General features: G+C 66.5%; 51 protein-coding genes, 1 tRNA gene, 1 pseudogene and 2 riboswitches (1 of these 55 running past the window's edge). Of the genes and pseudogenes, 31 read left to right on the top strand and 22 right to left on the bottom strand.

The annotated features are described in order from the left end of the window. Nucleotides 1-82 precede the first annotated feature (82 nt). Both ACR65J_RS05850 and ACR65J_RS05845 read right to left on the bottom strand, forming a co-directional pair. Nucleotides 83-379, bottom strand: a complete 297-nt coding sequence (locus ACR65J_RS05850; RefSeq protein WP_440166924.1) for a hypothetical protein — start codon at nt 377-379, stop codon at nt 83-85. 84 nt (nt 380-463) lie between these two features. After that, on the bottom strand, nt 464-2,665 hold the full coding sequence (locus tag ACR65J_RS05845; RefSeq protein ID WP_440166922.1) for an MMPL family transporter: 2,202 nt from the start codon (nt 2,663-2,665) through the stop codon (nt 464-466). 209 nt (nt 2,666-2,874) lie between these two features. Here ACR65J_RS05845 and ACR65J_RS05840 point away from each other — a divergent pair, with 209 nt between their 5' ends. Next, nucleotides 2,875-3,381, top strand: coding sequence for a MarR family winged helix-turn-helix transcriptional regulator (locus ACR65J_RS05840; protein WP_440166920.1), 507 nt, complete (start codon nt 2,875-2,877; stop codon nt 3,379-3,381). Between the two features lie 81 nt (nt 3,382-3,462). On the opposite strand, the gene ACR65J_RS05835 is transcribed toward ACR65J_RS05840, so the two are convergent. Continuing rightward, complete coding sequence (locus tag ACR65J_RS05835) at nt 3,463-5,514, bottom strand: phytase (RefSeq protein WP_440166919.1); 2,052 nt, start codon at nt 5,512-5,514, stop codon at nt 3,463-3,465. Between the two features lie 124 nt (nt 5,515-5,638). Here ACR65J_RS05835 and ACR65J_RS05830 point away from each other — a divergent pair, with 124 nt between their 5' ends. The 7 genes from ACR65J_RS05830 (at nt 5,639) to ACR65J_RS05800 (ending at nt 12,167) form a co-directional block, all read left to right on the top strand. Next, on the top strand, nt 5,639-6,457 hold the full coding sequence (locus ACR65J_RS05830; protein WP_440166917.1) for a methyltransferase domain-containing protein: 819 nt from the start codon (nt 5,639-5,641) through the stop codon (nt 6,455-6,457). Between the two features lie 89 nt (nt 6,458-6,546). Beyond that, entirely contained in the window at nt 6,547-6,846 is a 300-nt protein-coding gene (locus tag ACR65J_RS05825) for a type II toxin-antitoxin system Phd/YefM family antitoxin (protein ID WP_440166915.1), read from the top strand. Then, a complete protein-coding gene (locus tag ACR65J_RS05820; RefSeq protein ID WP_440166913.1) occupies nt 6,843-7,235 on the top strand; it encodes a type II toxin-antitoxin system VapC family toxin in 393 nt (130 codons plus the stop codon). The genes ACR65J_RS05825 and ACR65J_RS05820 overlap by 4 nt, the downstream gene beginning before the upstream one ends. 53 nt (nt 7,236-7,288) lie before the next feature. Next, nucleotides 7,289-7,912 (top strand): LysE family transporter, encoded by a 624-nt coding sequence (locus ACR65J_RS05815; RefSeq protein WP_440166911.1) that lies wholly within the window; start codon nt 7,289-7,291, stop codon nt 7,910-7,912. 145 nt (nt 7,913-8,057) lie between these two features. After that, on the top strand, nt 8,058-8,591 hold the full coding sequence (locus ACR65J_RS05810) for a low molecular weight protein-tyrosine-phosphatase (RefSeq protein WP_440166909.1): 534 nt from the start codon (nt 8,058-8,060) through the stop codon (nt 8,589-8,591). Nucleotides 8,592-8,646: 55 nt separating this feature from the next. Next, the gene (gene pabB, locus ACR65J_RS05805) at nt 8,647-10,749 is read left to right on the top strand and encodes an aminodeoxychorismate synthase component I (protein ID WP_440166907.1); all 2,103 of its coding nucleotides are present in this window, start codon (nt 8,647-8,649) and stop codon (nt 10,747-10,749) included. A gap of 146 nt (nt 10,750-10,895) precedes the next feature. Continuing rightward, complete coding sequence (locus tag ACR65J_RS05800; protein WP_440166905.1) at nt 10,896-12,167, top strand: multidrug effflux MFS transporter; 1,272 nt, start codon at nt 10,896-10,898, stop codon at nt 12,165-12,167. Nucleotides 12,168-12,188: 21 nt separating this feature from the next. Here the strand turns inward: ACR65J_RS05800 and cls are convergent, their stop codons facing one another. Then, nucleotides 12,189-13,664: a cardiolipin synthase gene (gene cls, locus ACR65J_RS05795; protein WP_440166904.1), complete on the bottom strand. Its 1,476-nt coding sequence runs from the start codon at nt 13,662-13,664 to the stop codon at nt 12,189-12,191. A gap of 94 nt (nt 13,665-13,758) precedes the next feature. On the opposite strand from cls, the gene ACR65J_RS05790 reads away from it, so the two are divergent. From ACR65J_RS05790 to ACR65J_RS05765, 6 genes are all read left to right on the top strand, one after another. Beyond that, on the top strand, nt 13,759-14,685 hold the full coding sequence (locus ACR65J_RS05790) for an aminodeoxychorismate lyase (RefSeq protein ID WP_440166902.1): 927 nt from the start codon (nt 13,759-13,761) through the stop codon (nt 14,683-14,685). Nucleotides 14,686-14,744: 59 nt separating this feature from the next. Next, the gene (locus ACR65J_RS05785) at nt 14,745-15,209 is read left to right on the top strand and encodes a pyridoxamine 5'-phosphate oxidase family protein (protein WP_440166900.1); all 465 of its coding nucleotides are present in this window, start codon (nt 14,745-14,747) and stop codon (nt 15,207-15,209) included. 240 nt (nt 15,210-15,449) lie between these two features. After that, nucleotides 15,450-15,704 carry a hypothetical protein gene (locus ACR65J_RS05780; protein WP_440166898.1) on the top strand — a complete coding sequence of 85 codons (255 nt, stop codon included), beginning with the start codon at nt 15,450-15,452 and terminating at the stop codon, nt 15,702-15,704. A gap of 225 nt (nt 15,705-15,929) precedes the next feature. Next, nucleotides 15,930-16,045: riboswitch (SAM riboswitch) on the top strand. Between the two features lie 13 nt (nt 16,046-16,058). Further along, nucleotides 16,059-16,334 (top strand): DUF1737 domain-containing protein, encoded by a 276-nt coding sequence (locus tag ACR65J_RS05775; protein WP_440166897.1) that lies wholly within the window; start codon nt 16,059-16,061, stop codon nt 16,332-16,334. After that, nucleotides 16,331-16,741, top strand: coding sequence for a rhodanese-like domain-containing protein (locus ACR65J_RS05770; protein WP_440166895.1), 411 nt, complete (start codon nt 16,331-16,333; stop codon nt 16,739-16,741). The genes ACR65J_RS05775 and ACR65J_RS05770 overlap by 4 nt, the downstream gene beginning before the upstream one ends. Continuing rightward, on the top strand, nt 16,742-17,950 hold the full coding sequence (locus ACR65J_RS05765) for an O-succinylhomoserine sulfhydrylase (RefSeq protein ID WP_440166894.1): 1,209 nt from the start codon (nt 16,742-16,744) through the stop codon (nt 17,948-17,950). On the opposite strand, the gene ACR65J_RS05760 is transcribed toward ACR65J_RS05765, so the two are convergent. Next, nucleotides 17,947-18,264 (bottom strand): DUF1905 domain-containing protein, encoded by a 318-nt coding sequence (locus ACR65J_RS05760; RefSeq protein ID WP_440166892.1) that lies wholly within the window; start codon nt 18,262-18,264, stop codon nt 17,947-17,949. The genes ACR65J_RS05765 and ACR65J_RS05760 overlap by 4 nt on opposite strands. 136 nt (nt 18,265-18,400) lie before the next feature. Between ACR65J_RS05760 and ACR65J_RS05755 the strand changes: the two are divergent. Next, nucleotides 18,401-19,792, top strand: a pseudogene (locus ACR65J_RS05755) (HNH endonuclease signature motif containing protein); the annotation flags it as partial. A gap of 112 nt (nt 19,793-19,904) precedes the next feature. Here ACR65J_RS05755 and ACR65J_RS05750 read toward each other — a convergent pair. From ACR65J_RS05750 to ACR65J_RS05730, 5 genes are all read right to left on the bottom strand, one after another. After that, on the bottom strand, nt 19,905-21,131 hold the full coding sequence (locus ACR65J_RS05750; protein WP_440166891.1) for a glutamate--cysteine ligase 2: 1,227 nt from the start codon (nt 21,129-21,131) through the stop codon (nt 19,905-19,907). A gap of 68 nt (nt 21,132-21,199) precedes the next feature. Then, a complete protein-coding gene (locus ACR65J_RS05745; RefSeq protein WP_440166889.1) occupies nt 21,200-22,723 on the bottom strand; it encodes a UDP-N-acetylglucosamine 1-carboxyvinyltransferase in 1,524 nt (507 codons plus the stop codon). 129 nt (nt 22,724-22,852) lie between these two features. Then, on the bottom strand, nt 22,853-23,653 hold the full coding sequence (locus ACR65J_RS05740; RefSeq protein WP_440166887.1) for an energy-coupling factor transporter transmembrane component T family protein: 801 nt from the start codon (nt 23,651-23,653) through the stop codon (nt 22,853-22,855). Further along, nucleotides 23,650-25,197, bottom strand: a complete 1,548-nt coding sequence (locus ACR65J_RS05735) for an ABC transporter ATP-binding protein (RefSeq protein WP_440166885.1) — start codon at nt 25,195-25,197, stop codon at nt 23,650-23,652. The genes ACR65J_RS05740 and ACR65J_RS05735 overlap by 4 nt, the downstream gene beginning before the upstream one ends. After that, nucleotides 25,197-25,820 carry an ECF transporter S component gene (locus ACR65J_RS05730; protein WP_440166883.1) on the bottom strand — a complete coding sequence of 208 codons (624 nt, stop codon included), beginning with the start codon at nt 25,818-25,820 and terminating at the stop codon, nt 25,197-25,199. The genes ACR65J_RS05735 and ACR65J_RS05730 overlap by 1 nt, the downstream gene beginning before the upstream one ends. Nucleotides 25,821-25,887: 67 nt before the next feature. After that, nucleotides 25,888-26,028: riboswitch (TPP riboswitch) on the bottom strand. 84 nt (nt 26,029-26,112) lie between these two features. On the opposite strand from ACR65J_RS05730, the gene ACR65J_RS05725 reads away from it, so the two are divergent. The 5 genes from ACR65J_RS05725 (at nt 26,113) to ACR65J_RS05705 (ending at nt 29,567) form a co-directional block, all read left to right on the top strand. Then, nucleotides 26,113-26,655 (top strand): heme-degrading domain-containing protein, encoded by a 543-nt coding sequence (locus tag ACR65J_RS05725; RefSeq protein ID WP_440166881.1) that lies wholly within the window; start codon nt 26,113-26,115, stop codon nt 26,653-26,655. A 164-nt stretch (nt 26,656-26,819) separates the two neighbouring features. Continuing rightward, the gene (locus ACR65J_RS05720) at nt 26,820-27,875 is read left to right on the top strand and encodes an iron-containing redox enzyme family protein (protein ID WP_440166879.1); all 1,056 of its coding nucleotides are present in this window, start codon (nt 26,820-26,822) and stop codon (nt 27,873-27,875) included. A gap of 17 nt (nt 27,876-27,892) precedes the next feature. Then, entirely contained in the window at nt 27,893-28,948 is a 1,056-nt protein-coding gene (locus ACR65J_RS05715) for a glycosyltransferase family 2 protein (RefSeq protein ID WP_440166877.1), read from the top strand. Beyond that, entirely contained in the window at nt 28,945-29,193 is a 249-nt protein-coding gene (locus tag ACR65J_RS05710) for a CDGSH iron-sulfur domain-containing protein (RefSeq protein WP_440166875.1), read from the top strand. Before ACR65J_RS05715 ends, ACR65J_RS05710 begins: the two co-directional genes overlap by 4 nt. Before the next feature lie 110 nt (nt 29,194-29,303). Continuing rightward, nucleotides 29,304-29,567 carry a DUF4235 domain-containing protein gene (locus ACR65J_RS05705; protein WP_255173550.1) on the top strand — a complete coding sequence of 88 codons (264 nt, stop codon included), beginning with the start codon at nt 29,304-29,306 and terminating at the stop codon, nt 29,565-29,567. A gap of 19 nt (nt 29,568-29,586) precedes the next feature. On the opposite strand, the gene mnhG is transcribed toward ACR65J_RS05705, so the two are convergent. Genes mnhG through ACR65J_RS05675 form a run of 6 tightly spaced genes read right to left on the bottom strand, consistent with a single transcriptional unit; the run spans nt 29,587 to nt 36,090 of the window. Further along, on the bottom strand, nt 29,587-29,991 hold the full coding sequence (mnhG, locus tag ACR65J_RS05700; RefSeq protein ID WP_440166873.1) for a monovalent cation/H(+) antiporter subunit G: 405 nt from the start codon (nt 29,989-29,991) through the stop codon (nt 29,587-29,589). Beyond that, nucleotides 29,981-30,259: an MrpF/PhaF family protein gene (locus tag ACR65J_RS05695; RefSeq protein ID WP_440166870.1), complete on the bottom strand. Its 279-nt coding sequence runs from the start codon at nt 30,257-30,259 to the stop codon at nt 29,981-29,983. The genes mnhG and ACR65J_RS05695 overlap by 11 nt, the downstream gene beginning before the upstream one ends. After that, complete coding sequence (locus ACR65J_RS05690) at nt 30,256-30,801, bottom strand: Na+/H+ antiporter subunit E (RefSeq protein WP_440166868.1); 546 nt, start codon at nt 30,799-30,801, stop codon at nt 30,256-30,258. The genes ACR65J_RS05695 and ACR65J_RS05690 overlap by 4 nt, the downstream gene beginning before the upstream one ends. Then, the gene (locus ACR65J_RS05685) at nt 30,798-32,417 is read right to left on the bottom strand and encodes a Na+/H+ antiporter subunit D (RefSeq protein ID WP_440166867.1); all 1,620 of its coding nucleotides are present in this window, start codon (nt 32,415-32,417) and stop codon (nt 30,798-30,800) included. The genes ACR65J_RS05690 and ACR65J_RS05685 overlap by 4 nt, the downstream gene beginning before the upstream one ends. Beyond that, a complete protein-coding gene (locus ACR65J_RS05680; RefSeq protein ID WP_440166865.1) occupies nt 32,414-33,019 on the bottom strand; it encodes a Na(+)/H(+) antiporter subunit C in 606 nt (201 codons plus the stop codon). Before ACR65J_RS05680 ends, ACR65J_RS05685 begins: the two co-directional genes overlap by 4 nt. Beyond that, nucleotides 33,016-36,090 carry a Na+/H+ antiporter subunit A gene (locus ACR65J_RS05675; RefSeq protein ID WP_440166863.1) on the bottom strand — a complete coding sequence of 1,025 codons (3,075 nt, stop codon included), beginning with the start codon at nt 36,088-36,090 and terminating at the stop codon, nt 33,016-33,018. Before ACR65J_RS05675 ends, ACR65J_RS05680 begins: the two co-directional genes overlap by 4 nt. 194 nt (nt 36,091-36,284) lie before the next feature. Here ACR65J_RS05675 and ACR65J_RS05670 point away from each other — a divergent pair, with 194 nt between their 5' ends. The 3 genes from ACR65J_RS05670 (at nt 36,285) to ACR65J_RS05660 (ending at nt 39,421) form a co-directional block, all read left to right on the top strand. Beyond that, nucleotides 36,285-37,688 (top strand): MFS transporter, encoded by a 1,404-nt coding sequence (locus ACR65J_RS05670; protein WP_440166862.1) that lies wholly within the window; start codon nt 36,285-36,287, stop codon nt 37,686-37,688. Nucleotides 37,689-37,750: 62 nt separating this feature from the next. After that, the gene (locus ACR65J_RS05665) at nt 37,751-38,233 is read left to right on the top strand and encodes a cation:proton antiporter regulatory subunit (protein WP_440166861.1); all 483 of its coding nucleotides are present in this window, start codon (nt 37,751-37,753) and stop codon (nt 38,231-38,233) included. Between the two features lie 6 nt (nt 38,234-38,239). Further along, nucleotides 38,240-39,421 (top strand): cation:proton antiporter, encoded by a 1,182-nt coding sequence (locus ACR65J_RS05660; protein ID WP_440166860.1) that lies wholly within the window; start codon nt 38,240-38,242, stop codon nt 39,419-39,421. A 44-nt stretch (nt 39,422-39,465) separates the two neighbouring features. Here the strand turns inward: ACR65J_RS05660 and dcd are convergent, their stop codons facing one another. Next, entirely contained in the window at nt 39,466-40,041 is a 576-nt protein-coding gene (dcd, locus tag ACR65J_RS05655) for a dCTP deaminase (RefSeq protein WP_440166858.1), read from the bottom strand. A gap of 214 nt (nt 40,042-40,255) precedes the next feature. Between dcd and ACR65J_RS05650 the strand changes: the two genes are divergently transcribed. After that, nucleotides 40,256-41,872: a CAP domain-containing protein gene (locus ACR65J_RS05650; protein WP_440167413.1), complete on the top strand. Its 1,617-nt coding sequence runs from the start codon at nt 40,256-40,258 to the stop codon at nt 41,870-41,872. A 15-nt stretch (nt 41,873-41,887) separates the two neighbouring features. On the opposite strand, the gene ACR65J_RS05645 is transcribed toward ACR65J_RS05650, so the two are convergent. Continuing rightward, nucleotides 41,888-42,349, bottom strand: a complete 462-nt coding sequence (locus ACR65J_RS05645) for an SRPBCC family protein (RefSeq protein ID WP_440166856.1) — start codon at nt 42,347-42,349, stop codon at nt 41,888-41,890. Between the two features lie 238 nt (nt 42,350-42,587). Between ACR65J_RS05645 and ACR65J_RS05640 the strand changes: the two genes are divergently transcribed. Further along, nucleotides 42,588-42,661 (top strand) — tRNA-Gly (locus tag ACR65J_RS05640). Between the two features lie 37 nt (nt 42,662-42,698). Here the strand turns inward: ACR65J_RS05640 and ACR65J_RS05635 are convergent. Further along, nucleotides 42,699-44,078, bottom strand: a complete 1,380-nt coding sequence (locus ACR65J_RS05635) for an MFS transporter (RefSeq protein ID WP_440166854.1) — start codon at nt 44,076-44,078, stop codon at nt 42,699-42,701. Nucleotides 44,079-44,218: 140 nt separating this feature from the next. Between ACR65J_RS05635 and ACR65J_RS05630 the strand changes: the two genes are divergently transcribed. Together ACR65J_RS05630 and ACR65J_RS05625 are read left to right on the top strand one after the other, a co-directional pair. Further along, entirely contained in the window at nt 44,219-45,073 is an 855-nt protein-coding gene (locus tag ACR65J_RS05630) for a LysR substrate-binding domain-containing protein (protein WP_440166852.1), read from the top strand. A 168-nt stretch (nt 45,074-45,241) separates the two neighbouring features. Continuing rightward, nucleotides 45,242-45,556, top strand: a complete 315-nt coding sequence (locus ACR65J_RS05625) for a hypothetical protein (RefSeq protein ID WP_440166850.1) — start codon at nt 45,242-45,244, stop codon at nt 45,554-45,556. 73 nt (nt 45,557-45,629) lie between these two features. Here the strand turns inward: ACR65J_RS05625 and ACR65J_RS05620 are convergent, their stop codons facing one another. Both ACR65J_RS05620 and ACR65J_RS05615 read right to left on the bottom strand, forming a co-directional pair. Further along, the gene (locus ACR65J_RS05620; RefSeq protein ID WP_440166849.1) at nt 45,630-49,136 is read right to left on the bottom strand and encodes a bifunctional proline dehydrogenase/L-glutamate gamma-semialdehyde dehydrogenase; all 3,507 of its coding nucleotides are present in this window, start codon (nt 49,134-49,136) and stop codon (nt 45,630-45,632) included. Nucleotides 49,137-49,523: 387 nt separating this feature from the next. Further along, nucleotides 49,524-50,987, bottom strand: a complete 1,464-nt coding sequence (locus ACR65J_RS05615) for an amino acid permease (RefSeq protein ID WP_440166847.1) — start codon at nt 50,985-50,987, stop codon at nt 49,524-49,526. A 155-nt stretch (nt 50,988-51,142) separates the two neighbouring features. Between ACR65J_RS05615 and ACR65J_RS05610 the strand changes: the two genes are divergently transcribed. The 4 genes from ACR65J_RS05610 to ACR65J_RS05595 all read left to right on the top strand — a co-directional run bounded on the left by ACR65J_RS05610 (nt 51,143) and on the right by ACR65J_RS05595 (nt 54,810). Continuing rightward, nucleotides 51,143-52,057 carry a LysR family transcriptional regulator gene (locus ACR65J_RS05610; protein WP_440166845.1) on the top strand — a complete coding sequence of 305 codons (915 nt, stop codon included), beginning with the start codon at nt 51,143-51,145 and terminating at the stop codon, nt 52,055-52,057. A 165-nt stretch (nt 52,058-52,222) separates the two neighbouring features. After that, the gene (panD, locus tag ACR65J_RS05605) at nt 52,223-52,648 is read left to right on the top strand and encodes an aspartate 1-decarboxylase (protein WP_440166843.1); all 426 of its coding nucleotides are present in this window, start codon (nt 52,223-52,225) and stop codon (nt 52,646-52,648) included. Between the two features lie 51 nt (nt 52,649-52,699). Continuing rightward, nucleotides 52,700-53,626: an AEC family transporter gene (locus ACR65J_RS05600; RefSeq protein ID WP_440166841.1), complete on the top strand. Its 927-nt coding sequence runs from the start codon at nt 52,700-52,702 to the stop codon at nt 53,624-53,626. Between the two features lie 38 nt (nt 53,627-53,664). Beyond that, entirely contained in the window at nt 53,665-54,810 is a 1,146-nt protein-coding gene (locus ACR65J_RS05595) for an FAD-dependent oxidoreductase (protein ID WP_440166839.1), read from the top strand. Nucleotides 54,811-54,852: 42 nt separating this feature from the next. Here ACR65J_RS05595 and ACR65J_RS05590 read toward each other — a convergent pair whose 3' ends face one another. Next, nucleotides 54,853-56,294: the 3' portion of an MFS transporter gene (locus tag ACR65J_RS05590; protein WP_440166837.1), read on the bottom strand. 28 nt of this gene lie beyond the right edge of the window; 1,442 of the gene's 1,470 nt are visible here — the last part of the coding sequence; its start codon lies off the right edge, out of view — the gene reads right to left on this strand; the stop codon is at nt 54,853-54,855.

The raw sequence follows: 56,294 nt of genomic DNA, 5'->3' as shown, positions 1-56,294 counted from the left end.
CCTTGAATTCCCGCGGATCAGGGCGCAAATATACGACGCCGGCAGGCACGTTCGCTATGCGAGAACGTGCCTGCCGGGCTACTTACCGTTCCGTATTCCGGTCACCATGGAGCGGTCCGCGCTCCTCGTCCGTCGCCTGGACCTGCCCGCCGGTGAGCCCCTCCCGGATGGCGCGCTCCGTACGGGCACCACCGGCAGCGCCGGCATCGCCGTAGTCGCCTTCTTCGTATTCCCCGTCAGCGGCATCGCGTTCGGGTTCGTTGATGGTGCCGGCGTCGCCGTAGTCGCCGTCCACATACTGGCCGCCCTCCCCCTCCAGTCCGGGCGCACTGCTGCCCTTGCGGGGTTCCTCGGCTGCAACTTCAGGATTCTCAGTCATGGTGCATCTCTCCTTCGAGGCTCGGCGTCCGTAGGGGCGCACTGGCAGTCTATCGACGGGCTGCACGCACCAACAGGGCAGGGATCATCTGCTGGGAACCTCTTCCAGGGGCTCGACGCCGGGCTTCCGCGGCTGCACGGCGTTCCCGCCGTCCGTCCGCCCCAGCTTGCTGGGCCACCAGATCTTCGGTCCAATGTCGTAGGCCAGGGCCGGCACCAGCAGCGAGCGCACCAGCACGGTGTCCAGCAGGACGCCGAACGCCACGATGAAGGCCAGCTGCACCAGGAACATGATCGGGATGACGCCAAGGGCGGCGAAGGTTGCGGCCAGCACCACGCCGGCCGAGGTAATGACGCCGCCGGTCACCACCAGGCCGCGCAGGATGCCGGGCCGGGTGCCGTGCTTGAGCGATTCCTCGCGGACCCGGCTCATCAGGAAGATGTTGTAGTCCACGCCCAGGGCCACCAGGAAGACGAAGCCGAACAGCGGAACGGTGGCGTCAGCTCCCGGAAAGCCGAAGAGGTTGTTGAACACGAAGGCCGAGACTCCCAGCGCGGCTGCGTAGGACACCACCACGGAGAGCACCAGCAGGACCGGGGCCACGATGGAGCGCAGCAGCAGCATCAGGATGAAGAGGATCACCACCAGGACAACCGGAATGATGACCACCAGGTCGTGCTGGGCCGTGGTGTTGGTGTCGAGCGCTGTAGCAGTTACGCCACCCACCAGGGCACCGGGATCAACGGCCTTCACCTCGGTGCGCAGGGCCTTGATGGTTTCCTCCGCCTCCAGTGAGTCGGCGGCATCGTTCAGGGTGGCGTTGATCAGCACCTTCCCGTCCCGGACGTCCGGGGCGCTGGGTGCGCCGGGGGCTCCGGTGATGGGCACGCTGCCGGGGCCCAGCAGGTAAGCCTCGCCCACGCCGTCGTCCGCTTTCACCTTGTCCAGCACCTCCGCCGCCTTGCCCTGGTCTGCAACCACGACGGCGGGGCTGCCGCTGCCTGCGTCGAAGTGGCGGGCCAGCGCATCCTGGCCGTCCACCGCGTTCGAGGCGGTGAGGATGACGTCCGTCTGCGGCACGCCGTTGGCTTTCAGCTGGAACAGGCCGCCTGCGGCAACGAGGAGCAGGAGGACGGAGGCAACCCACACGGTCCGGGGGCGCCGCGAGACCAGCGACCCGGTGGCCCGCCACAGACCCTTCTGGCCTTCCAGTCCGGTGACCAGCTCAGGTTCGCGCTCATCCGCAGGGAGGAGCTTGGGCCGGAACGGCCAGAACGCGGCCCGGCCCAGCAGCGCCATGAGGGCGGGCAGCAGGGTGAGCGCGGCGAAGAGGGCGCACAGGATGCCGGCGGCGGCCACCGGGCCCAGGGCCTTGTTGGAGTTCAGGTCGGAGAAGAGCAGGCACAGCAGGGCGATGATCACGGTGGCGCCGGAAGCCAGGATGGGCTCAAAGGAGGCTTTCCAGGCGGTCAGGACGGCGGCTGTGCGGTTGGCGGTGTGGGTGAGCGCCTCGCGGAAGCGGGCCACGAAGAGCAGTGCGTAGTCCGTGGCGGCGCCGATCACCAGGATGGAGAGGATGCCCTGGCTTTGGCCGTTGAGCTGGATCCAGCCGGCCTTGGCCATGCCGAACACCAGCAGGATGGCTGCGCAGAGGGCAAACACCGAGGTCAGCAGCACCATGATCGGCAGCAGCAGGGACCGGTAAACGATCAGCAGGATCACGAACACGGCGGACAGGGCCACGAGGAGGAGGATGCCGTCAATGCCGCCGAAGGCCGCGGTAAGGTCTGCCGCCAGTCCAGCGGGGCCGGTGACGAAGGTTTGGGCCCCCTCAGGGGCAGCCTCTTTCACGGTGTCCCGGAGCTCCTTCACTGCGTCCTTGACCTCAGTCGAGGATCCGATGGGGACCACGAACTGGACGGCCTTGGCGTCCTTGGACGGAATCGGACCGATGACGGTGCTGCCCAGTTTGAGCTTCTCAAGGTCGGCTTTGAGGGTGGCCAGTCCGCCCAGCTGTTGGGGCGTGAAAACCTCGTTTTTCTCGATGAGGATAATGCCGGGAACCTCATCCGAGTCGCGGAACCTCGCCTGCCAGTCCTGGGCTTCCGTTGCCTCGGCGCTGGCGGGCAGGAAGGATGCCTGGTCATTGGACGACACCTCGTCCAAGCGGCCGAAGGTGGGCCCACCAACCCCGGCCAGCCCCAGCCAGGCCAGCACCAGGACAACGGGGACCAGCCAGCGCAGCCAGAACGGGACAAGTTCCCTGCCAACTTTTGTGCGTTTCATGATGCCTTCCGTGGGTGAGCAGGAGGAGTAGTATTTGTTCCAGCATAGATTATCTCCATGACAGAGATAAGTGCCAGTCAAGCTTTTTTGGTTTGACCCGGCAGCAGGTCGCCGGGGAGCAGTCGGCCGCCTCCTGGACCTTGGCTGGAGTAATATCCGTCAGGACGCTTGGGCAGCAACGCGCTGCAACCGGACAACGGGAGGTGGAGATGGCGGCTAACAGTGTTCCGGACCCATCCCCCTCGGCACCGGCAGGACGGGAGTTCGGCCACCCCCTGCTCAGGATCCTGCAGGAGTTCACTCTTGAGGCGAACCGGTACGTGGATGCTGCCGGAGAGCGGAAGGACATGCACCGCACGGACATGAACGCCTTGGCCGTGATCATGCGGCACACCGCACGGGGCAACGTGGTGACGCCCGGCCTGCTGCGCAAGGAGTTGAACCTGAGCTCCCCCGCCACGACGGCGCTGATCGACCGGCTGGACAGTTCAGGACATGTTGTTCGTGAGCGGCACAGCACGGACCGGCGGCAGGTCCAGCTGAAAATGACCCCCAAGGCATTCCAGGAGGGCGGGGCCATCTTTGCACCACTCGCCCAGCACATGGGCAGCGCCCTGGCCGCGTTCTCCGAAGAGGAACTGGAGACTGTCACGCGGTTCATGACGGCAATGATCGACGCCACCGTAGCTGCAAGGACCGAATCCGCCGGGGCGTGATCCAGCATCCGCCGGCACAGCAGGAGGGCCGTACCGGAGCATCCAGGACGGCCCTCCTGCGCTGGCAACAGCGCGGCGGGATTACGGTGCTTTGGGTCGAACCGCCACCAGCCATCCGGCCCACTCGCGGGCGGCACTGAACGTCCACGTCTTCGCACCGCCCGGTCCCGCGGCTGCCTGGACGCCGTCGGCAACTTCGAACCGGCGTGCGCCGGTTTCGATTGCCTGGGTCATCCCCGCCGGCGAGGTGAGGGTCACTGAGCCGGAGTTGACGCTCATGCATCCGACGAGCATCGCGTTCGCGGTTGTGGTGGTCACTGCCGGGACGGTGCCCGACGACGCTGCCGCTCCGGCCGCGGTGGTGGCAGCGGTGTCAAGCCCGGCCGCGCCGGAATAAGTGGCGATACCCCCGCCGCTCGTCGTCGAAGTCGTCGTCCAGGAATAGCTGGCCGGCTCGGCGGCGGTGGCCACCTTGTAGAAACCGTAAACCTTCGGATTCGCGATGCTGGTCGCCGCAGCCAGCCGTGTCCAGCCGGCCGGAGCACCCGTCGCCGTGACGGTGCCGCCATTCAGGGCAACACAGCTGACCATCAGGGTACCTTCGGCCACATTGGCCGGTTTGGGGATGGTAAGCGTGGTACTCGTTGCGGTGTTCACGGCCTGGCTGACCGCCCCGCGGGTAATCGTGCCGGTGCCGCCGCCCGTGTCGCCGGCGCTGATGCTCCAGGTCTGGGTGGCAGCCGTGGCATCGGTGTTCCCCGCCGCGTCCTTGGCCCAGACGTTGAAGGTGTGGGACCCGGCGGACAGCCCGGTGTAGGCCTGGGGTGAGGTGCAGTTGACGCGTGCGGCGCTGTCCAGGCTGCATTGGAACGTGGAATTGGCTTCACTCGACGTGAAGGCGAAGGACGCACTCGTGGACGTTGTCGTTGCAGCCGGCCCCGAAGTGATGGTTGTTTCAGGGGGCACGGTGTCGCCGGGCGGAGGCGTGGTGGGATCGGGCGTCGGCGTGGATCCTGCCCCGATCCTGCGTGGATCGTAGGCGGGGTCGACGAGCAACGCGGGCGAGTATGCTGCAGCAATGGATTGCCAGGGCACCACCTTGAAGTTCTGTTTACCGGTGTCGTTGCTGGTGTCCTGCGTAACGAAGAAGCCCTGGGGGAAGGGACCGCCCACCCCGAAGTTGGTGACGTCTATCCCGTCCATCCCGGTCACGGCGTCGATCCCGTTCGCGGTGGGAATGGCGAAAGCTCCCAGCGGCCTGTTGTCATCCCGGGCATAGGCGTGGAACCGGTTGGAGCCCTGGCTCGCGGCCAGCAGGTACCCCGCGCCTCCGCTGCCGTAGTAGATGCTGATGCCCTTGATGTCCTGGACGATGTCGCCGCCGTTCTCGGTGGTGCTGACCACCTTGGTTCCGGTTGTCGAGTCGCCTGGCTCCGCGCCGAAGCGCCAGATCCCCCCGATGTCCTCCTGGGCTATGTACAGCCGGTTCATCTCATCATCGGCTACGAGGCCCTCGGTGTGGGCCGGACCACTCACCGTCCAGCTGCGCACCAGCTTGCCGGTGACGGACCCGGTGGAACCGTCAAGTTCCCACTGTTCCACTTTGCCGACGTCGGTGACGTATGCGAAGTACTTTCCGGTGGTCGGCGAGTGGTAGAAGGAGAACCCGCGGGGCGTAGCAATATTTGAGGTGGGTGCGAAACTGCCCACCTTCGTCAGCGAGCGGTCCGACTCGTTGACCTTGTAGAAGTCCAGGCTGCGGACCCTGTTGGTGACACCGACCAGCCCGACTTTGCTGCTGCCCAGGGGGAAGTTGTAGCGGACATCGACGTTGTTCATCCGTCCGTCCGGGTAGTAGAACAATTCCTTGCCTGAGAGGTCGTAGACCACCAGCCCGTGCCCGTCAGTGCTCTTGTCAGTTCCGATGGTGGTGCTCTTGGACGGATCTGTGGGATGGATCCAGACCGCGGCGTCATCCGCGGCATCCCCCGTGCCGTGCACCGGGGCAGTTTCGACCGTGGCGCCCACCTGTGCCACAGCCGCGTTCGCCACCTGGGCATTGAGCCCCACGAACAGCCCAGCGAGCAGCCCCGCCGCCGTCAGCGCGGAAACGAACTTGGATGTGATTGTCACCCTGTCCTCCCAAAGCTTGATGCCGCACAGCGTATGCCGGTCTTTTAACCGCGGGTACGGGGTTTTCCACCCTCCCTAACCGGGCCCCCTACGGGGTTTGACGAGACGTTGGTAGCGTTTGGTTATGAGTGCGCAGCAGCCTGAAGATGACGTTTACACGCACGGCCACCACGAATCGGTGGTCCGCGCCCATGCCGCCAGGACCGCCGAAAATTCCGCGGCGTTCGTCCTCCCGTACCTCACGCCCGGGTCCACGCTGCTCGACGTCGGATGCGGGCCCGGCACCATCACCTGCGACTTCGCCGCCCTGGTCAGCCCCGGCAAGGTCACCGGCCTGGACCGCTCACCGGACATCGTGGCCCAGGCCCAGGCGCTCGCCGTCGAACGCGAAGTGCCCAACGTGGAATTCGTGGCGGGCAACATTTACGACCTGGACTTCCCGGACGAGACGTTCGACGTCGTCCACGCCCACCAGGTGCTGCAGCACCTGACGGACCCCGTCGAGGCGCTCCGGGAGATGCGGCGGGTGGCGAAGCCGGGCGGCATCGTGGCTGTCCGCGACGCCGACTTCCATGGCATGAGCTGGTACCCCGACGTTCCCGAGCTGGACGAGTGGATGGACCTGTACCAGCGGATTGCCCGCCGCAACGGGGCGGAGCCCGACGCCGGGCGGCGGCTGGTCAGCTGGGCACAGGCTGCGGGGTTCACCGACGTCGCGCCCACCAGCAGCAACTGGCTTTACGCCACGGCGCAGCAGCGCCGCTGGCAGGCACGCGTCTGGGGTGAAAGGGTGCTGCATTCGGCCTTCGCCGAGCAGGCGCTTGAGTACGGATTCGCCAACCCGGCCGACCTTGCCCGGATCTCAGCGGGCTGGCACCGCTGGGGCTCCACGGACGACGGCTGGTTCCTGATCCCCAATGGCGAGGTCATCGCGCGGGCCTGATTCCCAGGGTTGTCCACATAGCCTGAGGGTTGTCCACATAGCCTGCGCCCGCCCTTCCTGCGCGAATGGGACCGACGTAGCGTCGGGATATGACGTACTACGGCGACAACGACTACTGGTCAGAACCTATTGCGGTGGAGGTTGACCAAGTAGACTTGGTCAACATGGGACAATACAACGTCCAGGAAGCCAAAACGCGCCTTTCCGAGCTGTTGAACCTTGTGGAACGCGGTGAGGATGTGGTCATAGCAAAGTCCGGCAGACCCGTTGCACGGCTGGTCAAAATAGAGCGGCCCTCCAGGCGGGAGCTGGGCTTCCTTGCGCCGCTGCAGATTCCCGATGAATTCTATGACCCTTGGACTGACGACGAAATGGGAGCTGCCGAGTGACGCAGCTGCTGCTGGACACCCATGTGTTCCTCTGGGCGATCGCCGAGCCCAGGAAGCTTTCATCCAAAGCCAGGAATGCCATCACGAAACTCGAAAACCAGGTCTTCGTCTCCCCGGTGACAGCCTATGAGCTGTCTTATAAACACCGGCAGGGAAAGCTCCCCTCCGGGGCTGCGATCGTCACCAGCTTCGGACGGCAGATTGCCCACCTCTACGCCTCGGAGATCAGCATAAGCGCACCCCACGCCCTTGCCGCAGGACAGCTGGACTGGGATCACAAAGACCCGTTTGACCGGATGCTGGCGGCCCAGGCCATGGTGGAAGGGTTCACGCTCGTCACCGCCGACGACGATCTCCGGGCCTTCGAACCCGTTCCCACGCTCTGGTAAGGGTCCAGGACGCCCCGCCGTGGAACAGCTGGGCTTGGCCGTAAGATTGATCAGTGCAATTTTCCCTGTGGCTGGCCCTGGCGGGCGCCGGCGTCCTGATCAGCTTCACCCCGGGTGCCGGGGCCATCAACACCATGAGCAACTCCCTCAATGCCGGCTTCCGCCGGTCCATCTGGGGAATCCTGGGCCAGCAGGCGGCCCTCATTGTGCACGTCCTGATTGTGGCCCTGGGCGTTGGCGTGCTGGTGGCGAGTTCCCCCGTGGCCTTCAACGTGATCCGCTACGCCGGCGCGGCTTACCTGGTGTACCTGGGCGTCCGCCAGTTCCTCAGCAAACCCACTGTGGCGCAGGAGCAGGCAGCCATCCTCCGCCACGAGCCCGCCTGGTCCATTTTCAGGCGTGGGTTCTGGGTCAACCTGTTGAACCCGAAGGCAATCGTGTTCTTCCTGGCCTTCACTCCCCAGTTCATCCGGCCCGACCAGCCGCTGTTCACGCAGTACGCCATTCTCACTGCCACCATCGTGGCGATCGACATCGTGGTGATGTGGTTCTTCTTTGCCGCAGCAGCACGGTCCTTCCAGCGGTTCACCAGCACCGAACGGGGCCAAGGAGTCCTCAGCAAGGTGTTTGGCGTCCTGTTCGTGGGCGTGGGCATCCTGCTGGCCCTGATCCACTGACAGGCGGATGCATTCAAGGGTTCCGCGCGTTTACACCATCATTTCTTGTACCCCTTTCAGACCGAGTAATGCATCTTTACAAGCCTGTAAAACTTTGTGAACCGGCGGCTAGCCAAAGGTGCCCGGAGCGCGCATGCTTAGTCCCATGACCTCAACGTCGAGCGCATACCGCGTCATCACTGTCTGCACGGGCAACATTTGCCGGTCCCCCATGGCCGAGCTCATGCTCCAGGCAGCGCTTGAACGCGAGGGCCTGGACGGGCTGGTGAAGGTGGACTCCGCCGGCATCACCGGGTACGAGGCTGGGCGTCCCATCGATCCCCGCGCGGCCCGCCGCCTGGCCGTGACCCAGCTGGCATCGGAACATCACGTGGCCCGAGAGTGGGAGCCGGAGTGGTTCCGCGAGCGCGACCTGATCCTGGCACTGGACATCGACCACTACGCCTGGCTGAGCGAAGCCGCCCCGGACCAGGAATCCCTGGACAAAATCCGGATGCTCCGCAGTTTCGATCCCGCCATGGCGGACAGGGACCGGCTGGACCAGGGCATCGAGGACCCCTGGTACGGCGGGCATGCGGATTTCGACGCTGTCTGGCACCAGATCCACACGGCGCTGCCGGGCCTGGTCCACCACATCAAGGCAGCCGTCCTGCAGAACACGCAACTGCAACCGCACTAGCTGCGGAGCGCTGAATACAAGCGGCGCGGGTACGGAAAACGGTACGCTCTAGTCCATGAGCCCAGCCCCCGTCATCATCGCCATCGACGGGCGCTCCGGCGCAGGGAAGACCACCCTTGCCGTCGAACTTGCGGCCCGGCTCCGCGCCCACCACAAGGTCTCGCTGTTCCACCTTGAGGACATCTACCCGGGGTGGGACGGCCTGGCGGCCGGCGTGGAGCGCTATGTCACCGCTGTCCTCACTCCGCTGAGCCGCGGCGAGGCGGCCACCTGGACCAGCTGGGACTGGGAGCACCATTACGACGGCGACGCCCGGGTCACGCTGCCTGCAGAGATCGTCATCGTGGAGGGAGTGGGGGCCGCCGCGGAGGCTGCCCGGCCCATGCTTGGCGCGGTGATCTGGGCCGAGTCCCCGGACGACGTCCGCCGTACGCGGGCGCTGGACCGCGACGGCGCAACCTATGAGCCTTACTGGGACCAATGGGGCGCCCAGGAGGAAGAGTGGTTGGGCCGGGACGACGTACCGGGCCACGCAGACCTTCGCGTCCAAAACCTCGCCGACGGATCAGCCCCGGGGGACCTGCTGAAGCTCCTCCCCTACCTGCCGGCCCTGGCGCCTGCCCTGGCCCCGGAACTGTCCGCACGCCGCGGCCTTCGGCTCCATGCCGAGCGCGTGGACGCTTTCCCCGACGCACCGGCACTGTTCCAGTCGCTGTACGGAACTTCCCCCAATGCAGTGTGGCTGGACTCCTCCAACGCGGGCAGCTTGCCGGACAGCCGGGGAGAAAGCAGTGCAGACCCGGCGGCGCGGACTGCCGCCGAGCGCAGCCGGTTCAGCATCATGGCGGACGACGCCGGCACCTTCGGGCAGTTCGTGACGCACCGTTCGGGGGTGAGCCTGATCAGCGCAGGCTCCGCCACTGCCAAGGTCCCCGGCCCCTTCTTCCGCTGGCTGGACACCGTCTGGGGCCGCAGGGCCGTACGCACCCCCGACGGCTATCCCTCCGAATTCACCCTGGGCTGGCTCGGCTGCCTGGGCTACGAGCTGAAACGCGAAACCGGCGGCAGCGACCTGCCTGCCCCCACCCCGGACGCTGCCCTGGTCTTCGCCGGCCGGGCCGTGGTCCTGGACCATACCGAAGGCGCAGCCTGGCTCCTGGCCCTTGAGGCCCCCGACGCCGTGAACTGGCTGGCGCAGGCCCGGGAAGCTGTCGAAACCGCGAGCGCCGGAGGACAGCCGGCGGGTGGCCCGGCAGCGCAAGCCGGCGGCAGCACCGGCGTCGTACTTCCTGTACCTCCCGCATTCCGCAGCCGCGACACGGGCGCACAGTACCGGGAAAAAATCGCCGCTGCCCAGCATCAAATCGCCCAGGGAAACACCTATGAGGTCTGCCTGACCACCACGCTCGAAGCCCGGGTCCCGGCCGGTTCGGTGGATCCATGGACCGCCTACCTGGCGCTGCGCCGCAGGAACCCCGCCCCGTTCGCCAGCTACCTCCGGCTGGGGAACCTCGCCCTGGCCAGCACCTCGCCGGAACGGTTCCTGAAGATCGCGTCCGACGGCGGCATGCGCGCCGAGCCGATCAAGGGCACCCGGCGCCGGGCTGCTGACCCGCAGGAGGACAGCCGGCTGCGCGAGGAGCTGGCCACCTCGCTGAAGGACCGGGCCGAGAACATCATGATCGTGGACCTGCTGCGCAACGATCTCAGCCACTTTGCGGAGCCCGGCTCCGTGACGGTCAGCCGGCTCTGCGCCATCGAAAGCTACGCCACGGTCCACCAGATGGTCAGCACCATCGACGCCCGCCTCCTCCCCGGCGCACCGAGGGCAGAGGCGGTAGCCGCGTGCTTCCCCGCCGGTTCCATGACGGGCGCGCCCAAGATCAGCACCATGGCCATCCTGGACCACCTGGAGGCTGGGCCGCGTGGACTCTATTCCGGTGCCATCGGCTATCTGTCGCTCAACGGGGCGGCCGACCTCGCCGTCGCCATCAGGACGCTGGTGATCAGCACGGCCGGTGACGGAACGGCTGAGCTGTCGCTCGGCGTCGGCGGTGCCATCACCTCGGACTCGGTGCCGGACGACGAATACGAGGAAATCAGGACCAAGGCCTACGGGGTGCTTTCCACCCTGGGCGCCGTTTTCCCGGAAGACTGACGCAATCCGGGAGGACGGCGCATCCACACTGCGGACACCCGTTTAGAAAGAAGCGGCCGGGGGTACGCCCCTGACCTCAGCTGAACCGCTCAAGCCATGCGGCGGACCCAACCCTGGGTGCTTTCCCCACAAGTTAGGTATGCCGCGTGACGGACCTCTCCCCTCCCCAGAACACCAGCAAGGCACCGCGCAGCGCCAAGTACGTCCTCATGCTTGGTGCGCTGGCCGCGCTTCCGGCCCTCACCACGGACATGTACCTGCCCTCGCTGCCCGCTGTGGAGGCCGATCTCCGCACCACCCAGACCGCTGTCCAGCTGACGTTGTCCGGAACCCTCGTAGGGGGCGGGCTCGGCCAGCTGGTGATCGGTCCGTTCTCGGACCGGTTCGGACGGCGGCTGCCGCTGCTCATCGGCATCTCCCTGCACGTGGCCATCTCGCTGCTGTGTTCCATCACGCCGAACATCGAAACGCTGACAGGGCTGCGGGTCCTGCAGGGCTTCTTCAACGCCGCCGCTGCCGTGGTGGCTCTCGCAGTGATCCGTGACCGCTTCGTCGGTTCCGCCGCCGCGCAGCTGCTGTCCCGGCTCATGCTGGTCATCGGCGTTGCCCCGCTCCTGGCCCCCACCGTGGGCCAGGCCATCGCCGCGCTCTGGGACTGGCGCGCCGTCTTCTATGCACTGGCGCTCATCGGCGTGGTCCTGGTGGCAATCGTCTGGAAGTTCATGCCGGAAACCCTGCCGGAGGACAGCCGCAGCCCGGGCCACCCCCGCCACGTGGCGGGCGCTTACTGGTCGCTGCTGCGGGACAGGCACTTCATGGCCCTGGCCGTGATCCCCGGACTGGGGCTCGCCTTGATCATGAGCTACGTGGTGGGCTCACCCTTCGTCTTCCAGAACGAATACGGCTTTACCGCCCAGCAGTTCGCCCTCGTGTTCGCCCTCAACGGCGCAGCGCTTGTCCTCTCGGCCCAGCTCAATGCCGCCCTGGTCCGCAAGTTCCCGCCGGTCCGTCTCCTGCGCACCGCCCTGCTGGTCCAGTTGGGCCTGGCCCTGGTGCTGCTGGCGGTGGTTGCCACGGGCGCCGGGGGCCCGATCGGCCTGGTGGCCGGCCTGTGGCTGGTCCTGTCAGCCCAGGGGATGATCCCGGCGAACGCCTCCGTGCTGGCCCTGCACAACTACGGCCACATGGCGGGAACGGCGGCGGCAGTCATCGGCGCCCTGCAGTCCGGCGTCGCGGGATTGGTGAGCCCCCTGGTGGGACTGCTGGGCGGGAATTCCCTGTCGATGGTCACCGTCATGATCGGCAGCTGCACCGTGGCGGTGCTGGTGCTTGCCTTAGGGACGCCCGCCTACCGGAAGGGCGGCTGGCCTGAGCACGCGGAGCACGACGACGGCCGGCGGGTCAGTGCCGAAGACTAGCCGCAGCGGGGGCTGGACTTGTTATTGAACCGTGGCCGTCAGCCGGGCCACGTTGTCCACGTACCGTGCGGCGAGGGGCCGGTTGAGCCAGTCCGCGAGTTTGAGCTCATGGGAGATGTCCCGGTAGGTGTCCTCCACTGCCCGCATCTTGTTCACGATGTCCTCCCCCAGCAGCATCACTGACACCTCCAGGTTCAGCGAGAAGGACCGCATGTCCATGTTGCTGGAGCCCAGGACGGCCACCTCGTCATCGATGGTGAAGTGCTTGGCGTGCAGCACGAACGGGGCCTTGTACAGGTAGATCCGCACACCGGCCTCAAGGAGCGCCTCGTAGTAGGACCGCTGCGCGTGGTGGACCAGGAACTGGTCGCCCTTCTCGGAGACGAACAGTTCCACATCCACGCCGCGCTGGGCAGCGGTGGTGATGGCGTAGAGCAGTGAGTCGTCCGGCACGAAGTAGGGGCTGCAGATGGAGATCCGGTGCTGGGCCGAATAGATGAGGGTGTTGAAGAGCCGGAGGTTGTTTTCCGTGATGAAGCCGGGGCCACTGGGCACCACCTGGGCCGTGACGTGGCCGGGTTCCGGGTTGGCCGGGAGCTGCAGCTGGTGTTCCAGCGACTCGTCGGTCTCGCTGAGCCAGTCGGTGGCGAAGACGACGTTCAGGGTGGTCACGATGGGGCCGCGCAGGCATGCCATCAGTTCCACCCATTCTCGGCCTGCCTTGCGGTGCCGGGGGTTGTTGTAGGAGGGCTCGATCAGGTTCTGCGAACCCGTGAAGGCGATTTCGCCGTCGATCACCATGATCTTGCGGTGGTTTCGCAGGTCAGGCCGGCGCCATTGGCCATGGATGGGCAGGAGCGGCAGCATCCGCTTCCACTGGATCTTGCCGGCGCGGAGGCGTTTGAGCAGCTTCCGGTACCCCTTGATGCGCAGGGTTCCGATGTGGTCGAACAGGAGCCGCACCTCCACTCCCCGTTCGGCGGCTTCCTCCATCGCCGTGAGCAGGTCGTTGGTGACATGGTCCGAACTCATGATGTAGAACTCGGCGTTGACGAACTTTTTCGCCTTCCGCACCGCCTTGGTCATCTCCAGGATGGAATCGGGGTAGCCCGGAATGAGGTCCACGGAGTTGCCGTCCACCATGGGCAGGGAACCCAGGGTGCGGTTCAGTTCAGCAGCGGACTTCACCCATTCCGGACCCGGGTAGTCACTTTCAACATCGGAAAGCGCGGTGATGCCGGCCTGCACGCGCTCATTGACCAGCTGCTGCTGTGCCCGCCGGCGGCTGGACAACCGGAAATTGCCGAACAGCAGGAACAGCACAATGCCCACGAACGGAATGAAAAAGATGCCCAGCAGCCAGGCCATGGCGGTGGTGGGGCGCCGGTTGCCGGGGATGATGCCCAGCGCCAGGATCCGGATGGCCAGGTCGGCGAAGCCCAGGAGCACCACCACCCACGTCGGCGCGGTGCCGGCAAGCGAGAAAGGCCACAACACGTCTAAAACCCCCGGGGAGATTGGGCTCCGGAGGACGGCTTCCGGCCGGTGCACTCCGCCCAGCTTATCCGCGGTACAGCACTAAGCTGGTGCCATGACCTCACCAGCCCCCGTGGTTCTCGCCTTCCTCGATCCCGCTTTCCCCGACGGCAGGGTGGCCGATGCCACCAAACCCCAGCTGCTGGTCACCGACCTCGGGGTCACCCGCGGCGACGGCGTCTTCGAAACCATGCTGGCCGTGGGTGGAACGGTGCGGAAGATGCAGGCCCACCTGGACCGGCTTGGGGGCTCCGCCGCGGCGCTGGACCTGGTCATCCCGGACCAGGACGCGTGGCGGCGCGTTATTGCGGCTGCGGTTGCACGGCACCGATCCGAGAACCCGCCGGCAGACGCCGCCGCCGATGAACTGGTGGTCAAACTGGTGGTGACCCGCGGCGTGGAAGGCGCAGCGCCCACGGCCTGGGTGCAGGCGTCGCCGGCCGGGGCTGCCGGCCGCCGGCAGCGGGAAACGGGCATCGACGTCATCCTCCTTGACCGGGGTTACGACAGTGATGTGGCCGAACGGGCGCCGTGGCTGCTCCTGGGCGCCAAGACGCTCTCCTACGCCGTCAACATGGCCGCGCTGCGCCATGCCCACAAACAGGGCGCCGACGACGTCATCTTTCTGTCCTCTGATGGTCGCGTGCTGGAGGGCCCCACCTCCACCGTGCTGCTTGCGCATGTGGAAAAGTCCGACGACGGCACAACAGTGAAGCGTCTCATCACCCCGCAGCTGGACAGCGGCATTCTGGCCGGAACATCGCAGGGCGCCCTCTTCGCCGCCGCCAAGGCGGCGGGCTGGGAACTGGGCTACGGTCCGCTGGAGCCCCGGGACCTCACGGACGCCGACGCGGTCTGGCTGATCTCCAGCGTCCGCCTGCTGGCCCCCGTGAACCGGATCGACGGCAAGGAAATCGGCACCCCGTCCATCCAGAAGGAACTGACCGCCGAGTTGAGTGAACTTTTCGCCGGCATCCACTAGTCCGCGTCAAGCGGCGCAATCCCTTTTCCCGCTCCGGCATCACCCGTAAGGTGTGGACCATGGACTCGCGAAACCTGCCGATTGAAAACCTGTCCTTCGACGACTGCTGGGAACTCCTCGACAACGACACCGTGGGCAGGCTTGCCATCGTGGTGGATGAACATCCTGAGATCTTCCCCGTGAACTACGCTGTCCACCTGCGCAGCATCGTCTTCCGCACGGCGCCCGGATCAAAGCTTTGGGGTGCACGGATGGAACGGCCGGCGGCACTGGAGATCGACGGCTATGACCCCGCCTCGGAACAGGCATGGAGTGTGGTGGTGCGGGGCGAAACCGAGATCCTCGAGGACCAGGGCGTGAAGGATGCCGTGGACAGGCTTGGCCTGGAACCGTGGCAGCCAGGCGAAAAGGCCAACTACATCAGGCTCAACGCCAAAGCCCTCACGGGGCGACGGTTCCGGGTGAACCGGCCGGACGTCTGGAACACCCGCCTGCAGGACCGGCGCCGGGCATCCTTCGAATAGTGCCGCCCGGGCAAGCACGTTTCCCAAACACCTGGCCCGCTCCATCTTTAAGTGGGACGGTTGCCTCATATCTTGTCTCCGGGTAAAGTCTACATCGTAGACAAGTTGGTGAGAGGGCTTGGGCTTCCCCCGAAATCTGAGGGATGCGCCTACATAATCCTTTGCCACTTTGTGCAGGGCATCGAGGTTCGCCGCTGCAGCCTACCGGCGGCACCACGCACCGAGCGAAGGGACGCCATCATGGCCAATTCGCAGTTTGATCTTTTCCTCCACGAAGCCACCTACGCAGACCACGCCTCGGAATCCAGCCTCGACCGCGACCGCCTTTACGGGCTGTACACCAGCTGGTGCTTCGTCAACGAACAGCCCACGGGCAACGAGTCCAGCTTCTGGGCTGCCATGAAGCACAAGGTTTCGGTCCGGCATAACGGACTGCGCATGAAAGGACCGGCCGCCGCGGACTACATCCTCAGCAGCTACCCGCGCCTCGTTTAAGGCGCTCCGGACTTCCAGCGCCCCGGGTAACCGGCGGCAGACGATTACATGCTGTGGCACTTTTGTGCCGCAGCATTTTTCATGCCCTGAGGCGGCCTCGGGTAAGGACTTTTTGACCTGCGGCGCTGCTCGTGCCGTGTCACCGGCGGTCCGACTGGGGCTCAGTTACGGAACATGACGACGGCGGCGATGCGGCCGGGCGCGGCAGGTGTTATTTTTTTGGGGAGTAATGAGTACCGGTGCCAAGCCCTGACTTGCCGGTCGGCAACCCTCCCTTTCGCGGCGGGGTGCCTCAGGTGAATACTCGGCATATCGACCGATTCGAGCTGCAAACGTGAAAGAAGGAGATCCGTCGTGTCCGACGCACCCGCCCCTGACGAAAGACTGTCCTACCGCCTGATTACCGGCGCGGACAACCGTGAATTCTGTGAGCGGATCTCCGCTGCACTCGCCGACGGCTATGTGCTGCACGGCAGCCCGGCAGCAACCTTCAACGGCACCACCGTGATCGTGGCGCAGGCCATTGTCCTTCCGGCCGCGATCGCCTCAGCCGATGCCGCCGTGGCCACCGCGGTGGACAAGCTGGATGCCGAATTTGAAGGCGAGTTCGACGGCGAGGGCCACGCATGAGCTACGCCGGAGACCTGACGCCCCAGGAAGCATGGGCCAAGCTGGAGCAGGGTGCCGTCCTGGTGGACGTCCGCACCGAGGGCGAATGGGCCCACATCGGCATCCCGGACACCAAAGCCACGGACAACGATCCCCTCTTCATCCAGTGGACCTTCCCTGGTGGCATCCCCAACCCCGACTTCGTCAAGGACCTCAAGGAGCAGGCGCCGGAGGATCCGGGCGCGGAACTGCTGTTCCTGTGCCGGTCCGGCCAGCGGTCCATTGCCGCGGCAGCTGCAGCCACCCAGGCCGGCTTCACCGCCTACAGCGTGCTGGAGGGCTTCGAAGGCGAACCGGACCGCTACGGCGAACGCACCGTCAATGGCTGGAAGAACCGCGGCCTGCCCACCAACCTCGGAAAGAACTAAGTGACCTTAAACCCAGACGCCGCCGGCTGGAGCCCCGATACCCAGGCAGTCCGTGGAGGCCTGGACCGCAGCAACTTCCAGGAAACGTCCGAGGCCATCTTCCTGAACTCCGGATTCGTGTACGAATCCGCGGCGGCAGCCGAACGCGCGTTCACCGGCGAGGACGAGCGCTTTGTCTACTCCCGCTACGGCAACCCGTCCGTGGCCACCTTCCAGGAGCGGCTCAGGCTGCTGGAAGGCACCGAAGCATGCTTCGCGACGGCGTCGGGCATGTCTGCGGTATTCACCGCGCTGGGCGCCCTGCTGGCTGCCGGCGACCGTGTGGTGGCGGCCCGCTCGCTGTTCGGCTCGTGCTTTGTGATCCTGAACGAGATCCTGCCCCGCTGGGGTGTGGAGACGGTCTTCGTGGACGGACCGGACCTGGACCAGTGGCGCGAAGCCCTCTCCAAGCCCACCACCGCCGTCTTTTTCGAGTCCCCGTCAAACCCCATGCAGGAGATCGTGGACATCGCTGCCGTCAGTGAACTGGCGCATGCGGCCGGGGCCACCGTGGTGGCGGACAACGTCTTTGCCACTCCCCTGCTGCAGCGCTGCGGTGACCTCGGCGCCGACGTCATCGTCTACTCCGGCACCAAGCACATTGACGGGCAGGGCAGGGTGATGGGCGGCGCCATCCTGGGCACCAAGGAATTCATCGAGGGACCAGTGAAGCAGTTGATGCGGCACACCGGCCCAGCGCTTTCGGCTTTCAACGCCTGGGTGCTGACCAAGGGTCTGGAGACCATGGGCCTGCGGGTCAGCCACTCGTCGGCCACCGCGCTGCGGCTTGCCGAGTGGCTGGAGGAACAGCCGGCGGTGGGCTGGGTGAAGTATCCGCTCCTGAAGTCGCACCCGCAGTACCAGCTCGCGGCAAAGCAGATGAGCGCCGGCGGCACGGTCCTTACCTTCGAGCTTGCTTCATCCGGGGGACGCTCAGGCAAGGAAGCGGCCTTCGCGCTGCTGGACGGGCTGCGGATCATCGATATTTCCAACAACCTCGGTGATGCCAAGTCCCTGATCACGCACCCCGCCACCACTACCCACCGCGCGATGGGTCCGGAGGGGCGCGCAGCCATCGGCCTGACTGACGGCGTGGTCCGGCTCTCGGTGGGCCTCGAGGACCCGGACGACCTCATCCGCGACCTGGAACAGGCACTGAAGCAGATCTAGCTGGGTGGGGAAGAGTCCGGCTCGATGTCCAGTTGGACTTGTACGCTGTCACCGGCGCTGAGGTGTGCCTTGTCCCTGACGGCTTTCTTGACGGGCAGCAGGTACGAGGCGCTTTTACTGTCGGGGAACAGCGACGTCTGCCATACGTGGCCCTTGACTTCCGCCGTGACCTTTACAGAGCCGAACGCTTTGCGCGCTGCGGGGCTGATTTCCGCGATCTGGTCAGCAACCTCCGCGGGCAGGGTGAGGAAATGCCATCCCGCCTCACCCTGGTACAACCAGAGTTCAGCTTGAAAGGCGTACGACGGCGTCACGCGCCAGAGTATGCCACGGCCGGCTGGCGGGCGCCATGGTTTCCTGATCCAACTGCCGCCGGGCGCCAGTTGCGCCGCCACCGGAAAGGTTGAGATGGCAGGCTTGAATGTCAGTGCCTCGTTGGATGATGTTTCCATGGGAATCAGCGCAGGTGGTGAGGTGGCTATGGAGGGTGTTCATGCCTCTGTTGCTGCTCTTGATGCACTGGACCGTGAGGACTCTTTCCTGGCTGCCGGGGTGGGTGTTGGTGCTGATGTTGATGTGTTGCAGCGGCGGTACGAGCTTCGACTGGAACGGCTGGAAGTCTCGTCCCGTTTGAAGGCGCAGCTCGCCGCCGTGAAGGCACGCGATGCGGCGGAGTGCATCGGATTCCAGCAGGCCATGCTTGCCCCGGACGCGCCAGTGCATGAGCGCACCTACGCGGAAATGTCAGTGGTGGAGGAGATTGCGGGTGTTCTGACCATCAGTTCCGGCGCTGCCGGGGCGTTCGTGGAGCAGTCCCGGCGGGTATGCGCCCTGCCACTGGTGATGGACGCTTTGGCCGCCGGGGACCTGTCCTGGCAGCACGCCAAGGTCATTGCCGACGAAACCGAAGGCCTCACCCCGGACGGTGCCGCCGCTTTGGTGGCGCACTTCTTCGACCCGGCCGCGCCCAACCCGGTCCGCGGCGCAGCCCCCGGTGAGCTCGTCCCGTCACGGTTCCGCGCCAAAGTCCGCGCCTGGCGGGAACGCCACCACCCCGAGACCTTGGAGAAGCGGCATGCCAAGGGCGTCGCCGACCGGCGGATGGAATACACCCCGGACCGCGACGGCATGGCCTGGATCTCGCTCTACCTCCCCGGAGACACCGCGTGTGCCATCTGGAACCGCACCACCGCCACCGCCCGCGGCCTGCAGGGCCCCAACGAGCCCCGCACCATCACCCAGCTACGCCCCGACATCGCAGCGTCACTGCTCCTCGGCGCCCGAAGCGCCACGGCTGAAGGTGCGCCGACTGATGGTGATATCGGGAAGGTCCCCACCCCGCGGGCCGACGTCCTGGTCACGGTGCCGGTATTCTCGCTCCTCGGCCTGACGGACGAGCCAGCGGTGCTGGACGGGTTCGGCCCGATCCCGGCGTCGATGGCACGGCGGCTGGTCGCGAACGGGGCAGGCTCGTTCTACCGGGTCCTGGTCGACCCCCGCGACGGGGCACCGCTGGAGATCGGCCGGAAGAATTACCGGTTACCGGAGACCATCAAACAATGGATTCGGATGCGCGACGGGAAATGCACCTTCCCCGGCTGCACCAACCACACCCTGGACAACGACACCGACCACCTCACGCCTTGGGAACACGGCGGAACCACCGGCACCAGCAACCTCGGACAACTCTGCCCCAAGCACCACCGACTCAAACACGCACGGCCCTGGATCCCCGATAAGGCAACAGAACACGAACCGCCCGGCTGGACCTCACCCACAGGCCGCCACTACAAACCCGAACACCCCGACCCCCAACCAACCCACTGGCCACCGGGAATCCTGCCAGGGCAACGAAGTCTCCTGGAGGAAGCGATCCTGGAAAAACTGGCTGCGCAGGAGCAGGCTACGCAGGAATCAGCTACGCCCAATTCCCTGCGGCTTCTGCTGCTGCCCCTCAGGACTGGCGGACCCGCAGCAGCTCCGGGGTGGCCTCCACGTCCGAAAGGTCCAGGCCGCCGCGCATCGTCACGTACACGGCCTGGCGGACCACCGCACCGAACCCCATGTCCTCAGGTGGTGGTCCCGCCAATGCCTTGTCGCGGGCACGGCGCTGTTCAGCGGCCCCTGTTCCCCTGGCGATGATGTCCTCCACTCCCTGCCGGGCCAGCGCCAGCTCGCCTTGTTCGGCCAGGACAGGGGCCAAGTAATCCACCAGGGAACGGACCACGTCCGCAGCTGGTGCAGGCCGGAAGTTGCCAAAGTCCAGGAGGTCGCCGCTGAGTCCCGCGCTGCTGGCCTGCCAGGACGCCATCCGGAGAAGCACCGTCGGCACGGGGGCAGGATCCACACCGGCGCGCCACTCGCGGCTGGCTGATTCCACCAGCGCGCGGACCAGCACGGCAATGAGGGCGGCGTCCTCCGCCCGAAGGCATACGTCGGCCACCCGCACTTCCACCGTGGGGTGGTTGCGGGAAAGCCGGGCATCGAAGTACAGCATGCCTTCATCGAGCATGACCCCGGTTTCCAGCAGCCTCGCCACCACCCGCCGGTAAGCAGGGTAGGTCCCATAGATGCCGGTTGGGCCGGCGGTGGGCCAGCGGTTCCACGCCTGGGTGCGGTAGCTCTCAAACCCGGTGGGTACACCGTTCCAGAACGGCGAGTTGGCGCTCAGCGCGGTCAAAACCGCCAGCTTGTCCCGGATCCGGTCCAGGACGGCCACGCCTTCTTCCGGCGATTCAATGAACGTGTGGACGTGGAAGCCACAGGTCAGCTGCTCCTGGGCCGTGAGCCCGAAGCGTTCCAGCATCCTGGCGTAGCGCGGGTCCGGAGTGGTGTGGCTGGTGGACGCCAATGGCGAGGTGGCCAGCGCCGCCACCCGGGCATCATGCTTCCTCGCAGCCTGGTCCGCCAAGGCGCGTCCTGCCCGGATCTGTTCCAGCAGGCCCCCGTGTTCCAGCCACGGCCTGGTCTGCGTCTCGATCTGCTCAAGCTTGAGCTCGGCACTCAAGCCCATCTCGTCGTCGTAATCCGCTTGTTTTCCGGCATGGTGGACATCGGGCTCCAAGGGAAGATCATCCGCCGCAATGCGATGGCCGGCAAGGAGGGCGTCTGCCAGGGCAAGCGGCTCTCCGGACTCCGGATCAACAATCAGGAGTTCTTCCTCAACGCCGAATGTACGCATACGAACATTCTGCGGCAGCGGGCAGGCATTGGAACCGTGGCCCGCCGTTCATGACGAAGCATGAATGATCAGTCCTGGAAGTACTCCACCTTGGCGCCGATGGTGTTCAGGCGCTCGGCCAGATCCTCGTATCCACGCTCGATCACATAGATGTTCCGCAGCTCGGATACCCCGCGCGCGGCGAGCATGGCCAGCAGCAGGCAGGCGGCTGGCCGGAGCGCGGGCGGGCAACCCACCTCGGCGGCACGCCACTTGGTGGGCCCGTTGACGTAGATCCGGTGCGGGTCCAGGAGCTGCACCTGCGCGCCGAGCCGGTTCAGTTCCGTCAGGTAGATCGCCCGGTTCTCGTAGACCCAGTCGTGGATCATGGTCTGGCCGTGGGCGTTCGCTGCGATGACCGCAAAGAACGGCAGGTTGTCGATGTTCAGCCCGGGGAACGGCATGGGGTGGATCTTGTCCTCGGGGGCGCGCAGCTCGGAGGGCTTGGTGGTCACGTCCACCAGGCGGGTGCGGCCATTGCGGGCCATGTACTCGCCGGAAATTTCCAGCTTCTGCCCCATTTGCCCCAGCGTGGCCAGCTCGATTTCCATGAACTCGATGGGAACCCGGCGCACCGTGACCTCGGAGTTGGTGACGATGCCGGCGGTGATGAGGCTCATGGCCTCGATGGGATCTTCGGAGGGGAAGTACTCGATCTCGGTGTCAATTTCGGGCCGGCCCGTGATTTTCAGGGTGGTGGTGCCCACGCCCTCGATGGTGACGCCGAGCATCTGCAGGTAAAAGCACAGGTCCTGCACCATGTAGTTGGGGCTGGCGTTGCGGATGACTGTTGTTCCGGGCCGGTGTGCCGCCGCCATGATGGCGTTCTCAGTGACGGTGTCCCCGCGCTCGGTGAGGACAAAGGAGCGGTCCCGCGTGTCGGCAGGCGGTGCCTGAACGGTGTAGAAACCTGCCGTGGCCTCCACCGAGAGGCCGAACTCGCGCAGTGCCTGCATGTGGGGCTCCACGGTGCGGGTGCCAAGGTCGCAGCCGCCGGCGTAGGGCAGCCGGTACTCCCGCGACTCATCCACCAGGGGGCCCAGCAGCATGATGACGCTGCGTGTGCGGCGTGCCGCGTCGACGTCCATGGCGTCCAGGTCCAGGACGGCGGGACGGCGCAGGCGGAGATCGGTGTCGTTCAGCCAGGTGCACTCCACGCCAATGCTGGTCAGCACCTCGACGATGCGGTTGACTTCCTCGATCCGGGCCAGGCGGCGGAGCACGGTGGTGCCCCGGTTGATCAGGCTGGCGCACAACAGGGCGACGCCCGCGTTCTTGCTGCTGTTCACGTCCACGGCGCCGGACAGGGTCCGCCCGCCTTCCACCCGCAGGTGTGTCATCTGCGGCTTGGCGACGTTCACGATGGTGCGGTCAAAGATGTGTTCCAGCCGCTGGATCATTTTGAGGCTCAGGTTCTGCTTGCCCTGTTCCATCCGGGCCACGGCGCTCTGGCTGGTGCCCAGTTCGGAAGCCAGCTGGCCTTGGGTCCACCCTTTCTCGCTCCGGGCGTCCCTCAGCATGGCGGCAACGTGTTCAGCGGTCTCCTGGATCATACCGAGAATATATCATAAATGAGTTATTGGGCAGGCGTAGCAGCTATCCCACGCCGGGATGGGGGACACATGGAGGCGTCTACCCATCCCGTGCGATAGGGAAGCTTACGTAGCTTTTGGGCAGCGGCCTCAACTTCCCAGCCACACCATGTTCCACGTTCCGGCGGTGACTGCAGCAAAAAGGGCCAGCCCGGCCACCAGCACGCCGCCGCCCACTACCCAGAGGTCCAGCAGGCTGAAGGTGGACGGCCTGGCCCAGGTCCGCGGGCCCCCGCCAAAGCCCCGCGCTTCCATGGTCACGGCGAGCCTTGATGCGCGGCGGATGGCCTGAACCAGCAGCCCGAAGCTTTGCCCCAGCGTCGCCTTGATCCGCTGGACCAGGCTGCCGCGGGCACCTACGCCCCGGGCACGGCGTGCCATCCCGATGGTCTGCCACTCCTCCGCCATGAGCCCCACCAAACGCAGCGCCGCCAGGGTCCCCAGGACGAACCGGTGCGGCAGGCGGGCTTTCTGCGCCAGCGCGTCCGCGAGGTCCGTGGGATCAGTGCAGCTCATCAGGAGCACCGCCGGGAGGGCGATGGCAAAACCGCGCAGCAGGAAGCCGATGCCCAGATGGAGGGAGCCTTCGCTCATCGTCCAGATACCGGCGTCGAGCAGGATCTTTCCGCTGTCCGGCGCCAGGATGGAGGTGCTCCAGCCTCCGATGGCCGCGGCGAGGATCAGCGGCCACCCGCGCTGCCACAGCAGGAACAAGGTGAGGCCGGCCAGGGGAAACAGCAAGAGTTCGAAGACCAGCGCCACGGAGGCCGACACCCAGTCGATGGACAGCGCCAGGACAGCCGTGATGAGCAGGACGGCGGCGAACTTGCTCAAAGGGTTGGCGCCGGCCAGGAGGGCGCGGTTGCCGCTCAGGGTGAGTTCCTGCCTCATGGCGCCACCGCTTCCGCCGCCGCCATCCGCAGTTCCGCCCCGCCCAGCGCCTCGGTGAATTCAGCATCATGGGTTACGGAAACCACTGCTGTGCCGGCGTCGAGGAGCTCGGACAGGAAGGATGCCAGTTCGGCCCAGGTGTTGGCATCCTGCCCGAAAGTGGGTTCGTCCAGGATCAGCACTTGGGGACTGGCGGCAAGGACGGTGGCCACGGACAACCGCCGCTTTTCCCCGCCCGAGAGTGTATAGGGGTTGGCGTCCACCAGTTGGGTGAGCCGCAGCCGCTCCAGCAGCTCGTCCACCCGGTCCTCGCCGTGCCCCAGGTGCCGGGGGCCAAAGAGCAGCTCGTCGAGCACGTTCCCGGTGACGAACTGGTGCTCGGGCTCCTGGAACACCGTGCCCACACGCGAAATCAGCTGCTCCGCCTTCCATTTGTAGGGATCGATGCCTGCCCCGCGGCTGAGGTCCAGCGTTGCCGAGACCTTTCCTGACACCGGTTCGAGCAGGCCGGCGAGGGTCAGCGCAAAGGTGGACTTGCCCGCGCCGTTGGCTCCGGTGATGGCCAGCGCCTGCCCGGCGCGGACCTGCGCAGCTACGCCCTCCTGGACCGGTACCGGGGGTATTTTCCGGAAGCCCTTGCGGCGGGGACGTTCGCGGGAAACGCCCAGTTGCTCTGCGGCCAGCAGGAGGCTGCCTGCACCGGGAGCAGGGACGGCGGCGCGGGCGCGTGTCGCCGGTACATACCCGGGTACCCAGACGCCCGCCGCGGTGAGCATGGTCCGCGCCTCAGTGAGTACGCGGTCCGGCGGCCCGTCCAGGAGCACTGCAGGATCGGCGGCGGAACCCGGCTGCAGGACCACGATCCGGTCCACCAGGTCCTTCCAGACGGACACCCGGTGCTCCACCACCACCAGCGTGGCCCCGGTTTTGTCCAGGGAGCGGGCCACCGAGTCGCGGACCTCCAGCACCCCATCCGGGTCCAGGTTGGCGGTGGGTTCGTCCAGCAGGATCAGCCCGGGGCGCATCGCGAGGATTCCCGCCAGCGCCAGGCGCTGCTTTTGGCCGCCGGACAGGGCCGACGTCGGGTGGTCCAGCGGGAGGTGGGACAGTCCGACGTCGGCAAGCGCCTCGTGCACGCGGGGCCAGATGGCCTCGCGGGGCACCGCGAGGTTTTCGGCGCCGAAGGCGACGTCGTCCCCCACCCGAGACAGGACCACCTGGGTCTCCGGGTCCTGCTGCATGAGCCCGGCCCGGCCGCGCCGGGCCCGGGGCGGGGCGCCGTCCACCAGCAGCGAACCTGACTCGTCGGCATCGCCTGCCTCGCCGTCGTCGTTGATGTCCCCCAGGACACCGGCGAGCGCGTGCAGCAGCGTGGACTTCCCGGCGCCGGAGGGGCCGAGCAGGAGCACCCGCTCTCCGGGCGCGATGTCCAGGTCAAGGCCGTGGACGGCGGGCCGGGTCCTTCCGGCATGCCGCCAGCCCCAGCCACGGGCGGTGATGGCGGCAGGCCGGACCGTGCCGGGAGCGTCCTGGGAAGGTGCCATCAGGAGAAGACGGGCTCAGTGGCAGCCTTCCGGGAGGCGAAGGAGCTCAGCACGCCCGTGCGCGCCAGGCCGCGGGTGGCAAGCCAGGACAGGGCGCCGGCCAGGATGGCGCCGGAAATGGTGGTGAGGACAATGTAGGCGAGCTTGTCCGCGCCCGGGTAGGCAATGTTCCAGCCCCACGGCGCAAACGAGTCGTTCAGGCCGCAGAAGAACCCGGCCGCAGCGCCGGCCAGCAGGGATACGGGCAGGTTGAACTTCCGGTAGACGAAGATGGCGAAGATGATTTCCGCGCCCAGGCCCTGGATGAAACCGGAGAACAGGACCGATGCGCCGTACTGGGAGCCCATGAGCAATTCCCCGGTGGCGGCTACGGTCTCACAGAACAGGGCGGCCCCGGGTTTGCGGATGATAAGCATTCCCAGCACTCCGGGAATCATCCAGCCGCCGGCGAGCAGTCCGGTCAGCGGCGGGTAGGCGGCGTTCATGGGGGCCGACAGGGCGGCGGCCCCCTGGTCCCAGGCCCAGAAAATGACTCCGCCGGCGATGGCCACCAGCGCGGCGACGACGATGTCCACGACGCGCCAGGACTTACTGGTGGTCTTCTTGATTGCTGCAGTACTCATTGTGATCCTCCTGGGAAACAGGAGGGGAAAGTGGACCGGCTGGCGGCCTGTGGCCGTGCAGCCGCGACACTTTGAGAACTCGACTCCCTTGCGCCGGTACTAACCGGATCAGGTTCGAGGGTCTGCGGCTGTCCGCACTCTCAGCGCCCACCTCCGGTGCCCGGCGTGTGCCAGGATGCCCGACGGCGGCGCTCCCCTGTCGTTTTAGTGTTGCTTTGGTTGGGTGATGCTCTTTATTTTGCCCGCTTTGGGCGTGGTCAAGTTTACACCTGGCAGGGGTAGATTGAGGGTCATGACCGCCAATCCGCCGGATGTGACCGGGTACGATCCTGATTCCATCGACGCCCAGCCGGAGGGCTCGCTGGAGACGCTGATTGCCCGCGTCGAGGCAGAGGTCCGCGAACTCCAGTTCCCCGGATTCTCGCTGGATGACTCGTTGAACCTGGGCCTGCTCCTGGTTGAACTGGGAAAGGAGCGGTCGTTGCCCATCGCCATCGACATTTCCAAGGGCGACCAGGTGCTGTTCCATGTCGCGCTGCCGGGCGCCACCCCTGACAACGGGCACTGGATCCGGGCCAAGCAGCGCGCCGCTGCCCGGTACGAGGTGCCCTCCCTTTTGGTGGGACTGCGCGGCCGGCTTGGTGGCGGCCGGATTGAGGACAATGCCTGGTTTGACCAGTCCCGTTATGCCGCGCATGGGGGCGCGTTTCCGATCTGCGTGACGGGCGTTGGTGTGGTGGCCGGCGTTGCGGTGTCCGGGCTGCCGCAGCTGCAGGACCACGACCTGGTGGTTGAAGCGCTGCGCGACATCCTTGGGTCGGCCCTGGGCGATTAGGCGCAGCGGAACACGCCGAGGACGCGCCAAGCAGGCCGCCGGGGCTGCTTAGCTTTTATTAGTAATCATGCTTACTATGTTGTCCCCCGGGGTACGACGACGACAGGGAAGGGAAGCGCCCTTTGCCTCCGTTCCTGGAAACGGCGCGGCAACCAAGGAGCACCATGAGAATCCCGGACACCAGAGGCCCCATCAGCAGCGCGCTCTTTGCGGCTCTGGCAAAGGACCCTGAAACGGCGGGGGCAGAGCTGGACGGCCTGTACCGCCTGGTGGCAGGCCGCGTGGCCACAACCGATGACATCATTGCCGACGAAGACATCCAGGTGCCCCTCTTTTGCCTCTACGAACTGCACTACTCGGGGCTGCACGGTACCAGCGACGGCTGGGAATGGGAACCGGCCCTGATCAGGGTCCGGCGCTTGATTGAGGAACCCTTCGAAGCAGCCCTCCGCGACGCCGCGTGCCAGGCCGCCGGAGACTTCGAACTGCCCGCCGGGGTTGCCATGACCAGCGACGCCGTTGCCGACGTCCTCTTCGGCCTCGCCGCCACGGACACCGGCCCCAGCGTTTCCCGCTACGTCGCCAAGAAGGCCAGCCTGGAGCAGCTGAAAGAGTTCCTGATCCACAAATCCATCTACCAGCTGAAGGAAGCGGATCCGCACACCTGGGCCATCCCGCGGCTCCATGGCCGGGCCAAGGCGGCCCTCGTGGAGATCCAGGCGGACGAATACGGCGGCGGCAGGCCCGAGCGGATGCACAGCGCCTTGTTCGCGCGGACCATGCGCGGGCTGGGCCTGGACGACAGGTACGGCGCCTACGTCGATGCCGTCCCCGCCGTATCCCTCGCATCCGTGAACCTCATGTCGCTGTGCGGCCTGAACCGGCGGCTCCGCGGTGCCATCACCGGCCATCTGGCAATCTACGAAATGACTTCCTCCCAGCCCAACCGTTTCTACGGCAACGGATTCCGCCGGCACGGTTTCGGCGCGGACGTCACCCACTACTTTGATGAGCATGTGGAGGCCGACGCCGTGCACGAACAGATTGCCGGGAGGGACCTTGCCGGCGGCCTGGTTGAGGCTGAGCCGAACCTCCTTGCGGACGTCCTGTTCGGTGCCACAGCCGTCATGGCCATCGACAGCCGCCTCTCCGCGCACCTGATGTCCTCCTGGGAAGCCGGGGAAACATCGCTCCGGGCGGCCGTGCCCGCGGCAGCGTGACAGGCTGGTCCGCGGCCGTGCAGGAGCCGCCGGGTCCCGCGGCACCCGATGCCGAGTACATCCTTCCCCTGCGGTGGGCCGGGGACTCGGGCCTGGCCGAACTGTCCGAGTACCTCCGTAGCCTCGTGGGCTGGGTGGCCGTCACCGTGGTGGACGGCTCGGAGAACGCTCTCTTCGGCCGCCACCGTGCCGCGTTCCCCCGAGCGGTCCGCCACATCCGCCCGGACCACCACGCGGGTGGCAACGGCAAGGTGGCGGGTGTAATGACCGGCGTCCGCTGCTCGGATGCGGAGGTCCTTGTCATCGCTGACGACGACGTCCGCTACACGCGCGAGTCCCTCGCCGCCGTCGTGCATTACCTCAAGTCCGCGGACCTGGTGCGGCCGCAGAACTACTTCGATCCCCTTCCCTGGCACGCCCGCTGGGACACGGCCAGGACGCTGCTCAACCGCGCCTGGTCAGCCGACTATCCCGGGACGCTCGGCGTCCGCCGGGACTCCCTGCTGGCCACCGGCGGCTACGCCGGCGTGCTCTTTGAAAACCTTGAACTCATCCGGACCATTAAGGCCGCCGGCGGAACCGAGCGCATCGTTCCGGACCTGTTCGTGGCCCGCAGGCCGCCAACCGCCCGGCACTTCCTGCGCCAGCGCGTACGGCAGGCCTACGACGACTTTGCCCAGCCGCGGCGGCTGGCCGCGGAGCTTGCCCTGCTGCCTGCAGCGGCCGGCGCCGCTTTCCTTCCTGCCAAGGCTCGGCTCGCCGTTCTCGCCGGACTCGCGGGCGCGGCCGCCGCCTGCGCAGAAATCGGACGACGGCGGCACAACGGGACGGCTGTCTTTCCCTCCTCGGCAACATGGTTCGCGCCGCTCTGGGCAAGTGAGCGGGCAGTCTGCGTCTGGCTGGCCCTTGCCTCCAGGTGGAGGGGCGGCCTGCCCTATGCAGGCAGCAGGCTCAGGACCGCGGCGCACTCCGAGGCGGAACTCCGGCGGCGCCACGCCGGCAGGCTCCCCCAGATACCCGCCACGCCAGGAAGCCGGAAACCAGGAACAACGATGGATGTGGTGCAGGCATGAAACCAAAACAGCATGGAACCGAACCCGGCGTGGACCAGGAATCCGCCGCCAGCTCGGTCGTGGTGTGCCCGGACAGTCCCCTGATTATCAGGGGTGAATTCGAGATCCAGACCCCCTCCGGCGAGCCCGTACCCCGGGACCGGAAGACCGTTGCCTTGTGCCGGTGCGGGGCATCCGCCATCAAGCCCTATTGCGACGGCACGCACAAGATGATCAAGTTCCGTACCGAGCCGCCCGCCGGTTAGTCCAACCCCGCCACTCCCACCCAGCCGCCCACCATGCCCTTGCAAGGACCAGCCCGGGTGTGAAGCTAGGCTGGGGGCAGTCCGTTTTCCGCCCGCAAGGAGTACCAGCAATGAACCTTCTCATCAAACTGCTCGGGACCGCCGTGAGCCTCGGCGCAGGCCTGGCCGGCACCAAGCTGGTCAACACCATCTGGGAAAAGACCACAGGGCAGAAAGCGCCCACCGGCAAGAACGAGGATGTCCCTACCAGCCTGCGGTCCGCTTTGACCTTCGCGCTGATCTCGGCGTCGGTCAGCGCGATCATCCAGGTCCTGGCAAACCGCGGCACCCAGCGCGCCATCACCCGGTTCGCCAAGAGCCAGGACATCGTCTAACTGCCAGGCTTCACCAGCGTTACCGGCCGTCGTCGCGGCTGTCCTCCAGGGCAGCCTCGGCGGCGGCTTTTTGCACCACGGCTTCCAGTTCGTCCGCGGTGAGCAGTTCGCGGTGCAGGTGTTTGGTGCGGTAACCGGCCCTGCCCACCATATGGGCGGACACGGGCACCGTGAGCAGCTGGAAGATCCATGCCACCACCAGGACGGGCCACACCCACCAGGTCCGCATCTGCAGCCCGATGGCAGCCAGCAGCAGGAACAGGCCCAGGACCTGCGGTTTGGTGGCAGCATGCATGCGGCTCAGCAGGTCCGGGAAACGCAGCAGGCCGATCGCGGCGCCCAGGGACATGACCGCCCCCACCACCATGAATACGGCGGAGACGAGGTCGATCCACGCATCGGGTCCGGAAAATTCAGGATTCATCGGGCTTCACCCTTCGGTCCGCCACGAACCGGGCCACCGTCACGGACCCGATGAAGCCGATGACGGAGATGGCCACCACCAGCATCAGGTTGTTCAGGTGCCGGTTGACGGCCATGTCGATGCACAGGGCCCCCGCCAGGATGGCCAGCAGCACGTCAGTGGCGAGCACCCGGTCCAGCAGTGAGGGGCCGCGGGCGATCCGGATGATGGCGCCGGCTGCTGCCAGCGAGAAAATGACGGCTGTGACGGCCAGGACAAGGTGCATCATGCGGCGGCCTCCATTCGTACTTCTTCGAGTTCCTCGGGGGTACCCATGATGCGGATCAGGCCGGCTTCGATGGAACGGACTTCCTTCCGCAGCCCCTCCACGTCTGCTGTGGAGGTGATGTTGAGCGCGTGCAGGTACAGGGTGGACGTGGAGCGGTCCACCTCCACCACCAGCGACCCCGGGATCAGGGAGATCACGTGTCCGGTGGCGGTGACAATCAGGTCCTGGTGGCTGCGCAGCCGGACGGCGACCACGGCGTTGGTCACGTTGGGCCCGCGCACCGTGGCGAGGTAGAGGACCTGGGCGCTGGCCACCACTACCTTCCACAGGAACGCCAGGGCGAATGGCGCAGCGTGAAGGATGTTGAAGCGGCCGCTGAGCTCCACGGGCGGAAGGTAGAAGAGCCTGGCCACGCCCACGGCCAGCAGGGCCCCGAACAGGAGGTTGCCGGGGCTGAAATCCTGCCAGAGGGCGCCCCAGACGACCACCAGCCAGACCAGGAGCGGCAGTTCCTGGCGAAGGGAGATGCGTTTGCGGCTCATCGTGCTCCTCCCACGGAGGTCGCCACGGCAGGTGCCCCGGGAACAGCAGTGCCCTCGCCGAGGACCGCCTCGATGTACGGGGTGCGGTCAAGCATGTCCCGCGCTGCCCGGTCCGACAGGCTGAACAGCGGCCCGGCAAAAACGGTCAGGGCGACGCCGAGCACCACCAGGCCCGCGGTGGAGCCCACCATGGTTCTCGGCAGGAGCGTCACGGTGTTGTTGACCTTGGCGCCGGGGCCGGAAACCCTCGCGGCAGGAGTGGCAAGCAGCACCGGCGCCGGATGTTCGGCGTCGGTGGGTCGGCGCCAAAATGCGCGGTTCCATACCCGGGCAATGGCCAGCAGCGTCAGGAGGCTGGTCACCACCCCGCCGATCACCAGCGCGTACGCCAGCGGCGTGCCCAGCTCAATGCCGGCCTGGATCAGCCCCACTTTGCCGAGGAATCCCGAGAAGGGGGGAATGCCGGCCAGGTTCATGCCTGGAATGAAGAACAGGAGGGCCAGCACGGGCGACAGCTTGGCCAGTCCGCCCAGCCGGTCCACGGAGGAACTGCCGCCCCGGCGCTCGATGAGGCCGGTCACCAGGAAGAGGCTGGTCTGGATGGTGATGTGGTGCGCCACGTAGAAGACTGCCGCCGCCAGCCCCACGGCCGATGACATGGCCAACCCGAACACCATGTAGCCGATGTGGCTGACCAGCGTGAACGAGAGGAGGCGCTTGATGTCGCTTTGCGCCAGGGCACCCAGGATGCCCACCACCATGGTCAGCAGCGCCACCACCATCAAGGGCGTGTTCAGGGTGTCGCCGGGGAACAGGAGCGTCTCGGTCCGGACCATCGCGTACACGCCCACCTTGGTGAGCAGGCCGGCGAACACCGCCGTGACAGGCGCGGGCGCTGTGGGATAGGAGTCCGGGAGCCAAAAGGACAGGGGGAAGACGGCCGCCTTGATGCCAAACGCCACCAGCAGCATCACGTGCAGCAGCGTCCTGGTGCCCTGGTCCAGTTCGCCGAGCTTGATGGCGAGGTCCGCCATGTTGACCGTACCCGTGGCTCCGTACACCATGGCGATGGCGATCAGGAACAGTACGGAGGACACCACGGACACCACGACATAGGTGACGCCGGCCCGGATCCGCGGCCCGGTACCGCCCAGGGTCATCAGCACGTAGCTTGCGGTCAGCAGGATCTCAAAGCCGACGTACAGGTTGAAGAGGTCGCCCGACAGGAACGCGTTGGACACCCCGGCCACCAGGATCAGGTAGGTGGGGTGGAAGATCGAGACCGGGGCGTCCTCATCGCCGTCGGCCATGCCCTGCCCGGTGGCGTACACCAGCACCGCCAGGCTCACTGCGGAGGACACCACCAGCATCAGCGACGAGAACTGGTCCACCACCATGACAATGCCAAAAGGAGGGATCCAGCCGCCGATGGTCACCGCTGCAGTGCCACCGTTCCACGCCGCCGCCAGCAGGAGGCATTCAAGTGCCAGGGTCAGCGACAGCAGGCCGATGCTCACCGCGCGCTGGGCGCGGGAATGCCGGATCAGCAGGAAGGTGAGGGCGGCGCCCAGGATGGGAAGTACGACGGCGAGCGGGGCCAGGCTGGCGATGTTCACTTTCCGCCTCCTTCCGGATTGGGGTCAACGTTGAGCGAGCCGGGCTTTTCCTCCGCGGCAGCGTGCTCGGCGGGCATTTCCCGGCCCCCGGCCACCAGCGTGGCCACGGGTTGGCCTGATTCCCCGTCCGCATCCACCCTGGAAGCCCCCTGGTTTGAGACATCCCGGCCGTCGGAGCCGAGCATGGTGAGCGGGAACTCGGAAGTTTCCGCAGGGACCTCGGCGTCGTCCTCGGCGTCGAAGCTGGGGGTTGCCGCCACGCGGCGGTCCTCCAGGTCGTCCTGGATCTCGTCCTGGCGGGCCAGGACCCACGTGCGGTAGATGATGCCGAGCATGAACGCCGTGACGGCGAAGGAAATCACGATCGAGGTCAGGATCAGCGCCTGCGGCAACGGATCGTTGTAGTCCTGCGCGGGCGTGTCCTTGGCGAACAGCGGCGCCAGGCCGGCGTACCCGCCGGTGGCCAGGATCAGCAGGTTGGTGGCGTTGGCCAGCAGCATCAGCCCCAGCAGCACCCTGGTGAGGCTGCGTTCCAGGATCAGGTAGATCCCGCAGGCATACAAGGCGCCCATGACGATCAGCAGGGTCAGGTTGACGCTCATGCGTGGCCCTTCGCGGTGGTCTCGGCAGGAACCACGTCCGGTTCCTGTTCCTGCTGGTCCGGGCCGTCGATGCGGTCCGGTTCCGGCCCGTCCTGGTCGTGGTCCGGTTCGTGCCCGCCGCCTGCAGACCGTTCCTCCATGTGCTCATCGATTTCGGCCCCGAGGCTGCGCAGCACGTCCAGGACGAGGCCCACCACCACGATGTATACGCCGATATCGAAGATGGTTGAGGTGACGAATTTGATGTCCCCGAACACGGGAAGCCACACCTGGATGATGGCGGACTGGAACACCTGGCCGCCCAGCAGCAGGGGCAGCACTCCAGAGACTGCCGCCAGGGCCAACCCGCTTCCCAGCAGCGCACCTGCGCTGATCGGCGCCGCTTCCCTCAGTTCGAAGCGCCCGCCGGCCAGGTACCGGATGGTCAGTGCCAGGCCTGCGGTCAGGCCGCCGGCGAAACCGCCGCCCGGAAGGTTGTGGCCTGCCAGCAGAAGGTAGAGCGAGAAGATGACCATGGAGTGGAAGATCAGGCGGGTGATCACTTCGAAGATGATGGAGCGGCGCTCCGGGGCCAGGGTCCGCCCGGCAACGATCCAGGCGTCCCGGGCCGAGGCTGCGAACTTCCGGCTGATGGCCAGCGCTGCTGCGTCGCGGGACCCGGGATCCGCGCCGCGGTAGCGTCCCACGGTGCCCTCGGCAACGGACGCGGAGGCCTGCAGGCGGTCGCCGCGCCCCCGCACGAAGATCAGGCTGGCCACACCGGTGGCGGCGAGCGCCAGCACGCTGATTTCCCCAAAGGTATCCCAGGCGCGGATATCCACCAGGGTCACATTGACGACATTCAGGCCGCCGCCGCCCTCGTAGGCAAGCTGCGGAAACTGGAGCGATATGGGGATCGCGGTGCGGGCACCCATGGCGAAGATCGCGGCGAACACCATGGTCACGCCGAAGCCGGCACCGATGATGACACGGACCACCCGGTACCTGCCGCCGGTGCGGTCGCGCAGCTCGGGCGGCAGGCTGCGCATGGCCAGGACGAAGGCCACCAGGATGATGGTCTCCACCAGCATCTGGGTCAGGGCCAGGTCCGGAGCGCCCTGCAGGGCGAACACCAGCGCGATGCCGTACCCGGTCACGGACACCATCAGCACTGCGAGGAAGCGTTTGTTGGCCTTGACGGCGGCCAGGGCGCCGATGATGATGCCTGCCCCGGCCACCAGCTGCAGCGGCGAATTGGGGTCCACCAGGTAGATGTCCTGCGGCAGGACGTTGCCGCCCAGCAGGATGGCGGCGAGCGGCAGGACGAACGCCACGCTCAGGATCACCGCCAGGTAGAAGTACAGTGAACCGCGCTGGGTCCGGCCGGTGATCCATACCGCCGCGTCGTCCAGCGCGCCGATGGTGAGCTGGTAGGCGCGGTCGCCGTCCACCCAGGCCGGGACCAGGGACTGGGCGCGGGCCACCGCGCTGCGGCCAAAGTACATGGCGGCGCCCAGCACGAAGGTGACGGCCGTCAGCCCAAGTGCCGGGGTGACGCCGTGCCACAGCGCAAGGTGCCCTGCCTGCTCGGCCGGAGTGCCGGCGTCGGGCGCTGTGGATGCAAACAGCGCGGCGTACGGCTGGATCCAGGCGTCCACCGGAACCGGCCAGAGGCCGTAGGCGATGGTGAGGAGGGTGAGGACCGCGGGGGCGGCAAGGAAGGACGGACTGATCGCCTTAAAAGGGGTGGGGTCCACTCCCGGCTTCACGGCAAAGGCACCCCACATGAAGCGGGCGCTGTAGGCAAAGGTGAGGATTGAACCCAGCACCAGCCCCACCAGGACCACCATGCCCCAGGGACCGGAGTGCGGTTCCGTGGCGTGGTGCACGAAGGCTTCGAGCACCGATTCCTTGGCCACGAAGCCTCCCAGCAGCGGAATGCCTGCCATGGACGCAGCCCCGATTCCGGCCACGATGCCCAGGGCACGGGAGGAGCGGAAGACGCCGGACAGCTTGCGCACGTCGCGGGTGCCGGACTGGTGGTCGATGATGCCCACCACCAGGAAGAGCGTGGCCTTGAACAGCCCGTGCGCCAGCAGCATGGCCAGGCCCGCGAGCGCGGCGTCGGGCGTTCCCAGGCCCACCACCATGGTGAGGAAGCCCAGCTGGCTGACCGTGCCATAGGCCAGGATCAGCTTGATGTCGGTCTGCCGCAGGGCGCGGTAGCCGCCCACCAGCATGGTGGCCAGGCCCAGCCCCAGGACAACGGGCTGCCAGTACGCCGTCCCGGAAAAACCGGGCGCAAGCCGTGCCACCAGGTAGATGCCGGCTTTGACCATCGCGGCCGCGTGAAGGTAGGCGCTGACGGGGGTGGGGGCGGCCATGGCGCCGGGGAGCCAGAAGTGGAAGGGGACCAGGGCGGACTTGGTGATGGCACCCACCAGGATGAGGACGACGGCGGCGCTGACCATGGTGCCGGACGTCCCGGCAGCCAGCGCAGGGGCCTGTTCCAGGAGGCCGGAGATACGGTACGTGCCGGCGGCGCTGCCCAGCATGATCAGGCCCACCAGCATGGCAAGGCCCCCGGCAGTGGTGACCATCAACGCCTGGAGGGCGGAGCGGCGGGCGGCAAGCCGGGTCCGGGCAAAGCCGATCAGCAGGTAGGACAGGATGGTGGTCAGTTCCCAGAAGACGAACAGCAGCAGGAGGTCATCCGCTGTGACCAGGCCAAACATGGCACCCGCGAACGCCAGCAGCTGGGCGCCAAAGGCGCCGAGGTCCTGGTCCTTCCGTTTGAAGTACCGCGCGCAGTAGACCAGCACCAGGGACCCTACGCCGAGCACCAGGAGGGACATGACCCAGACCAGTGCGTCCATCCTGAAGGCAAGTTCCAGGTGGAGGCTGGGGATCCATTCGAAAGACTCGGTGACCGTGCCGGGGCCTGCATAGATGGGCGCGTGCTGGAACATCAGCCAGCCAAAAGAAACGCCGGGGACGGCAGCCAGTGCGTAAAAGGCGTTACGGCCCCAGACCCTGAAGAGGAAGGGCGCGAGGACAGCCACCGAAAAGTGCACGGCAAGGACTGTGATCACTGTATTCTCCGCAACGTCAGGGATTCGATTGTCAAAAGTTGGAGCAGGCGGCAAAAAGTAAGGTTCGGGAGGGTTCAGTTTACCAAGGCCGGTCCGGTATCCTCCCGGTTTTGCCGCCCGCCCCGGCCGGGATCCCCGGCATCAAGGGCCCGTCCTTCCGCGGGTGTTCGCCACGGGCGGATACGATGCATCGTATGAACAGCGCCAGCGCTCCGGGGGCGATGCAGCCCGCCTCGGATCTTGTTCCCGGAACCGGGTCCTCCAGCAAGGGGCAGGTCCTGGCCTGGGCTTCCTGGGACTGGGGCTCGGCGGCCTTCAATGCCGTGATGACCACGTTTGTCTTCACCGTCTACCTGACGTCCAACGCCTTCGGCGGCGAGGACACCGCGTCGGCGGTCCTGGGCGGCGCCCTGGCGGTTGCCGGGTTTGCCATCGCGCTGCTGGCGCCGGTCACCGGCCAGCGCTCGGACGCCGGGGGCCGGCGCAAGCTGTGGCTGGGAGTCAACTCCGCCGCCGTCGCCATCCTCACCGCCCTGTGCTTTTTCGTGTTCCCGCACCCGGAATTCCTGCTCCTCGGCGTGTCCCTGATCGCGCTGGGCAACGTCTTCTTCGAATTCGCCGGCGTCAACTACAACGCCATGCTTGCCCAGGTGTCCACGCCGCGGAACATCGGAAAGGTCAGCGGGTTTGGGTGGGGCGCCGGCTACCTGGGCGGCATCGTGGCCCTCCTGATCGTCCTGCAACTGTTCGTCCAGCCTGCCTTTGAATGGTTCGGCGCATCCACACAGGACAGCCTCAACATCAGGCTGGTGGCCGTGTTCTCCGCCCTGTGGTTCCTCGTCTTCGCCCTCCCTGTCCTGTTCGCTGTCCCTGAACTGACCCGCTCCGGGCAGTCCGCGCGCATGGGGTTCCTTGCCAGCTACGGGTTGCTGTTGCGGCGGATCAAGGCGATCTACGCCACCAGCCCGCACACCATCTACTTCCTCCTGGCCAGCGCCGTGTTCCGGGACGGCCTCGCCGCCGTTTTCACGTTCGGCGGCATCATCGCTGCCGGCACCTTCGGCTTTGCCCTGTCCCAGGTCATCTTCTTCGCCATTTTCGGTAACGTCGTGGCAGCCATCGGCGCGGTACTCGGCGGGTTCCTGGACGACAAGGTGGGGCCCAAGGCCGTCATCACGGGCTCCCTGGTGGGCCTCCTGGTGGCCGGGAGCGCAATCCTGGTCCTGGGCAACGGCGCCTATTCCTTCTTCGGCATGGAGTGGGCCGGCAGTACCACGTTCTGGGTCTTCGGACTGTTCCTTTGCCTCTTCGTCGGTCCTGCCCAGTCCTCGTCCCGTGCCTACCTGGCCCGGCTGGCGCCGCATGGGGAATCCGGTGAACTGTTCGGCCTCTACGCCACCACCGGCCGGGCCGTCAGCTTCCTGGCGCCCGCCCTGTTCACGCTGTGCATCACCGTGGCAACTCCGCTGGTGCCCGCAGGGCAGGCACAACGGTGGGGAATCCTGGGCATCATGGTGGTCCTCCTCGCAGGGCTCCTGGTACTGCTGCCGGTGAAGGCGCCGGAGCGGGCACCCATCGCAGTGGTCCCCGCCGATTGAAAATCGCCTTCGGTCCTGTTCCAGGCCCGGCCAGGTGTTGCCAGGCAGACTAGGCTGGAAGCATGAACGTGGACGAAACCAACCTTCCGGGCCTGGGCCGGCGGAAGGATTTCATGACCGCTTCCGGACGCCGCATTGGCGTGGTGGAGCTCCGGGAAGGCCAGACGGAACTCATCGTTTCCACCTGGGACGACCCCGATACCTGCCAGGCTTCGATTCCGCTCACCAGCGATGAAGCGGCCACCCTGGGGAACCTCCTGGGCGGCACCCACCTGGCCATGAAGCTCGCGGAGGAGCACAAGGACGTCCCGGGCATCGTCACCCGGCAGTTCTCCATCGCAGCGGACTCCCCGTTCCAGAACCAGCCCATGGGCAAGGCGTGCATCCGCACCAGGTGCGGCGTATCGATCGTGGCCATCATGCGTGAAGGTGAGGTGCTGCCTTCGCCCGGGCCCGACGTCGTCCTCCACCCCGGTGACCTGCTGGTGGCAGTGGGCACCCAGGAAGGCCTCGACTCGGCGGCCGACATCCTGCGCCACGGCTAGGTTCCCATGGACCCGTTGGCCCAGACCCTCGTTGAACTGGGGGCCGTTGTGTTCTGCCTCGGCCTCCTGGCCAGGCTGGCCGGACGGATCGGCATGTCACCCATCCCGTTCTACCTGCTCGGCGGACTGGCGTTTGGAGCCGGCGGCATCATCAAGCTCGAAGGCATGCACGAGTTCGCACATCTCTCCGGCGAAATCGGCGTCATCCTCCTGCTGCTTATGCTCGGGCTGGAATATACGGCTGCGGAGCTCTTCACCGGCCTGCGCCGCTCCTGGCAGGCCGGTGTCCTTGACCTCGTCCTGAACTTCGTACCCGGCGCAGCGCTTGCCCTGCTCCTGGGATGGGGTGGCGTAGGGGCCATGGTCATGGGCGGCGTCACCTACATTTCCTCGTCAGGCATCGCTGCCAAGGTCATCACCGACCTCGGCCGGCTTGGCAACCGCGAGACTCCGGTGGTGCTGTCCATCCTGGTGTTCGAGGACCTGGCCATGGCCGTGTACCTGCCCATCCTCACGGCCACGCTCGCCGGCGTGAGTTTCCTGGGCGGCCTCACCACGGTGGGAATCGCCCTGGCCGTGGTCAGCGTGGTCCTCATGGTGGCGCTGCGGCACGGGCACCATGTCTCCAAGGCAGTGCACAGCGAAAACTCCGAAGTCTTCCTGCTCAACGTCCTCGGGGCGGCCCTGCTGGTGGCGGGCGCAGCGTCCGCCATGCAGGTTTCTGCGGCGGTGGGGGCCTTCATGCTGGGCATCGCCATCTCAGGCTCCACCGCCCACAACGCCACCCGCATCCTTGAACCGCTGCGGGACCTGTTTGCGGCCATCTTCTTCGTGGCGTTCGGGCTCAACACGGACCCGTCATCCATACCGCCGGTCCTGGGGTGGGCCCTGGTCCTGGCCGTAGCCACCGCGGCAACCAAGATGATGACCGGGATCTGGGCGGCAAAACAGGCCGGGATTGCCAGGCCCGGCCGCTTCCGCGCCGGCGCCGCCCTGGTAGCCCGCGGCGAATTCTCCATCGTGATCGCCGGCCTGGCCGTAGCCTCGGGAGCGGTTCCGCATGAGCTCGCGGCGCTTGCCACCGCCTACGTGCTGCTGATGGCGGTGATGGGGCCGCTGGCCGCACGCTACGTGGAACCGCTGGCCAGGCCGTTCCTCCGGAGGCCGGCGGTCGCACCACAGCTCTAGGGCGCCCGCGGTCCGGTTGGCCCGTAGCCGGCTTCCGCTCCCTGCTAGATGCTGGTGCGGTGGAAGTTCAGGTGGCTTCGGCTGGCGGTGGGACCCCGCTGGCCCTGGTACCGGTTGCCGTACTCCCCCTGGCCGTACGGGTACTCCGCCGCCGAACTTAGCCGGAAGAAGCAGAGCTGGCCGATCTTCATGCCCGGCCACAGCTTGATGGGCAACGTGGCCATATTGGACAGTTCAAGGGTGACGTGGCCGGAAAAGCCGGGGTCGATGAAGCCTGCGGTGGAGTGCGTCAGCAGGCCCAGCCGGCCAAGGGACGACTTCCCTTCCAGGCGGGCCGCAATGTCATCGGGCAGCGTCACGGTCTCGTAAGTGGACCCCAGCACGAACTCGCCCGGGTGCAGGATAAAGGCTTCGTCCTGCTCCACTTCCACCAGGCGGGTCAGCTCGGGCTGCTCCTGTGCGGGGTCGATGTGCGCGTACTTGTGGTTGTCGAACAACCGGAAGAATTTGTCGATCCGGACATCCACGGACGACGGCTGGACCATCGCCGGATCGAACGGTTCCAGCAGGATCCGCTGGGAATCAATTTCGGCACGAATGTCGCGGTCAGAGATCAGCACCGTCCCAAATTACCGTATCGGTTATCCACACCCACACTTCCCCGTTGTTGCTGTGGCCTCCTGGGGCTAATGTTGCGAATGAAAGCCGCCGGAATGGTCTCCCGGATGGCGTAACAGAGCTGGGGATGTTGTGAATAAATTAGTGGCACCTTTTCTTGGCGTGCTCTGTGCATTGGCGCTGGTCTCTTCGTCCGCCACCGCACCTCCGGCGCCGATGCCCCTTAACCAGGCGGGAGCAGCGAGTATCTCGCTGGCAGCGCCTTTGGTGCGCGACGGCGGTGCGTCCAGTAAGGGCGACGGTTCCGCCGGGAGCCTCACCCCTGCCGTGGACCCGGATATCCGCGTAGCGTCACCACTTCCGGACGCCACCCCCGCGCCGGCAGCTCCAGCCGCGGGCACTGTCCAGGCCACAACCGAAGCAGCGCCACCGCAGGCAGCGGCTGCAGCATCCGCCGAGCCCGCTCCCCAGACGGTTTCCATCCCTCCACTCTGGGCACCGGACCAGGAACTGGCATCGCCGTCCACTTCACAAGCTGCAGCTCCCGAATCTGCTCCCGCGCGGATTTCCACGCAGGCCCTGGTCCCGGACAGCAATTCAGCAGCCATCCTTACAGTCTTTACCAAGATCAACGAGTACCGCGTAGCCAACGGCCTGAACAAGGTGAAGTACCACCCCACCGTGGCCGGGTTGTCGCAGGACTGGTCGGACAACATTGCCACCCGTGAAGTGATTGAGCACCGGGCCAGTTTCTGGACCGATTCCCGCGCCCTGAGCCCCAACAACGGCGCCGGCGAGATCATTGCCATCCGCACCGACCGGGACGCAGCCCAGCTGGTGGAGTGGTGGAAGGGGTCACCGGGCCACAACGCCATGCTCCTTGACCCGCGTTTCAATGTGATGGGCGCAGGGATCTCCTACACCAACTCCACCTACCAGATCTGGGGTGTGGTCAACTTCTTCGGGTACACCACGTTGCCCGCCGGCACGCTCGATTCCCCGGGCGGCGCGTCATCCGGTGGCGCCTTGCCGCCACCGCCGCCAAGCCTGTGCGATGCACCCGTCAAGCACATGCCGCCCACCCTCAACCTCGCCGCTGCGGCAATCACCGGCCCTGCCGACCTCGTGTCCGTCGACTCCGCCGGCCAGCTGCTCAACCGGGCGTCCACCGGGCCCCGCACCTATGCTGCAGCCAAGGTGATCGGCTCCGGCTTTGGCGGAGCCAAGGAAGTCTTCGTCACCGATTGGGACCGTGACGGCTCCTACGACGTCCTGACCCAGTGGGCCAGCGGCAACCTGACCCTGCACCGGGGCATCGCCGGCGGCGGGTTCCAGGCACCCATCACGCTCGGCGTCGGCGGATGGGACACCCTGACCCTGGCAGTGGGCGGCTGGTGCGCCAACAACCGGATGCCCCAGATCCTGGCCCTGGACGGGGGCGGAAACCTGTACCTTTACGGCAACAAGGGCACCGGCGATATTGCAGAGCGGGTCACGGTTGCCACTGGCCTCTACGCGTCCCGCCTGTCCATGGTGGACTACGACGGTGACGGCTTCCAGGACATCCTGGGGTTGAGGACCGACGGCACCGTGCAGCTCTACCGCGGGTGGGGCAGCACCGCGCTCCGTGCCGAAGCCCGTGCAACGGTCGCCACGGGCTGGACGGACGTCACGGGAATCCGCGCGCTGCGTGACGTCACCGGCCTGAACACCAGGGGCGTAGCGCTCCGACGGGCCAATGACACGGTGCAGTACTGGGACCTGAGCTCCGGAACTCTCGCGTCGCCGTCGAACATCCCCGGGCCCTGGACCGGGCAGCGGCTGGCGCAGTGATCCGAAGGGACTGACTCAGATGGCCGGCTGGAGTTCCAGCACGTTCTTCAGCCGGTCCAGCTGGGCCACATCGGACGTGACCCGGCGCTGGAGCATCCCGTTGAAGAAGGTCCACCTGCTGAGGAACCCGAACCGTCCCTCGCGTTTGGCCTCCATGGCGAACCGGACCCGGGTCCCGGCGTCCTCGGTACTGAGGTAGTAGCCGCCCCAGCGGGTCGCGGGGCCGGAGACGACGTGGAACTGTATTTCGGCGCCGGGCCGGACATTGGTGATCTCCAGCTCCGCGGGGATGCTCAGCCCGGAGCGTCCGGCAACCATCTTCCGGTACACCGCCCCCTTGGCTTCGGCCGGGCCCTGCACGAGCTTCACGCTGCGGACATCGCTCCGCCAGGCGGGAAGATTGGTTGCGTCGAGGAGGTATTGGTAGACGGCCATGGCGTCGCGTTCTATGAGGACCTCGTGCTCAGCGATTGCCATGAAGAAATTCCTGTGGTTGACGTCGGCTGCCGCAATAGCTGCCTCCCCCAAGCGGCCGCTACCCGGATCAGGTTAGCCACCGCCCAGCGCCCAAACCTAGCCGGCACCGCCGACGTTATTGAAGAGTTACTGGATGACGTCCCGGTTTGCAGGACACGGAACCGCTGCCGGCCAAGGTTGGCGGGGAGCCCACAGATCTGCGCTAAGCTAAGTTCTGCCCCGCGCGAGTGGCGGCACTGCGGCTGTAGCTCAATGGTAGAGCGCTAGCTTCCCAAGCTTGATACGCGGGTTCGATTCCCGTCAGCCGCTCCATTTCCTCCCGCCCGGCCAGGCGTCACCGCATGCGTTCTTACGCAGCCACCCGCCGTGCGATCCGCACCGGATGCCGCCGGTCCCGCCAGTCCACCTTGAGCTGCAGTGAGCCCTTCCGGGCCAGGATGGCGGCCACGGTAAGGGCCGCAAGTGCGGGCACGCCGCCGGAGACCAGCAGGGCCGCATGCGGATCCGCGTGTTCAGCGATCCAGCCGAGCATGGGTCCACCCAGGGCCTGGCCGCCGATCAGCACCATGATGTACAGGCTCATCACCCGCCCCCGGATCCCCATGTTGGAGCTGACCTGCACCAGCTGGTTTGACCCGGTGAGGAACATGAGGCACCAGAAGCCGGACAGCACCATCACCGCCCCGAACCACACCAGGGACGGGGCGAGGACTGCCAGGCAGAGCATCAGGCCATACATCCCGGCGCAGAACACCACTGACCGCAGGCGCAGCTGCCGGCGGCGGGTGGACGCAACCGCGCCGGACAGGGCACCGAGGGCCACCAGGGCGTTGAGGAGCCCGTACCCGCCGGCGCCTACCTTGAATACGTGGTCCGCGAAGGCTGCCAGAAGCACCGGCAGGCTCATGGCAAAGACAGAGATGAAGCCGGCCATCAGCCACGGCCAATAGATGGTGGGCTTGCTCAACGCATAGCGCAGCCCCTCCCGGAGCATTCCCTTGGTCTTGGGGGCAGGCGCGTTGACGTAGAGCTGGTCCTTGCGCAGGATCAGGAGCATCGCAACTGTCGAGCAGCAGGCTGCGGCGTTGGCCGCGAAGGCCCAGCCGGCACCTACCGCAGTCAGGAGCAGCCCGGCGATGGCGGGACCAATCAGGCCGCCCAGCTGGAACGTCGTCGAGTTGACGCTGATGGCGTTCCGCAAGTATTTCGGGCCGACGAGTTCATTGACGAACACCTGGCGTGCGGGCTGGTCGAGGACCGTCACCAGGCCCAGGACCAGGGCGATGGCGTAGACATGCCACACCATGATGACGCCGGTGAGGGCAAGCGTTGCCAGCGTTGCAGCCAGGAGGGCAGCCATGCTCTGGCAAAGGATGAGGATTTTCCGCTTGGCGAACCTGTCGGCCACCATGCCGCCCCACGGCCCCAGCAGCAGGGAGGGCAGGAACTGCAGCGCCACGGTCACACCGACGGCCGTCACGGAGCCCGAAAGCTGCAGCACCAGCCAGTCCTGGGCAATCCGCTGCATCCAGATGGCAATAACGGCGATGAAGTGGCCGGCAGCGAAGATCCGGAAGTTGGGCACCGTCAGCGAGATGAAGGTGTGCTTCCAGGGGAGCCGCTCCGCGACGACGGGAAGCGGCTGGGTCTGGTTGTCGGGCGGCGCTGAGCCCGCCGCGTCGATGACTGGCTGGGAGACGGAAGCCGACGAAGGCGGAGGCGGTGCCACAGGAGTGTCCTCAAAATTGCGGGCGGTCTGGGATGTCCTTAACGCTAGGCTGGCCCAGCCGATTATGGAGAGGTATGGTCCCTATAACTCGCATTGCAAAACGCAATAGGTTGGCAGTCGGAAGGACACCGGAGTCCCACATGTTTGAACCAGCACAGCTGCGCTCTTTCCTGGCAGTCGCGGACACGTTGAGCTTTACCAAGGCCGCTGAACGCCTGGGGCTGGCCCAGCCCACCATCAGCCAGCACATCCGCAAACTCGAAGCCGCGGCCAAGCGCAGCCTGATCACCAGGGACACCCGCGACGTCAGGCTCACCGACAATGGCGATGCGATGGCCGGTTTTGCCCGCAACATCCTGTCCGCGCACGACGCCGCCGCCCGCTATTTCTCCGGCTCGGCCATGCGCGGACGGCTCAGGTTCGGCACGGCGGACGACCTCGCCATCACCGGGCTGCCCCGGATCCTGCGGGAGTTCCGGCAGATCTATCCGCAGATCAACCTGGAACTGACGGTGGGCCAAAGCGACCAACTGTACCGGAAGCTCAACGCCGGGCAACTGGACCTGGTCTTCGTGAAATGGGTGGCCGGCGCAAAGGACGGCACCGTGGTCCAGCACGATTCGTTTTCCTGGGTGGGACTGGAACAGACCGTCATGGAACCGGGAACCCCCGTGCCCCTGATCGCTTACCCGTCCCCCAGCCTCAGCCGGAAACTGGCCATTGATGCGCTGGAGGCCCACGGCAGGACCTGGCGGATCACCTGCACCACCCGGCAGATCAGCGGGGTGCTGGCGGCGGTCAGGGCGGGCATCGGGGTAGCCGTCATGCCGACCTCGCTGGTGCCCGAAGACCTGAAAATCATCACCCGGCGCTTCGACCTTCCCGCCGTGGGGGACGTGGATTTCACCCTGATCCGCAACCCGTTGGCCAACACCGAGGTGATTGACGCCCTCACCCAGTCGATTGTCGGAAGGACCATTAACCGCCAAACTTAACTCTCCTGCGGCGCGATTTCCAGCATTTAGGGGAGTTAGGGGGGCCGTGTCCATTGATAGGGGAAGTGGCATCACCTATGCTGGTTTTCCAAGGTCAAGCAGCAGGCCGGTTCACCGAAACAAGCGCGTATCCGCACGCCGGAAACCACCGCTTGGGACAGGCAGCCAATGACGACAGCCAGGAACATCCACCCAGGTTCTGCGCACGCACGCCCGTACTCCACCGCACGGCCGTCCACCCGCCAGAACACCCTCGGAACCGGACACGCCTCCGTGGATTCCGGATACGTGGGGAAACCCACTTGTGATAAGTGCCGTACGGACGAGTTCGTTTACCTTGAGTCGTACATTCCGCCCACCTACCGGCGCGACGGAACGGTGTCCACCCTTGGCGAGGTGGCCTACACCTGCACCCGCTGTGAGGATTTCTCGGCCCACAGCGTTCCAGTCACCTGGACCCCGCCCGGCTGGTACCTGGGCTAGCAGCTACCAAAAGGTCCGGTGGTCGGGCTGGTTTCCACCAGCCCGACCACCGGACCTTCGTTTGCCCTGAAAGTTAGATCAGCGCGTCCGACAGATGGTTCGGGGTGCCGAACCGGTGCGCGGTGATGCTGACGGCCTGCTCATGCAGGAACGGCAGCAGTTCCACGCGGCCTGCCTCCGTGACGGGGTGGGCGTAGATGGCCAGGTCGGGCCGCCCGCCGGTGGCTTCGGCGAGCGCGGAGGCGTCGCCGCCAATCAAGCGGATGCGGGCCCCGGACAACTTGCCCGCTGCGGCGAGGTGTCCCGCGGAAGCCAGCCAGCCGGCGTCGGACTCCATGGTCACGTCGATGTCCTGTGCGGTGAGCACGGAGCGCAGCTGGGCGGGAAGTTCGACGGCGGTAGACACCGTTACTGCCGACCCCGCCAGCACACCGGCCGCCACAGTCCGGACCAGGTGGGCGAGCGGCGCGCCTTCGGAGAGGCGGACGGTGACCGGCAGGCTGCGGTAGCGGAAGATGTTGCGCTCCGCGCTCAGCCCGGAGACGTCCTTGGCGGTGCCGAACTCCGAAGCCCACGCCTCGGCGTCGGACGCCAGGGCCCGCTGGACCGACTCAAGTTCCGCCGGCTGCAGGGCAGGGCCGGCGGCGTTGAGGATACGGCGCACGCCGGGGTTCGTGATGTCGGCCTTGGCGGATGCCTCCGCGGGCAGCCAGTCTCCCAGGCCGGCCAGGTAGTTGGGGCCACCGGCCTTGGTGCCGGCGCCGACGGCGGACTTCTTCCAGCCGCCGAACGGCTGGCGCTGGACGATGGCGCCGGTGATGCCGCGGTTGATGTAGAGGTTGCCGGCCTGGATGGTGTCCAGCCAGATGCCCAGTTCCTCGGAGTTGAGGGAGTGCAGGCCGGCTGTGAGGCCGTACTCGATCTGGTTCTGGATGGCGATGGCCTCTTCCAGGGTGTCGGCGGTCATCACGCCCAGGACCGGGCCGAAGAACTCGGTCAAGTGGAAGTAGGATCCGCGCTTGACCCCGTAGCGCACGCCCGGGCTCCACAGCCGGCCGGTGTCGTCCAGCTTCTTCGGTTCAACGGCCCAGTTCTCGCCTTCTCCGAGCGTGGTCAGGGCGTTGAGGAGCTTGCCGTTGGCGGGCTCGATGATCGGCCCCATCTGGCTGGTGGGATCCTCCGGGTAGCCCACCTTCAGCGAGGTGACGGCGTCAACCAGCTGGTTGTGGAACCGCTTCGATTTGGCCACGGAACCGACCAGGATCACCAGCGAGGCGGCGGAGCACTTCTGGCCGGCGTGGCCGAACGCGGAGTAGGCCACGTCCTTGGCTGCGAGGTCCAGGTCGGCGCTGGGGGTGACGATGATGGCGTTCTTGCCGCTGGTCTCGGCCAGCAGCGGCAAGTCCTTGCGGAAGGAGCGGAACAGCTCGGCGGTTTCGTAGCCGCCGGTGAGGATCACCCGGTCCACGGCAGGGTGGGAGATGAGCTGCGTACCGAGCTCCCGCTCCCCCAGCTGCACCATGGTCAGCACGCCCTTCGGGACGCCTGCTTCCCACAGTGCTTCCACCATGACAGCGCCGCTGCGGGCGGCCTGCTTGGCGGGCTTGATGACGACGGCGGAGCCGGCGGCGAGTGCCGCAAGGGTGGACCCTGCCGGGATGGCGACCGGGAAGTTCCAGGGCGGGGTGACGACGGTGAGCTTGGCTGGGACGAACGTGGCGCCGTCGACCGTGTCCAGCTTGCGCGCCGACTCGGCGTAGTAGTGCGCGAAGTCCACGGCCTCGCTGACCTCGGGGTCGCCCTGGTCGATGGTCTTGCCCGTCTCGCTGGCCATGACCTCGAGCAGGTCGGCCCGGCGGGATTCCAGGATCTCCCCGGCCCGGTGCAGGATTTCCGCGCGTTCGTTGCCGGAGAGTTCGCCCCAGGCCTTGCCCTTGTCCACGGCGTTGGTGATGGCGGAGTCCAGCGTTTCCTCGTCATTGATGAACGCGGCCTTCACCGAGGCGTTGCCCAGCGTCGAGGACGGGACGCGCCCAAGAATTGCCCGGCCCCAGGTGCGGTTGGCAGGCAGCGCAGGGTCGGTGTCCGGGGTGTTCCGGAACCCGGTGTGCGGCATGGCCTCCGGCGGAAGGTTCCGGTCCTGGCGTCGGTTGGGCAGCGGGACGGTGTTGTCCAGCGCCTCCAGCGAGGAGAGGAAGCGCTGCTTTTCGCGCTCGAACAGGCCCTCGTTTTCGCTGAGCTCGAAGACTGCCGACATGAAGTTTTCCTGGCTTGCGCCCTCTTCCAGGCGGCGGATCAGGTAGGCGATGGCGACGTCGAACTCGGACGGGTGCACCACGGGGGTGTAAAGCAGCAGGGAGCCGACGTCCTTCTTGACGGCCTCGGCCTGGCCCTGTGCCATGCCCAGCAGCATCTCGAACTCGACGCCGGATTCCACGCCGCGCTGCTTGGCCAGGAGCCAGGCGAAGGCGATGTCGAACAGGTTGTGGCCGGCGACGCCGATGCGGATGTTCTTGATGCGTTCGGGGTGCAGCGCGTAGTTGATGACGCTCTTGTAGCTGGTGTCCGAGTCCTGCTTCGAACCCCAGGTGGCCAGCGGCCAGTCGTGCAGCGAGGCTTCCACCTGCTCCATGGGCAGGTTGGCGCCCTTGACCACGCGGACCTTGATGCCGGCGCCGCCGTTGGCGCGGCGTTCGGCGGCCCAGTCCTGCAGCCGGATCATGGCGGACAGGGCGTCCGGGAGGTAGGCCTGGAGCACGATGCCGGCCTCGAGGTCCTGGAACTCGGGCTTGTCCAGGATCCGGGTGAAGACCGCGATGGTCATGTCCAGGTCCTTGTACTCCTCCATGTCCAGGTTGATGAACTTGTTCTTCTGCCCGGTGCCGGAGTAGGAGGCGGCGCGCTGGAAGAGCGGGGTGAGCTTTTCGACGACGTGTTCCACGGCCTCGTCGAAGGCCCAGGCGGAGTGCGGGGCCACGGTGGAGGAGACCTTGATGGAGACGTAGTCGACGTCGGGGCGGGCCAGCAGCGTGTGCGTGCCTTCGAGGCGCCGGGAGGCTTCATGCTCTCCGAGGACGGCCTCGCCCAGGAGGTTGACGTTGAGCTTGATGCCGTCCTTCTTGATCTTGGCGATGGCCGGGCCCAGCTTGGCGTCGGTGGCATCCACGATCAGGTGGCCCACCATCTCACGCAGGACCTTGCGGGCGATGGGGATGACAACCTGCGGCATCACGGGGGCCATCGTGCCGCCCAGTGCCACGGCGCTGCGCATGTACCAGGGCAGGAATGCCGGAACCTTGGGGGCCAGCTTCGCGAGGTTGCGGGCGGCGACGTTCAGGTCCTCGGGACGGACCACGCCGTCCACGAATCCGACCGTGAAGTCCAGGCCGTTGGGGTCCTTCAGGACGCCGGCCAGCTGCTCGGCTGAGGCGTCCACCGGTACCTTGGCGGCCTCGGTGAGCCAGCGCCGGACCAAGGCGACCGCTTCATTGGCGAGCGCCTTTGCCTGGGGGACGTCGACGTCGACGGTCTGCGGGGTGGCCGCCTTGACGACTGCCGGTTCCATTGCAACGTGGGTCATTGTGTTCCCGATCTTTCTGGTGTTCTGGGAGGTCTTTCCACCAGTATGAGCCTCAATTCACATAAGATAAAGCAATCTTTTCTGAGCAATACAGGTTAGTAAAACCAATGCTTTATTCACCTCCCAACGCCCCCTCACCTGATGCCCCCAAACCGCCAACGCCCCATCACCTTCCTCCCCGAAACCACCAACGCCCCATCACCTGATGCAGCAAATTCGGGAACCCGTCAGCAGTACGTAAAAAGCACCAAAACCCTCCCCCACGAACGTGGGAGAGGGCTTGGCAGGACGCCTCTTTATCTGATGTCGCGTATGGGAAAAACGCGCTGTAGATGATGGGGCGCTGGGGGAAAACGGGCAGAAGGTGATGGCGCGTCCGGGGAGAGGTTACGGGAGCGGGCGGTGCAGCTCTGCGAGTTCCTCGTGGCGGGGGCTGTTGGGGTTCATCAGCGAGTGCTTGCGGCCGTAGCCGAAGTAGATGACCAGACCGATGATCAGCCAGACCACGAAGCGCAGCCAGGTTTCCCAGTGCAGCTGGAGCATCAGGAAGGCCGAGGCCAGGACGCCGAAGGCAGGGACCACGGGCATCAGGGGCAGGCGGAACGAACGCGGGGCGTCCGGCCGCTTGTAGCGGAAGATGATCACGGACAGGCAGACGACGACGAACGCGGCCAGGATGCCGATGTTGGTGAGGTCTGCAACGGCCTTGATGGGGAAGACACCGGCCAGGAAGGCCGAGGCGATGCCGCCGATCCAGGTGACGCGCTGCGGGGTGCCGTGCCGGTCGGTCTTGGCGAACCAGCCGGGGAGCAGGCCGTCGCGGCTCATGGAGAACCACACGCGGGTCACACCGAGCAGGAAGGTGAGCATCACGGTGAGGATGGACAGGACCGCGAACACCGAAATGATCGTGGCGATGACGGGCAGGCCCACCGAGGTGAAGGCCGAGGCGAAGCCTGCCTTCGGGTCGATGTCCTTGTAGTTCTGCATGCCGGTCAGGACCAGGGTGGCGGCCACGTAGAGCAGCATGGCGATGATGAGTGAGAGCACGATGGCCTTGGGCATGTGCTTCTTGCCGTCCTTGGCTTCCTCGGCGGCGGTGCTCATGGCGTCGTACCCGAAGACTGCGAAGAACACGGTGGCGGAGCCGGCCACCACGGGGCCGAAGCCGCTGGGCATGAACGGGTTGTAGTTGTTGGTGTCGATGTAGAACACGCCCAGGCCAATGATGAAGAGGATCAGGACGACCTTGATCGCCACCGCCACGAGCTCGAACCGCCCGAATGCCTTGGTGCCGCGGGACAGGATCCAGGTCACCAGGAGGCAGACCAGGATGGCGGGGACGTTGATGATCCCGCCCTTGCCCTCGTCTGCGGTGGAGGTCATCCAGACCGGCAAATGGATGCCGATGCCGGACAGGAAGGCGTCAAGGTAGCCGGAGATGCCGATGGCCACCACGGCCACAATGGCGATGTATTCCAGCAGCAGGTCCCAACCGATGAACCAGCCGATCACCTCGCCGAGGGCCACGTAGCCGTAGGTGTACGCCGAGCCTGCGCGCGGGATCATGCCGGCGAACTCCGCGTAGGAAAGGGCGGCCGCCGCGGATGCGAGCCCTGCAATCAGGAAGGAAATCAGGACCGCAGGCCCCACCCCGGGTGAACTTTCGCTGCCGGCGGCCACCAGTCCCGCGAGGGAGAAGATGCCGACGCCGATAATCCCGCCAACGCCAATGGCGGTGAGCTGCCACAGCCCGAGGGACTTGAATAGTCCGCTGTGCTTGCTCTCTTCTTCGATGTCATCGATGGGCTTTCGCCGCATGATCGATTGGCTCAAATCTTTGCTGCTCATCAGGAACTCCTGGTTGGGGTGCGACCCCGCCGCGGCACGCCAAGAAACCTGGCTGTGACGGGGGTAACTCGGTTTCAACAGTATGCGTGTGCAATTGCGTTAGATAAAGTGGTTACTTCTAACCTATATTCGTTAGTTTCAGTTAGGAATTCACCATGCTTGATGTGCGCAGGCTGCGGCTGCTCCGCGAATTAAGCATCCGCGGGACGCTCGCGGAGGTGGCGGAGGCACTGCAGTACAGCCCGTCGTCGGTATCGCAGCAGTTGGCCCTCCTGGAGAAGGAAGTGGGCGTCGAGCTGCTCCGGAAGACGGGCCGGCGGGTGCAGCTGACGCCCCAGGCGGAGGTGCTGGTGGCGCACACGGCGCAGCTGCTGGAAACCATGGAACAGGCGGAGGCCGATCTGGCTGCCTCCCTCACTACAGTGACCGGGACCGTGAAGATCGCGGTATTCCAGTCCGCCGCCCTGGCCCTGATGCCGGACACCCTGACCAGGATGGCCACGAAGTACCCCGAGGTACGGATCGAAATGATCCAGCGGGAGCCTGAGACGGCACTGCATGAAACCTGGGCGCGCGACTTCGACCTGGTGATCGCGGAGCAGTATCCCGGGCATGCGGCCCCACGCTACCCAGAACTGGACAAGGTGAAGCTGACCACCGACGCAATCCGGCTGGCCGTTCCGCCCGCGTCCGGCGGCGGGGCTGCCATCCGTTCCCTGGAGGACACAGCAGACCTGGCCTGGGTCATGGAGCCGCGGGGTGCCGCATCGCGCCATTGGGCAGAGCAGGCGTGCCGGAGCGCGGGCTTCGAGCCCGACGTCCGCTTTGAAACCGCCGACCTGCAGGCCCAGGCCCGCCTGATCGAGTCCGGCAACGCGGTGGCATTGATGCCGGACCTGGTGTGGACCGGCCGCGGCACCACGGCCCAGCTTCTGGAGCTCCCCGGCAAGCCGCACCGCACCATCTTCACCTCGGTGCGCCGCTCCAGCACGCAGCGCCCGGCCATCCTGGCAGCGAGGGAGACCCTGGCAGCGGCTGCCGCGGCGGTGGCAACGGACGACGCCGGGTGACCGGTCGCCGTCGTCCGCGTCCTTCCGTGCGCAGCAAGGCCGCCCGTCGCTGCGCAGGTGCGTCCCCTGCGGATTGAGAACCCGCGTCACTGCGCAGGCGCGTCCGGCGCTTATGTTTCGTGCGTCACTGCAGGTAAAGGGCCGCAGGTCTAGACTGGACCCGTTATGAATCGAACAATGTTCAAGTCCAAAATCCACCGGGCCACCGTCACGCACGCCGACCTGCACTACGTTGGCTCGGTCACCGTCGACCTTGACCTGCTCGAAGCTGCCGACATCCTGCCCGGCGAGCTGGTGTCCATTGTGGATGTCACCAACGGCGCGCGGCTTGAAACCTATACGATCGCCGGCGAGCGCGGTTCCGGCGTCATCGGCATTAACGGTGCAGCGGCGCACCTGATGCACGAGAACGACATCGTCATCCTCATTACCTACGCGGAAATGACCACCGAAGAGGCCAGGGCCTACGAGCCCAAGGTGGTCCACGTGGACCAGGACAACCGCATTATCCAGCTCGGCAACGACCCTGCCGAAGGCCTTACCCCAGGCATGATGCGCCCCCCTTTCGCCCTGAATAACGCCACCCTGTAACCGGAGCGTGTGTCCCGGTCCGCGCCTCCGCCGCGCCCGCAAGGCTGATCCTTGCTAGGGGTGCTGGCAGGATTCTTCGTGGTCTGGACCATCATCCTGGTGGGATGGTTCGTGGGCAGGCAGCGGATCCTCGGCGACAACGCCCGGCCTGTCCTGAGCGGCCTGACCTTCTTCGTGGCCAGCCCGGCGCTCCTTTTTGAAACCCTGAGCAAGGCCCGGCTGCAGGAAGTCTTTGCCGAACCGCTGCTGGTCACGGCCGTGGCCGCCATCGCCACCGCCGCCATCTACTTCACGCTGGCCAAGTTCTGGCTGAAGCGCGCGCTCCCGGAATCGTTGATGTCCGCCATGTCCGCGTCGCTCGCCAATTCGGCGAACTTAGGTATTCCCATTGCGGTATATGTCCTGGGTGATGCCAGCTACGTCGCGCCGCTGCTGATCTTCCAGCTGGCCTTCTTCACCCCCACGTTCCTGATGATCCTGGATTCCAGCACCAGTACGCACCGCACCACTGTCTTGGGCTTCTTCCTGATGATCCTGCGCAACCCCATGATCGTGGGGTCCGGGCTGGGACTGCTGGTGGCGGGCACGGGGTTCCAGGTGCCTGCGCTGGTCATGGAGCCGATCCACCTGATCGGCGGGGCGGCGATTCCGGCCATGTTGATGGCGTTCGGGATGAGCCTGAACGGCACCCGGCCGCTGCAGGCCTCTGCCGGCCGGCGCGTGGACACGCTGCTGGCCAGCGGCTTCAAGCTCGCTGTCCAGCCGGCCCTGGCCTACGTTTTCGCCCGCTTCGTACTGGGAATGGATGGGCACGCACTGTTTGCGGTGGTGGTGACGTCTTCCCTGCCCACCGCACAAAATGTGTTCGTGGCCGCGAGCCGGTACCAGACCGGGCTGACCGTGGCCAAGGACACCGTGCTGATCACCACCGTGGTGGCAGTGCCGGCGATGATCGGCGTGGCGCTGCTTCTGGCGTGAGCACTGGCCAAGGATCGCAACTGCAGCTTGGAGGGCTGATGAATACTGTGCTGGATACCGTAGTGATCGGCGGTGGCGCAATGGGCTCGGCCGCCGCGTGGGCGCTGTCCCGCCGCGGCCGGCAGGTAACGCTGGTGGAGCAGTTCGGCCCCGGGCACAAGATCGGCGCGTCCCACGGCGCCACCCGCAACCTGAACCCGGGCTACTACCAGCCGGACTACGTGGAAATGCTGGCCGAGGGGCTGGCCCTGTGGGACGAGCTGGAGCAGGAAAGCGGCGTACAGCTGCTGGCGCGCACCGGCGTGGTCACCCACGGCCCGGGCGGCGACCTCCCTAACGTTGCCGCAGCCCTCACCGACGCCGGCATCCGCGCCGAGTTCCTGTCGCCCGGCGAGGCAGGCGAGCGCTGGCGCGGCATCCGGTTCGACCAGCAGGTCCTGCATATGCCCGACGGCGGCCAGCTCAACCCGGAGGCCGCGCTGCCCGCCTTCCAGCGGCTGGCCACCGCCCGCGGCGCCGAGATCAGGCACCACACCAAGGTGGTGGACTTCCAGGTGTTCGACGACGGCGTGCGGCTGACGCTCGAATCGGCTGCGGGCACGGAGGTGGTCACCGCAGCCCAGGCCGTGGTGACGGCCGGCGCCTGGACCGAGAAGCTGCTGGCCCGGATCGCAGGCACGGATTCGGCTGGCAAGAACGAGGCCTTCCGGATCCCGAAGCTCAGGGTCACCCAGGAGCAGCCGGCGCATTTCCGGATCACGGACAGCGGCGCGGTGTGGCCCGGCTTCAACCACTACCCGGGCCCCGATTACCAGGGCTGGTACTCCCCCGTCTACGGGATGCACACCCCCGGCGAAGGCATCAAGGCCGGCTGGCACGGGGTGGGTCCGGTGGTGGACCCGGACCGCCGCGATTTCCTGCCGGAACCGAAGCAGCTCGCAGCCCTGCAGGACTACGCACGGCAGTGGCTGCCCGGCGTCGACCCTGACTCCTTCGAGGCCATCAGCTGCACGTACACCACCACACCGGACGAGGACTTTATCCTGGACCGCATCGGGCCCGTGGTGATCGGCGCGGGCTTCTCCGGCCACGGCTTCAAGTTCACGCCGGTGGTGGGGCGGATCCTGGCTGACCTCGCCACCGGGATCCGGCCCGCGCCGTCGATCTTCCGGGCGTCCCGCTAGCGGCACCGCCGCCAACAGGGCGGCTGGCAGCGCCGCCTGCCATCAGCCCTGGCTCGGGCTGCCGTCCGCGTTGGTGGGCACCGGCTCCGCAGCTGACTGGCCGCTGTCTCCGGCCTTCACCGCAGGCATGGCCAGCACCGCTGCCACCGTGAGCAGCCCGGCCACGAGCGCGGCCAGGAACACGGCCCCGGAAGCGCTGATGACCGTGGCGGGATCGGCGTCGCCACCGCTGCTGCCGCCGTAGATGGAGTTGGCCACGGCACCGAACACGGCCACGCCCAGGGCGCTGCCGATGGAGCGGGCGAACATGTTGGTGCTGGTCACCACGCCGCGTTCATGCCAGGGAACGCTGGACTGGGCAGAAATCAGGGTAGGAGTGGCCAGCAGGCCCAGGCCAAGCCCGACGACGAAGCAGCTGGCCGCGATCAGGGCAACGTTGGGAGACGAGGCCGTCAGTGAAAGGATCAGCAGCCCGGCCACCGCGATGGCTATGCCGATCAGGGCGGTGGACTTGAAGCCGATCCGCAGGTAGAACTTCCCGGCCTGCGAGGCGCTGAGCGGCCAGCCGAGGGTCAGGGCTGCGAGCGCCAGGCCGGCGACCAGCGGCGAGGAGGAAAGGGCGCCTTCCAGGAAGGTGGGCACGTAGGAGGTCAGTCCGATCATCACCGCGCCAACGCCGAAGGACACCAGGGCGGTGGTGGCCAGCAGGCGGCGGGACACCACCCAGGCCGGGAGGATGGGCTCCGCTGCCCGCCGCTCCACCAGGAGGAACGCAACCAGCAGCACGGCCCCGACAGCAAACACGCCGATGCTGATGGAGGAGTTCCAGGCCCACGCCTGGCCGCCTTGCAGGGCGCCGAGGATGAGCAGGCCGAGCGATCCGGCCAGAAGGACGGCGCCGCCGTAGTCCACCTTGTGTGTGGCCCGTTCCACGTTTTCGTGAAGGGTGCGGACCAGCATCCACCCGGCCAGCAGGCAGAGCGGCACGTTGACCAGGAAGATCCCGCGCCAGATGCCCAGCGCGGAGAAGACCCCGCCCAGGCTGGGGCCCACTACAGAGGAGATGGCCCAGACGCTGGCCAGGTAGCCCTGGACCTTGGCGCGTTCCTGCAGGGTATAGATGTCACCGGCGATGGTGACGGCGACCGGCAGTACCGCGCCGGCGCCGAGCCCCTGCAGGGCCCGGAAGGCGATCAGCGAGGGCATGCTCCAGGCGACGCCGCAGAGCACCGAGCCGAGGAGGAACAGGCCAATCCCGATCAGGATGATGGGCTTGCGCCCTGCCATGTCGGAGAGCTTGCCGTAGATGGGCACGGACACCGCCTGTGCCAGCAGGTACGCGGAGAAGAGCCAGGGGAAGGACGCGAAGCCGCCCACGTCGCGGACAATCGACGGTACCGCCGTCGCCACGATGGTGGAATCGATGGCCACGAGTCCCGTGGACAGCATCAGGGCGATGAGGATGGGACCGCGGTCGGAGCGGA

This window comes from Arthrobacter sp. SAFR-044, from assembly GCF_059414985.1.
Note: the sequence above shows the minus strand (reverse complement) of the source record. Positions and strands in the feature narration are given on the sequence as shown.

What these genes read in the sequence shown, in the direction of transcription:
- ACR65J_RS05850 (WP_440166924.1), bottom strand. Translation starts at nt 379, where the DNA reads ATGACTGAGAATCCTGAAGTTGCAGCCGAGGAACCCCGCAAGGGCAGC.
- ACR65J_RS05845 (WP_440166922.1), bottom strand. Translation starts at nt 2,665, where the DNA reads ATGAAACGCACAAAAGTTGGCAGGGAACTTGTCCCGTTCTGGCTGCGC.
- ACR65J_RS05840 (WP_440166920.1), top strand. Translation starts at nt 2,875, where the DNA reads ATGGCGGCTAACAGTGTTCCGGACCCATCCCCCTCGGCACCGGCAGGA.
- ACR65J_RS05830 (WP_440166917.1), top strand. Translation starts at nt 5,639, where the DNA reads ATGAGTGCGCAGCAGCCTGAAGATGACGTTTACACGCACGGCCACCAC.
- ACR65J_RS05825 (WP_440166915.1), top strand. Translation starts at nt 6,547, where the DNA reads ATGACGTACTACGGCGACAACGACTACTGGTCAGAACCTATTGCGGTG.
- ACR65J_RS05810 (WP_440166909.1), top strand. Translation starts at nt 8,058, where the DNA reads ATGACCTCAACGTCGAGCGCATACCGCGTCATCACTGTCTGCACGGGC.
- pabB (WP_440166907.1), top strand. Translation starts at nt 8,647, where the DNA reads ATGAGCCCAGCCCCCGTCATCATCGCCATCGACGGGCGCTCCGGCGCA.
- ACR65J_RS05790 (WP_440166902.1), top strand. Translation starts at nt 13,759, where the DNA reads ATGACCTCACCAGCCCCCGTGGTTCTCGCCTTCCTCGATCCCGCTTTC.
- ACR65J_RS05785 (WP_440166900.1), top strand. Translation starts at nt 14,745, where the DNA reads ATGGACTCGCGAAACCTGCCGATTGAAAACCTGTCCTTCGACGACTGC.
- ACR65J_RS05780 (WP_440166898.1), top strand. Translation starts at nt 15,450, where the DNA reads ATGGCCAATTCGCAGTTTGATCTTTTCCTCCACGAAGCCACCTACGCA.
- ACR65J_RS05770 (WP_440166895.1), top strand. Translation starts at nt 16,331, where the DNA reads ATGAGCTACGCCGGAGACCTGACGCCCCAGGAAGCATGGGCCAAGCTG.
- ACR65J_RS05750 (WP_440166891.1), bottom strand. Translation starts at nt 21,131, where the DNA reads ATGCGTACATTCGGCGTTGAGGAAGAACTCCTGATTGTTGATCCGGAG.
- ACR65J_RS05745 (WP_440166889.1), bottom strand. Translation starts at nt 22,723, where the DNA reads ATGATCCAGGAGACCGCTGAACACGTTGCCGCCATGCTGAGGGACGCC.
- ACR65J_RS05740 (WP_440166887.1), bottom strand. Translation starts at nt 23,653, where the DNA reads ATGAGGCAGGAACTCACCCTGAGCGGCAACCGCGCCCTCCTGGCCGGC.
- ACR65J_RS05735 (WP_440166885.1), bottom strand. Translation starts at nt 25,197, where the DNA reads ATGGCACCTTCCCAGGACGCTCCCGGCACGGTCCGGCCTGCCGCCATC.
- ACR65J_RS05730 (WP_440166883.1), bottom strand. Translation starts at nt 25,820, where the DNA reads ATGAGTACTGCAGCAATCAAGAAGACCACCAGTAAGTCCTGGCGCGTC.
- ACR65J_RS05725 (WP_440166881.1), top strand. Translation starts at nt 26,113, where the DNA reads ATGACCGCCAATCCGCCGGATGTGACCGGGTACGATCCTGATTCCATC.
- ACR65J_RS05720 (WP_440166879.1), top strand. Translation starts at nt 26,820, where the DNA reads ATGAGAATCCCGGACACCAGAGGCCCCATCAGCAGCGCGCTCTTTGCG.
- ACR65J_RS05710 (WP_440166875.1), top strand. Translation starts at nt 28,945, where the DNA reads ATGAAACCAAAACAGCATGGAACCGAACCCGGCGTGGACCAGGAATCC.
- ACR65J_RS05705 (WP_255173550.1), top strand. Translation starts at nt 29,304, where the DNA reads ATGAACCTTCTCATCAAACTGCTCGGGACCGCCGTGAGCCTCGGCGCA.
- mnhG (WP_440166873.1), bottom strand. Translation starts at nt 29,991, where the DNA reads ATGAATCCTGAATTTTCCGGACCCGATGCGTGGATCGACCTCGTCTCC.
- ACR65J_RS05695 (WP_440166870.1), bottom strand. Translation starts at nt 30,259, where the DNA reads ATGATGCACCTTGTCCTGGCCGTCACAGCCGTCATTTTCTCGCTGGCA.
- ACR65J_RS05690 (WP_440166868.1), bottom strand. Translation starts at nt 30,801, where the DNA reads ATGAGCCGCAAACGCATCTCCCTTCGCCAGGAACTGCCGCTCCTGGTC.
- ACR65J_RS05680 (WP_440166865.1), bottom strand. Translation starts at nt 33,019, where the DNA reads ATGAGCGTCAACCTGACCCTGCTGATCGTCATGGGCGCCTTGTATGCC.
- ACR65J_RS05670 (WP_440166862.1), top strand. Translation starts at nt 36,285, where the DNA reads ATGAACAGCGCCAGCGCTCCGGGGGCGATGCAGCCCGCCTCGGATCTT.
- ACR65J_RS05665 (WP_440166861.1), top strand. Translation starts at nt 37,751, where the DNA reads ATGAACGTGGACGAAACCAACCTTCCGGGCCTGGGCCGGCGGAAGGAT.
- ACR65J_RS05660 (WP_440166860.1), top strand. Translation starts at nt 38,240, where the DNA reads ATGGACCCGTTGGCCCAGACCCTCGTTGAACTGGGGGCCGTTGTGTTC.
- ACR65J_RS05650 (WP_440167413.1), top strand. Translation starts at nt 40,256, where the DNA reads ATGCCCCTTAACCAGGCGGGAGCAGCGAGTATCTCGCTGGCAGCGCCT.
- ACR65J_RS05645 (WP_440166856.1), bottom strand. Translation starts at nt 42,349, where the DNA reads ATGGCAATCGCTGAGCACGAGGTCCTCATAGAACGCGACGCCATGGCC.
- ACR65J_RS05630 (WP_440166852.1), top strand. Translation starts at nt 44,219, where the DNA reads ATGTTTGAACCAGCACAGCTGCGCTCTTTCCTGGCAGTCGCGGACACG.
- ACR65J_RS05625 (WP_440166850.1), top strand. Translation starts at nt 45,242, where the DNA reads ATGACGACAGCCAGGAACATCCACCCAGGTTCTGCGCACGCACGCCCG.
- ACR65J_RS05620 (WP_440166849.1), bottom strand. Translation starts at nt 49,136, where the DNA reads ATGACCCACGTTGCAATGGAACCGGCAGTCGTCAAGGCGGCCACCCCG.
- ACR65J_RS05615 (WP_440166847.1), bottom strand. Translation starts at nt 50,987, where the DNA reads ATGAGCAGCAAAGATTTGAGCCAATCGATCATGCGGCGAAAGCCCATC.
- ACR65J_RS05610 (WP_440166845.1), top strand. Translation starts at nt 51,143, where the DNA reads ATGCTTGATGTGCGCAGGCTGCGGCTGCTCCGCGAATTAAGCATCCGC.
- panD (WP_440166843.1), top strand. Translation starts at nt 52,223, where the DNA reads ATGAATCGAACAATGTTCAAGTCCAAAATCCACCGGGCCACCGTCACG.
- ACR65J_RS05595 (WP_440166839.1), top strand. Translation starts at nt 53,665, where the DNA reads ATGAATACTGTGCTGGATACCGTAGTGATCGGCGGTGGCGCAATGGGC.